The sequence below is a fragment of the Sphingobacterium sp. HMA12 genome, assembly GCF_002933815.1.
Taxonomy (GTDB): Bacteria; Bacteroidota; Bacteroidia; order Sphingobacteriales; family Sphingobacteriaceae; genus Sphingobacterium.
The window spans coordinates 576,716-631,596 of the sequence record NZ_BEYR01000002.1; the positions used below are offsets into that span (position 1 = coordinate 576,716).

The 54,881-nt window shown below is 42.3% G+C and carries 38 protein-coding genes and 1 tRNA gene (1 of these 39 cut by a window edge); 27 read left to right on the forward strand and 12 right to left on the reverse strand.

Annotation, left to right across the window (positions count from 1 at the left end):
* The 4 genes from HMAT_RS15920 to HMAT_RS15935 form a co-directional block, all read left to right on the forward strand.
* Positions 1 to 272 carry the final stretch of a RagB/SusD family nutrient uptake outer membrane protein gene (locus HMAT_RS15920; protein WP_104383823.1) on the forward strand. It extends 1,507 nt beyond the left edge of the window, so 272 of the gene's 1,779 nt are visible here — the last part of the coding sequence; its start codon lies beyond the left edge, outside the window; it ends in the stop codon at positions 270 to 272.
* A 141-nt stretch (positions 273 to 413) separates the two neighbouring features.
* Positions 414 to 2,921: an L-rhamnose mutarotase gene (locus tag HMAT_RS15925; RefSeq protein ID WP_104383824.1), complete on the forward strand. Its 2,508-nt coding sequence runs from the start codon at positions 414 to 416 to the stop codon at positions 2,919 to 2,921.
* Between the two features lies 1 nt (position 2,922).
* Positions 2,923 to 4,017, forward strand: coding sequence for a Gfo/Idh/MocA family protein (locus tag HMAT_RS15930; protein ID WP_104383825.1), 1,095 nt, complete (start codon positions 2,923 to 2,925; stop codon positions 4,015 to 4,017).
* Positions 4,014 to 5,594, forward strand: coding sequence for a sodium/solute symporter (locus tag HMAT_RS15935; protein ID WP_104383826.1), 1,581 nt, complete (start codon positions 4,014 to 4,016; stop codon positions 5,592 to 5,594). Before HMAT_RS15930 ends, HMAT_RS15935 begins: the two co-directional genes overlap by 4 nt.
* Before the next feature lie 6 nt (positions 5,595 to 5,600).
* Here HMAT_RS15935 and HMAT_RS15940 read toward each other — a convergent pair whose 3' ends face one another.
* Positions 5,601 to 6,377 carry an IclR family transcriptional regulator gene (locus HMAT_RS15940; protein WP_104383827.1) on the reverse strand — a complete coding sequence of 259 codons (777 nt, stop codon included), beginning with the start codon at positions 6,375 to 6,377 and terminating at the stop codon, positions 5,601 to 5,603.
* Between the two features lie 384 nt (positions 6,378 to 6,761).
* On the opposite strand from HMAT_RS15940, the gene HMAT_RS15945 reads away from it, so the two are divergent.
* From HMAT_RS15945 to HMAT_RS16030, 18 genes are all read left to right on the forward strand, one after another.
* Complete coding sequence (locus tag HMAT_RS15945) at positions 6,762 to 7,925, forward strand: ABC transporter substrate-binding protein (RefSeq protein WP_104383828.1); 1,164 nt, start codon at positions 6,762 to 6,764, stop codon at positions 7,923 to 7,925.
* On the forward strand, positions 7,918 to 9,069 hold the full coding sequence (locus HMAT_RS15950; RefSeq protein ID WP_104383829.1) for a CaiB/BaiF CoA-transferase family protein: 1,152 nt from the start codon (positions 7,918 to 7,920) through the stop codon (positions 9,067 to 9,069). The genes HMAT_RS15945 and HMAT_RS15950 overlap by 8 nt, the downstream gene beginning before the upstream one ends.
* Position 9,070: 1 nt before the next feature.
* Positions 9,071 to 10,213, forward strand: coding sequence for a CaiB/BaiF CoA-transferase family protein (locus tag HMAT_RS15955; protein ID WP_104383830.1), 1,143 nt, complete (start codon positions 9,071 to 9,073; stop codon positions 10,211 to 10,213).
* Positions 10,206 to 11,429 carry an extracellular solute-binding protein gene (locus tag HMAT_RS15960; protein ID WP_104383831.1) on the forward strand — a complete coding sequence of 408 codons (1,224 nt, stop codon included), beginning with the start codon at positions 10,206 to 10,208 and terminating at the stop codon, positions 11,427 to 11,429. Before HMAT_RS15955 ends, HMAT_RS15960 begins: the two co-directional genes overlap by 8 nt.
* Positions 11,426 to 12,499 (forward strand): Gfo/Idh/MocA family protein, encoded by a 1,074-nt coding sequence (locus tag HMAT_RS15965; RefSeq protein ID WP_233789379.1) that lies wholly within the window; start codon positions 11,426 to 11,428, stop codon positions 12,497 to 12,499. Before HMAT_RS15960 ends, HMAT_RS15965 begins: the two co-directional genes overlap by 4 nt.
* A 36-nt stretch (positions 12,500 to 12,535) precedes the next feature.
* Positions 12,536 to 12,988, forward strand: coding sequence for a MaoC/PaaZ C-terminal domain-containing protein (locus tag HMAT_RS15970; RefSeq protein ID WP_104383832.1), 453 nt, complete (start codon positions 12,536 to 12,538; stop codon positions 12,986 to 12,988).
* 11 nt (positions 12,989 to 12,999) lie between these two features.
* Positions 13,000 to 14,295, forward strand: a complete 1,296-nt coding sequence (fucP, locus tag HMAT_RS15975) for an L-fucose:H+ symporter permease (protein WP_104383833.1) — start codon at positions 13,000 to 13,002, stop codon at positions 14,293 to 14,295.
* A 130-nt stretch (positions 14,296 to 14,425) separates the two neighbouring features.
* Positions 14,426 to 16,585 (forward strand): trehalase family glycosidase, encoded by a 2,160-nt coding sequence (locus HMAT_RS15980; RefSeq protein ID WP_104384038.1) that lies wholly within the window; start codon positions 14,426 to 14,428, stop codon positions 16,583 to 16,585.
* The gene (locus HMAT_RS15985; RefSeq protein WP_104383834.1) at positions 16,563 to 19,883 is read left to right on the forward strand and encodes a glycoside hydrolase family 2 TIM barrel-domain containing protein; all 3,321 of its coding nucleotides are present in this window, start codon (positions 16,563 to 16,565) and stop codon (positions 19,881 to 19,883) included. The genes HMAT_RS15980 and HMAT_RS15985 overlap by 23 nt, the downstream gene beginning before the upstream one ends.
* A gap of 149 nt (positions 19,884 to 20,032) precedes the next feature.
* Complete coding sequence (locus HMAT_RS15990) at positions 20,033 to 23,434, forward strand: glycosyl hydrolase (RefSeq protein ID WP_104383835.1); 3,402 nt, start codon at positions 20,033 to 20,035, stop codon at positions 23,432 to 23,434.
* A 7-nt stretch (positions 23,435 to 23,441) separates the two neighbouring features.
* Positions 23,442 to 25,460 (forward strand): glycoside hydrolase family 127 protein, encoded by a 2,019-nt coding sequence (locus tag HMAT_RS15995; protein WP_104384039.1) that lies wholly within the window; start codon positions 23,442 to 23,444, stop codon positions 25,458 to 25,460.
* Positions 25,461 to 25,478: 18 nt separating this feature from the next.
* Positions 25,479 to 26,900 (forward strand): sialate O-acetylesterase, encoded by a 1,422-nt coding sequence (locus tag HMAT_RS16000; protein ID WP_104383836.1) that lies wholly within the window; start codon positions 25,479 to 25,481, stop codon positions 26,898 to 26,900.
* 6 nt (positions 26,901 to 26,906) lie between these two features.
* Positions 26,907 to 29,231, forward strand: a complete 2,325-nt coding sequence (locus HMAT_RS16005; protein WP_233789382.1) for a DUF5703 domain-containing protein — start codon at positions 26,907 to 26,909, stop codon at positions 29,229 to 29,231.
* Positions 29,232 to 29,505: 274 nt separating this feature from the next.
* Positions 29,506 to 30,582, forward strand: a complete 1,077-nt coding sequence (gene rhaT, locus HMAT_RS16010; protein ID WP_104383838.1) for an L-rhamnose/proton symporter RhaT — start codon at positions 29,506 to 29,508, stop codon at positions 30,580 to 30,582.
* 23 nt (positions 30,583 to 30,605) lie between these two features.
* On the forward strand, positions 30,606 to 32,714 hold the full coding sequence (locus HMAT_RS16015) for a bifunctional aldolase/short-chain dehydrogenase (protein ID WP_104383839.1): 2,109 nt from the start codon (positions 30,606 to 30,608) through the stop codon (positions 32,712 to 32,714).
* 81 nt (positions 32,715 to 32,795) lie between these two features.
* Complete coding sequence (locus HMAT_RS16020; protein WP_104383840.1) at positions 32,796 to 34,070, forward strand: sugar isomerase; 1,275 nt, start codon at positions 32,796 to 32,798, stop codon at positions 34,068 to 34,070.
* Positions 34,071 to 34,083: 13 nt separating this feature from the next.
* On the forward strand, positions 34,084 to 35,454 hold the full coding sequence (locus HMAT_RS16025) for an FGGY-family carbohydrate kinase (RefSeq protein ID WP_104383841.1): 1,371 nt from the start codon (positions 34,084 to 34,086) through the stop codon (positions 35,452 to 35,454).
* A gap of 341 nt (positions 35,455 to 35,795) precedes the next feature.
* Complete coding sequence (locus HMAT_RS16030) at positions 35,796 to 36,833, forward strand: GntR family transcriptional regulator (RefSeq protein WP_104383842.1); 1,038 nt, start codon at positions 35,796 to 35,798, stop codon at positions 36,831 to 36,833.
* Between the two features lie 151 nt (positions 36,834 to 36,984).
* On the opposite strand, the gene HMAT_RS16035 is transcribed toward HMAT_RS16030, so the two are convergent.
* The 10 genes from HMAT_RS16035 to panC all read right to left on the reverse strand — a co-directional run bounded on the left by HMAT_RS16035 (position 36,985) and on the right by panC (position 47,365).
* Entirely contained in the window at positions 36,985 to 37,557 is a 573-nt protein-coding gene (locus HMAT_RS16035; protein ID WP_104383843.1) for a DUF4136 domain-containing protein, read from the reverse strand.
* 265 nt (positions 37,558 to 37,822) lie between these two features.
* A complete protein-coding gene (locus tag HMAT_RS16040) occupies positions 37,823 to 39,466 on the reverse strand; it encodes an NAD+ synthase (RefSeq protein ID WP_104383844.1) in 1,644 nt (547 codons plus the stop codon).
* Between the two features lie 871 nt (positions 39,467 to 40,337).
* The gene (locus tag HMAT_RS16045) at positions 40,338 to 40,937 is read right to left on the reverse strand and encodes an FKBP-type peptidyl-prolyl cis-trans isomerase (RefSeq protein WP_104383845.1); all 600 of its coding nucleotides are present in this window, start codon (positions 40,935 to 40,937) and stop codon (positions 40,338 to 40,340) included.
* Between the two features lie 58 nt (positions 40,938 to 40,995).
* Complete coding sequence (locus HMAT_RS16050; protein WP_104383846.1) at positions 40,996 to 41,646, reverse strand: FKBP-type peptidyl-prolyl cis-trans isomerase; 651 nt, start codon at positions 41,644 to 41,646, stop codon at positions 40,996 to 40,998.
* Positions 41,647 to 41,714: 68 nt separating this feature from the next.
* Positions 41,715 to 42,371 carry an FKBP-type peptidyl-prolyl cis-trans isomerase gene (locus HMAT_RS16055; RefSeq protein WP_104383847.1) on the reverse strand — a complete coding sequence of 219 codons (657 nt, stop codon included), beginning with the start codon at positions 42,369 to 42,371 and terminating at the stop codon, positions 41,715 to 41,717.
* 75 nt (positions 42,372 to 42,446) lie between these two features.
* Positions 42,447 to 42,914: a DUF255 domain-containing protein gene (locus HMAT_RS16060; RefSeq protein WP_104383848.1), complete on the reverse strand. Its 468-nt coding sequence runs from the start codon at positions 42,912 to 42,914 to the stop codon at positions 42,447 to 42,449.
* A 40-nt stretch (positions 42,915 to 42,954) separates the two neighbouring features.
* The gene (locus HMAT_RS16065) at positions 42,955 to 45,396 is read right to left on the reverse strand and encodes a TonB-dependent receptor (RefSeq protein WP_233789384.1); all 2,442 of its coding nucleotides are present in this window, start codon (positions 45,394 to 45,396) and stop codon (positions 42,955 to 42,957) included.
* Positions 45,397 to 45,669: 273 nt separating this feature from the next.
* Positions 45,670 to 46,032 carry a hypothetical protein gene (locus HMAT_RS16070; protein WP_104383849.1) on the reverse strand — a complete coding sequence of 121 codons (363 nt, stop codon included), beginning with the start codon at positions 46,030 to 46,032 and terminating at the stop codon, positions 45,670 to 45,672.
* Between the two features lie 109 nt (positions 46,033 to 46,141).
* The gene (gene panD, locus HMAT_RS16075) at positions 46,142 to 46,492 is read right to left on the reverse strand and encodes an aspartate 1-decarboxylase (protein WP_104383850.1); all 351 of its coding nucleotides are present in this window, start codon (positions 46,490 to 46,492) and stop codon (positions 46,142 to 46,144) included.
* Positions 46,493 to 46,516: 24 nt separating this feature from the next.
* Positions 46,517 to 47,365, reverse strand: a complete 849-nt coding sequence (panC, locus tag HMAT_RS16080; RefSeq protein WP_104383851.1) for a pantoate--beta-alanine ligase — start codon at positions 47,363 to 47,365, stop codon at positions 46,517 to 46,519.
* Between the two features lie 148 nt (positions 47,366 to 47,513).
* Between panC and HMAT_RS16085 the strand changes: the two genes are divergently transcribed.
* From HMAT_RS16085 to uvrC, 4 genes are all read left to right on the forward strand, one after another.
* Positions 47,514 to 48,332 carry a glycogen/starch synthase gene (locus tag HMAT_RS16085; protein ID WP_104383852.1) on the forward strand — a complete coding sequence of 273 codons (819 nt, stop codon included), beginning with the start codon at positions 47,514 to 47,516 and terminating at the stop codon, positions 48,330 to 48,332.
* A gap of 326 nt (positions 48,333 to 48,658) precedes the next feature.
* Entirely contained in the window at positions 48,659 to 49,138 is a 480-nt protein-coding gene (gene ispF / locus HMAT_RS16090) for a 2-C-methyl-D-erythritol 2,4-cyclodiphosphate synthase (protein ID WP_104383853.1), read from the forward strand.
* A gap of 303 nt (positions 49,139 to 49,441) precedes the next feature.
* Positions 49,442 to 51,712 (forward strand): transglycosylase domain-containing protein, encoded by a 2,271-nt coding sequence (locus HMAT_RS16095; protein WP_104383854.1) that lies wholly within the window; start codon positions 49,442 to 49,444, stop codon positions 51,710 to 51,712.
* Between the two features lie 175 nt (positions 51,713 to 51,887).
* Positions 51,888 to 53,699, forward strand: a complete 1,812-nt coding sequence (gene uvrC / locus HMAT_RS16100) for an excinuclease ABC subunit UvrC (RefSeq protein ID WP_199768683.1) — start codon at positions 51,888 to 51,890, stop codon at positions 53,697 to 53,699.
* A gap of 50 nt (positions 53,700 to 53,749) precedes the next feature.
* On the opposite strand, the gene era is transcribed toward uvrC, so the two are convergent.
* The gene (gene era / locus HMAT_RS16105; RefSeq protein WP_104384041.1) at positions 53,750 to 54,628 is read right to left on the reverse strand and encodes a GTPase Era; all 879 of its coding nucleotides are present in this window, start codon (positions 54,626 to 54,628) and stop codon (positions 53,750 to 53,752) included.
* Between the two features lie 115 nt (positions 54,629 to 54,743).
* Here era and HMAT_RS16110 point away from each other — a divergent pair.
* Positions 54,744 to 54,816, forward strand: a tRNA-Met gene (locus HMAT_RS16110).
* Positions 54,817 to 54,881 lie beyond the last annotated feature (65 nt).

The following is a 54,881-nucleotide window of genomic DNA, read 5'->3' on the forward strand; positions in this document are numbered from 1 at the left end:
TACGCGACCGTGTCGGGGCCAGACAGATTACAGCTGCAGATTTTACGGCCCAGTTTATACTCGATGAGCGCGCCCGTGAATTATGTGGTGAGTATACACGTTGGTATGACCTGAAAAGAATGGGCAAATTGAACCGCTCTTATCTGATGGCGGTCAACCCCGATGTAGGACAGTATTTTAAAGATGGCGTACATGGTCTTCGACCTATTCCGCAGGGACAGATGGATGCTGTCAGCAATCCTGGCGAATTTGTCCAGAATAATGGCTATTAATAGCCCTATGTAGCAGATGGATGAACAGATGGTAGCGCGTTATTGTGTGAACTCGCTCTTCCATGGTCATTAAGCAAAAAAATGTGCGTGTTTTAGCCTATTACAGGACTTAAACAGGCATGCCACAAAAATCATTAACAGATGAAGCAGATCGTTCTCATATCGGTTTTTATAATGTTTTCGCTTTGGGCATTTTCAGCCCAGTGCGGAGAAATCTATGTGGGTAAACAAAGTAAAAAGGAGCAACGGGACGGCAGCTCCGAAGCGCCGTTTTCGAATTTGGAAGATGCCTTACGCGAGGCGAGAGAATGGCGGCGATTACAGGATCCAAGAATGCAGCATGGTATCACAATCTGGGTTCGGGATGCTGTCTATGCACCCGCCCAGACCATTTTGATTCGGCCAGAGGACAGCGGTACAGCCCAAAGCCCAACCCGAATTAAAGCCGAAGGTCGAAACGCGGTCTTTTCAGGTGGGATTTCTGTTACAGACTGGCGGCTAGCAAAAAGCGAAAAACGACTGGATCCTGCTATTGCCAAGCATATTATGGTGGCCGATGCACCACAGGCCGGTGGAAAATACTTTCCTTTCCGTCAATTATGGGTCGGCTCCCGGAAGGCAGTTCGGGCAGAAAGTCATGACGATGCCCATCTGCCCCGGATCATCAATTGGGATTTTAATAAACAGGCGGCAATTATCCCCAATGTGTTGCCAAAAGCATTCAGCTACAAACCCGGTATGGAATTTTTTATCCATCAATGGTGGGCTGTAGCGCAGCTCCGCATTCGTGATGCGATCGTCACAAAAGATAGTATCACCTTACTTTTTCACGAACCGGAAGGGAAAATCCAGAATGAGCATCCCTGGCCTAAACCCTGGTTGTCGAAGGAACATGGCAACTCGGCATTTCGCCTGGTCAACGCACTTGAATTTTTGGATCAGCCGGGAGAATGGTTTTTGGATGAAGAAAGCCATAAAGTCTATTATTACAAAAGACCGGACGAAAATTTGGAGCAGTTACAGGTCATAGCTCCTTATTTGGAAACAATTCTGACCATGCAGGGGACTTTAGAAGTACCTGTACGTCATGTATATATCGAGGGACTGCAATTTCAGCACAGTTCCTGGTTAAGACCACACAATTACGGACATGTCGCCTTGCAGGCGGGAATGTATTTTTTGGATGCGTATAAACTGGCCAAACCAGGTACCCGGGACAAAGCGGGACTGGAAAATCAGGCCTGGTTGGGCCGCCCACAGGCGGCAATTACACTTAGCCACACAGCCTTTACCCGTATTTCAGCTTGTCGGTTTTCCCATTTGGCAGCCACCGGCATTGATTATCGGCAGGGCAACCTGAAGGATAGTCTAATTGGAAATCTATTTCAGGATATCGGCGGATCGGGCGTACTGCTTGGTCAGTTTTCAGATGAGCAGGTTGAAGCACATTTGCCTTTTCAGCCCAGCGACGGGCGGATCTTGACAGACGGTGTTGTGGTCAGTAACAATCTAATCCAGGATATTGGGAATGAAGATTGGGGAACAGTGGGGATTGGCGCCGGATTTGTCCGCAATGTATCCATTCTGCACAACGAACTGCTGGATCTTCCGTATACAGGTATCAGCCTGGGCTGGGGCTGGACACCTACAGTCAATGCTATGCGTAATAATCGTGTTTTCAAAAATAAGATCACACGTTATGGCAAATACATGTATGATGTAGCTGGTATCTACACCTTATCGGCGCAACCCGGAACAAAAATTCAGGAAAATTATATCGATAGCATCTATATGTCACCTTATGCCCATATTCCGGATCATTGGTTTTATCTCTACACCGATGAAGGTTCGGCCTATATGAATGTCAGCAACAATTGGTTTCCTACGAACAAGATCCTGAAAAATGCGAATGGTCCAGGCGTGGAATGGCATGACAATGGGCCTGACGCCGCTGCTGAAGTGCCCCAGCAAGCCGGTATCCAATCCAGGTACCTGGAGCTGTTGAAAGCAAAAAAGCCATGGGTAGCAACGGACAGGATCAACAGTTATGTGCCATTTACAAAGCCTGTGTTTTTCCAGATCCACAATGTGAAAATGCAGCTTGAAATGGCTGAAATAAAAGATTTTTTTGCTCGACAAGGCGCTGATAGCAGTCAGGTATATCGCTGGAAGGATTATATCCTGCTCATGACAGATGATGAGATCGGAAAGAAAATATCGAGTGCCTGGATAGCCAATTATCCGGCAATTCCCCATAAGTTGTTTAATGACCTTTTTTACACATTCGATCGCAGCAGCTGTGGCGGAAAAGTGAAAGATACCGATTTTGTGCTGCTCACCGCGCAGCTGGTAGACGATAAGTCCAAGCAGGAGGCCTATTACAACGCGCATAAAACACAATTTAAAGAATGGCCCGAGGTTGCGGCAGGTTTCTGTAAAGCAGGATTTGACGAAGTACTCGTCTATCGCAATGGACGCCAGCTTATGTTATATATTTCTTTTCCAAAAGGTCAGGATTTTAAAACAATCGATCAGCTGACAACGAAGGGTAATCCACGGGTTATAGAGTGGAACAAACTCATGGGATCCTATCAGGAAGGCATTCCCGGAACCGAAAAAGATGAAACATGGATTTTTTATAAACAGTAGAATGGAAAATATACAGCACTTAAAATTAGGAATTTTAGGATTAGGTGAGGGCCGTAGCACCATGTCCGCAGCATTGCAAAGCCCATATATCGAATTGGTCAAAATCTGTGACCTGAATGAAGAACTTGGGCGCAAGCGTATGAAAGAATTTGATTTTCATACGTATACCAATGACTATCAGGTGATGCTCAATGACAAAAGTATTGAAGCCATTGCCATTTATACGCCCGATCATCTTCACGCACAGCATATACGGCTGGCGCTGGCACACGATAAGCATGTGATCTGCACCAAACCATTTATTGACAACCTGGCCGATGCCAACGATTTGTTGGAACTAGCGGCACAAAAAAACAAACGTGTATTTGTCGGACAGAGCTCCCGTTTTTTTGAACCGGTGAAGAAACAGCGGGCAGATTTTGAAGCCGGACTGATCGGGGATTTAATTACGATCGAAGGGTATTATCATGCTGATCACCGCTGGTTTCTGGAGAAGCCTTGGTCTTTACAGTCTTCTTTCAAATGGCTTTATGGCGGTCTGAGCCATCCGGTTGATTTTATCCGCTGGTACCTCCCCAATATTGAAGAGGTGATGGGCTATGGTATGTTGAGTGCCAATGGTAAAAAAGGCGGTCTTCAAAATGCAGATACCATGCACTTTATTTTCAAGGCCGAAGATGGGCGTATAGCTCGTGTAAGTGGGGCTTATACCGGCCCTGTACAACCCGTCACACGAGATAGCGAGATGAGCTGTATTCTTCGGGGCACCGAAGGAGCGAGCCAGGCCGACTATATGGACCTCCGTTATGCGATTACCGATAAAACAGGTGAAGAACGTATGCTGACATGGGAGCATAAACTAAAGCATTACTTCCGTTTCGAAGGAAAAAGCCATCATGCAGGTGAATATCAAAATTACCTGGAGCACTTTGCCAAGGCCATCCGTACTGGAGAGGAAGCCTTCCCAGATATGAAAGAGGGTATAGGTACGATAGCCTTATTGCAAGCCATGGATGAATCATTGACAACCGGAAAACCTGTACAGCCGAAAGCGCTACTGGAGAGGTATGGTGTCGATTTGAGCTTGGGACGATGAACAGTATCTTAGCTAAATTAACCATTTATGACTACTGCATTGTCGTGGTCTATCTGTTGGTATTATTGGCGATCGGGCTCTTGTCATCCCGTAAAAAAGCAGAAGGGGCAGAGCACTTCCTGGCCGGTAAGTCCTTAAGCTGGTATAGCATTGGATTCAATATGTGGGCGACCAATGTCGGGCCATCCATGTTGCTGGCTTTTGCGACGGTGGGGTATACAACGGGCATCGTGGCGGTCAATTTTGACTGGTATGCCTTTATCTACCTATTCCTATTGGCGTTGGTATTTGCACCACGCTATATTGCCACCGGGGTACGCACGCTGCCCGAATTTATGGGCAAGCGGTTTGGACCAAATACACAGACTATCCTGGCTTGGTACTCTTTGGTGAAAATGCTGATTTCCTGGCTTTCACTCGGACTATTTGCTGGTGGATTTTTGGTACGCCAGATTTTGGGAATACCGATGTGGCAATCCGTTACTGTATTGGTTGCCCTGGCCGGACTGTTTGCTTATACAGGTGGATTAAGGACCGTTGCTAAAATCAATATCTTTCAGATGATCTTGCTGATCGCCGTGTCGGCCTTTCTCACTTTCCTGGGACTTTCCAAAATCGGTGGTATAAGTTCTTTAATGCAACAGACTCCCGACAATTATTGGTCGTTGATCAGACCGGCAAGTGATCCAGATTATCCCTGGTATGCCATTGCTTTAGGCTATCCGGTGGCAGCGATCGCTTTTTTCTGTACGGATCAAGCCATGGTACAATCAGTTTTGGGTGCAAAGAATCTCGAACAGGGGCAACTGGGAATTAACTTTATCGCTTGGCTCAAGATACTTTCCTTGCCGCTGTTTATCCTCACCGGTATCATCTGTTCGGTTTTATTTCCGGGACTTAAAGACCCATCACTTGCTTATATGACGATGGTGACCAACCTGTTTCCTACAGGCCTGAATGGATTGGTAATCGTGGTGTTAATTGCTGTATTGGTGGGCACCATTGGTTCGTCGCTTAATTCTTTGAGTACTGTTTTCACCATGGACATATATCTCAAGCATATTCGGCCAGATGCAACCAATAAGCAAATCACCCAGATAGGACGTTATACGGTCATCATCGGCTGTCTAGCTTCAGTTTTCGTCGCCCTGGCGATTGATCAAATTAAAGGGCTCAATCTTTTCGATGTATTTCAGTCTATTCTCGGATTTATTGCGCCACCTTTAGCTGTTGCTTTTCTAATGGCCGTGTTGTGGAAAAGAACCAATCGAGCAGCAATCAATACGATTTTGACTTTTGGTGCGGTACTGAGCCTGGGGACAGGTGTATGTTATCTCTGGATTTTCCCAAAAGATGTTTATGCCTTTTGGCCGCACTATCTGATGCTATCCTTTAGTCTATTTATGCTGCTACTTATTATTGGAATAGGCCTAGCATACTGGGTACCCAAGTCGGTTTATGAAATGGAACATAGGGATATGTACGATATCACTGTGGAGAAACCAAGTGGCCGCGTCAAGACTGCCTGGGCAATGTTATTTGTGGTTATGCTATTATTATATATTTATTTTAAATAGCCTCTGTCAAGTTAATCCTAGATTGGATTCAATTTGTGATCTGCATTTTTTTAAACTTTCAACAATAGTTTCGGTGGGCATATTCTGCCCAATTTGACGTCGAACGAGCTTTGAAACCGTGAGGCAGGCGATGATGCCTGTTTCGCTGGTTCCGATGGGAACAGAAATATCGATGATGCCTTCCGCGTATGCGCTGGGCATCTCATAAAAACCTTTGCGTTTGATATCGGCTAGGTCGCTATCAAATTGCAGACGTTCTGCTTTCTTCAAACTGCGGTAATAGGGATCGGCTTCTAAAATGGTCTTTCTTTTTTTAGCCTCGGAAAAACTTAAAAGGAGCTTACCAGACGCGGTCTGGGACGTGTTGTAGAGGTTGCCTTCCTCAATCATGATGCTGATGGGCGAGGAACCTCTGGCGTAAGCGATGACCATTACCTGATTGTCGTAAATAACACAGAGGTGACAGGGGTCTTTGATTTCGTTGGACGTATCCTGCATCGGTAGTAATGAAGTTGCCCGTAGTTTCTCTACAAAGGAATGCCGGTGCGAAAGATAGTATAGCTTCAGTGAAAGCGAATATTTAGATGAAATTGGATCACGATGAATGTACCCGTTGGATTCCAGTGATGCAAGCATGCGATAGATTTCATTGGGACTTCGGTGCAAGCCCAAGGCGATCTCGGATTGGGATTGTGCTGTTGGTTGTAAGGCCAGAAATTCAAGAATCTGCAATCCTTTTTCGAGCGCTGGTGCTTTATATTTATCGGAGCTATTTGCTATCATAATATGTTTTTTCTTACAAATGATCGGGCTAAAGATAGAAAAAGTATTTATGAGTTTTTAGCTTCTCAAAAAAGCATGTTAAATTTTTATATTCAAATATTGTATTTATATTTGAATATTATAAACCGCTTTTCCTTTGGGAAAAAGCATTAGAAGGGAAAAGATTATAAACAATAATATCAATAATTAAATACAGGACTGTTCCGCTTAGGCTATATTATCAAGCCTGAATAGCGAAACGAAATAGGATAAAATAGCCGTGGCTCCAATGCTATATTTTGCCGTTTTAAAGGCGGTATAGGTAAATAGACCTTGATAATAAGATGATAGATACATTTGTTCTGTTTTTCGACAAGACAACATAAATTAATAAATGAATACACAATGACAGAGAAAATCCAGTTAAAAGGGATTACCTGGGGGCATACCAGAGGCTTTGTGCCAATGGTCGCGACTGCGCAGCGTTATGAAGAATTATGTCCAGATGTTGAAATTGTTTGGACAAAACGGACTTTACAGGAATTTGCTGATAAGTCAGTGACAGATTTGGCAAAGGAATACGATCTATTGGTCATTGACCATCCATGGACGGGACATGCTGCCGCGAAGGGGATGCTCGCTGCATTTGATGATTACCTATCCGCAGATTTTCTGGCCGATCAGCGTGCTAATAGTGTTGGGAAATCCCATGAAAGCTATAACTTTCTTGGAAAGCAATGGGCATTGGCTACGGATGCTGCAACACCGGTGGCTGCAAGTCGTCCGGATCTTTTACAGGCCTTGCAAGTGGCACTTCCACGTACATTTGAAGATGTTTTAGCGCTAGCAAAAACTGGAAAAGTCGGATTTTCGCTGTTACCGATTGATTCCTTGATGCACTTTTACGGTCTTTGTTGTTCTTTGGGTGAAGGACCTTGCCAAGGTAACGAAAAAGTAATCAGCGACGCAGTTGGAATAAAGGTCTTAAAATTATTCAAATCACTTGCGGATGAACTGGATGCCGGGTTTTATAATAAAAATCCATTTAAGGTGTTTGAAGAAATGACTCAGCGTGATGAAATTGCTTACTGTCCATTTGCCTATGGTTATTCGAATTACGCTCGGGCAGGTTACGCACGTAAGGTGTTGCATTTTCATGATTTAGTGTCATTAAATGGTACGCCTATGATCAGTACACTTGGTGGAGCGGGGCTGGCAGTATCCTCACAGGGCAAGCATATTGATGTGGCCATGGATTATGCACGATTTGTCGCGACACCGGAAGTTCAGGAAACGCTATATGTGGAAAATGGCGGCCAGCCTGGACATTTACGTGCCTGGAAAAATGAGCAAGTAAATGCCGCTACGGCCAACTATTTCAGCAATACACTACCCGCATTAGATCGGGCTTATTTGCGTCCGCGTTATGATGGCCATCTTTATTTTCAGGATCATGCTGGTGATATCGTGGTTGATTATCTAAGGGATGGAGGCGACGAAAAGGCACTTTTGGACAAGATGAATGCGATGTATCGGGAATCATTAGTGGATAAAGAAGATCATGGATAATAAACCACTGGAAGGACTTTTGGTCCTCGAGTTTTCACAGTTTATGGCTGGACCAACTGCAGGCCTGCGTTTGGCGGATCTCGGTGCACGAGTCGTCAAAATTGAACGTCCGGGGGCTGGTGAAGGGGGGCGGCAGATTGCGATTAAAAATATTTTTGTAGATGAGAGTAGCCTGGTCTTTCATACCATCAACAGAAATAAAGAATCGTATGCAGCCAATTTGAAAGATGAAAATGATCTGGAAAATATTAAAAAATTAATCCGCCAGGCAGATGTGATGACACATAACTTCCGCCCCGGTGTAATGGAAAAGATCGGTTTGGATTATGAGAGCGTGCAGAAAATTAACCCAAAAATGATCTATGCCACGGTAACTGGCTACGGCAATGAAGGGCCATGGGCTAAAAAGCCAGGGCAGGATTTACTCGTGCAATCGCTGTCGGGACTTTCCTGGTTATCGGGCTGTGCGCAGGATGGGCCGGTTCCTTTTGGATTGGCCGTGGTGGATATGTACTGTGCCACACATCTGACACAAGGTATATTGGCGGCATTGTTGAAACGTGCCCGTACCCAACAGGGAGCTCTTGTTGAAGTAAGTTTGCTTGAATCTGTGTTAGATATGCAGTTTGAAATGCTGACCACACATGTCAACGATGGTCGCAAGCTGCCTCAGCGGTCGACGGTTAGAGGAGCTGGCCATGCTTATTTAAGTGCGCCTTATGGACTCTACAAAACTCTTGATGGTTATCTAGCCTTGGCCATGGGCAATGTAGAGCATATTGCAAAAACCATAGGCTTGTCTGGACAGTCCTATCAAGACGCTGCAACCTGGTTTTCACGGCGTGATGAAATACTTCAAGAATTTGCTGCGGTATTGTGTCAAAAGACAACGTGCGAGTGGATATCCCGTTTGGAATCCGAAGGGATCTGGTGTGGTGCAGTCAACGATTATCATCGTTTTTTTGAGGAGCAGGGTTTTAAGGAGGCAGGAATGCTGCAGGAAGTCACCTTACAAGATGGCACCGCACTGACCACCACCCGTAGCGTGTACCAGATCGATGGAAAGCGTTTATATGCGGATAAACCTGCACCAAAAGTGGGCCAGCATACGGCATCAATTGTTCACGATTATTTAGAAAATTAATATGTTACCACTAGCAGGTTATACCGTAGTCGACTTTAGTCAATTTTTATCCGGCCCATTAGCAAGTTTACGGCTAGCTGACTTAGGCGCGCGAGTTATAAAAATAGAAAAACCGGAGACGGGTGATATTTGCAGGCAATTATATACCTCTGATACGATATTGAATGGTACTTCAACAGTGTTTCATGCCATTAATCGGAATAAAGAAAGTATGGTGTTGGATTTGAAAAGCGAATCCGACAAACAGATTATACGTGATTTAATCGCGCGGGCAGATGTGGTGTTGCACAATTTTCGTCCAGGTGTCATGGAACGTTTGGGCTTTGACTATGCAGGTGTCCGAGAGATCAATCCGACGGTAATTTATGGAGAGATCTCGGGATATGGAAAAGAAGGACCCTGGGTGAAGCGGCCTGGCCAGGATTTATTATTGCAATCGCTTACCGGGATGACTTGGTTGAGTGGCGATGCAAATAATGGTCCAGTAGCCATGGGACTTTCAGTTGTGGACATGTTTGCCGGATCCAATCTATGTAGTGCCGTATTGGCCTGCCTGTACCGTCGAGCGATGCAAGGGATAGGAGCGCATGTTCATGTCAGCATGTTGGATTCTGCTGTGGATATACAATTTGAGGCCGTCACAACCTATTTTCGTGATGGCAAATTGTTGCCACAACGTAGCGAAGTGAGCAATGCACATGCATATTTGGCAGCACCTTATGGGGTGTATCGTACGCAGGATGGTTTTCTGGCCCTTGCGATGGGCTCCATTTCTTTTCTTGGTAAATTACTGAATTGTAAGTCATTAGAAGGTTTTGCTGACGGAGAGCAAGCTTTTCGGGAGAGAGATGCCATTAAGGCCATTTTAGCCGAGCACCTGACGACAGCAGGTACCGGACATTGGCTGGAGATACTGGAAGCAGCGGATATCTGGTGCGCCGATGTCTTGGATTGGCGTCGTCTGACCGAACATGATGCTTTTAAAATATTAGACATGTTACAGCAAGTAACGATGGGCGATGGCTTCCGTTATGAGACCACCCGTTGTCCCATTCGCATCGATGGCGAGTGGTTGACCGCCGCAAAAGGGTCGCCCAAACTTGGTGAGCACACAGCTAAAATATTGGAGGAACTGTATGGATAAGTTACGTTTTGCTGTCCGGAAATTTGAACCCTTTGAGCGTGCCATGGAGAAATGTTGGGCAGCTTATCAGGAGGTATATCCATCGGATGTGGAGATGGAGTTTGTTCCGCTGGATTTAGAGGAATTAACAGCAGCTTTCTTTGAAAAGAAAGGCCTTAATAATGGCGATTGGGATATCATTCACATCAATACCGATTGGGTTGCACGTGCCTATGAAACCGAGGGTTTGTTGGCACTGGATAGTATGATCGTACAAAATCCACCGGAAGACCTGAAAGGGGCTTGGCCAGAAAGCTTACAAGCTTTACAGCGTTTTGACGAGCAAATATTTGGTTTGCCTTTTCATGATGGTCCCGAATGCCTGGTTATTCGAAAAGATTTATTTGAAGATTCGCAAGAACAGATGCGTTTTCAGGTACGCCACGGAAAACCTTTGGCAATTCCAAAAACCTGGGCTGATTTTTTGACTGTTGCAGCATTTTTTACGCGTCCTGAAGATAACTTGTACGGGACAGTGTTTGCAGGCTACCCGGACGGGCATAATGCGGTATTTGATTTCTGTATTCAACTTTGGTCCCGCGGTGGAGATTTGCAGCAAGGCGACGTACCAGTTCAGTTGGATCAGCCATTGGCTGTAGATGCATTGGATTTCTATCGTAGTTTATTTATGAAGGATAGCGGATTGCATCCCGAATCGGCCAATTATGAATCAGTGCAGGCTGGTGCTGCCTTTGCGCGGGGTGAAGTCGCTATGATGGTCAATTGGTTTGGTTTTGCATCCTGGGCACAGATTGATACCGCCTCGGCCGTAAAAGGTAAGGTAGATGTAGCAGCTATTCCTTCAGCAGAAGGGGGAATGTCCCCCTCATTAAATGTGTATTGGTTGTATGCAATTCCAGAAGGTAGTCGTCATAAGCCGTTAGCTTATGACTTTATACGTTTTGCAGTCGGACGCCAACAAGATAAGCTGCTCACTGTCGAAGGAGGAGTAGGCTGTCGTTACTCCACCTGGTATGATTCCGAAATCAATCAGATGATACCCTTTTATAATAAATTGGCTGAATTGCACGATACTGCACGTACATTACCGCGCTTGGCCAACTGGCCTCAGATTGCACATATCATCGATGATACTGTAATTGCTGCGATTAAGACTGATGAAAGTAGTCTTTCTTTATTAACAAAAGCACAGGAAAAAATAAATGCATGGTTATGATAGATATCCCTTATAAAACGATTTTACCCCAGACTGCTTTGCCGATTATTATTATAGGTGCAGGTGGTATAGTGAAAGATGCGCATCTCCCGGCTTATCGTAAAGCAGGCTTTCATGTGCATGGTATTGTCAATCGTACAAAGGCGAAAGCAGAAGCACTGGCAGTAGAATTTGGTATTCCACATGTTTACGATACGGTGGAAGATGCCGTCGCACAGGCTCCCGAAAATGCGGTTTATGATGTAACCATTATGCCCAATAAATTTATCGAAACCTTGGAGGCATTGCCTCATGGCGCGGCTGTATTGATTCAGAAGCCAATGGGTGATTATTATGCGGATAGTCAGGCGATATTAGAAGTCTGTCAACGTAAGGGCTTGGTTGCTGCGATCAATTGTCAGCTTCGTCAGACACCCTTTGTCAATGCCGCACGCTGGTTGATCGACCAAGGCCATATCGGTGAACTGTATGATATGGAAGTACGGGTATCGGTACATACACCTTGGCAGCTTTTTCCGCATGTGATGGTACATCCACGCTTAGAAATTCTGTACCACAGTGTTCATTATATCGATTTGATCCGCTCATTTTTGGGCAATCCGCAGTCGGTGTATGCAAAAACATTAAAGCACCCGGCCAAAGCCTTATCATCCAGCAGGACCACCTTGCTATTTGATTATGGAGACACACTACACGCTGTTGTAAATACCAATCATGACCATGAATTTGGGCCAAAACATGAGGAAAGCTATATCAAATGGGAAGGTACCAAGGGGGCTATCAAAGCGACGATGGGTTTGCTGATGGATTATCCACATGGGGTATCCGATGTGTTTGAATATTGTATTAAGCCAACAGATGGCAGCCAACCGGAATGGGTGGCTTACCCGATCGAGGGAACTTGGTTTCCCGATGCTTTCATCGGCAGCATGGGTAGCTTGATGCGTTTTAAGCTGGGTGAAATAGCGGTATTACCAGCTGCGGTTGAAGATGTAATCCATACCATGGCCGTCGTAGAGGCTGCTTATCAAAGCAGTGCTCAAGGGGGGCAACCGATCGCAAAAGGATAAAGAAACAAAGCCTTAAAACCAACAATAAATTAAATTATGCATTTCGAATCTATTTTTTTTGAAGATTATATATTAAACGATAAACGGACAACATTGGGCCGCACGATTACCGAAACAGATTTTGTTGTTCATGCCGGACATACAGGTGATTTCTTCCCCCATCACCTCGATGCGGAATGGTGCAAGACCCAACCTTTTGGACAACGTATTGCGCACGGAACAATGATCTTTGCGATTGGTATCGGATTGACGGCCTCAGTCATTAATCCGGAAGCATTTTCCAAAGGCTACGATCGCCTTCGTTTTGTCAAGCCCGTATTTATTGGCGATACCATCCACGCTGAGGTGACTATTTCTGAAAAATCCGATGCAAAAAAGCCTGAATTCGGTACCGTAGTTGAGCATGTTGAAATTATCAATCAACACGGTGTGGTGGTATTGGTCGCAGACCATATCCTATTGGCAAAACGCAAGGAAGTTTCAATTTAACCTATCATCACATGGAAATTGGTACAAAAACACCGATCAAGTTAACCGGGGCAGCTTCTACTAAGGGGTATCTGCTTCCGTTTATTCTGATTGTCAGTCTGTTTTTTTTATGGGGTATGGCCCATAATTTAAATGGCGTTCTGATCCCGCATTTGAAAAAAGCCTGTCAGTTGAATAATAGCCAGTCGGCACTGGTTGATACGTCAGTTTTCTTCGCTTATTTCATTATGGCACTGCCGGCGGGTTATGTTTTGCGCAAATGGGGGTATAAACTGTCTATTATTATAGGATTGGTTACTTTCTCCGTCGGTGCATTTCTATTTATCCCTGCGGCAGATCACCGTATGTATGAGCTCTTCTTGCTGGCATTATTTATTATTGGTTGTGGACTAGCCTTATTGGAAACAGCTGCTAATCCTTATGCTGCAGTTTTGGGTAAGCCCGAAGCAGCAACACATCGGCTTAATTTGGCGGCCTCTTTTAATGGATTGGCGGCAATGGTTGCTCCAGTTGTAGGTACCACCTTTATTTTGTCGGGTACGAGCTATTCAGAAACGGAACTGGCGGCTATGACGGATAGCAATCGGTTAGCGTATCTGCTTCATGAAGCGTCTTCCGTAAAAATGCCTTATTTAATATTAGGTTTAATCTTGTTAGTCGTAGCTCTAGTCTTTTTGTTTGTTAAACTACCTGAAATTCAAGGTGAAAAGACGGAAGGAGAGCAGGCGCAAAAGTCTGGTTTATTTGCAGTACTTCGACATAAGCATTTGAGTTTTTCTGTAATCGCGCAGTTTTTCTATGTTGGAGCGCAGGTTTGTGTGACCAGTTTTTTTATTCGTATGGCACAGCAGGGAGCCGGTGTCGATGAGAAGACTGCGGGGTATTTCCTAGGTGTATATGGTTTGCTCTTTATGGGCGGACGTTTCGTCGGTACCCTATTGTTGCGTTATACGACAGCCCAGCGTTTATTGGCTATTTATGCCGTTTGTTGCGCTATATTGGCAACTGTAGCCATTTTGGGGACAGGTATGGTCATCTTGTATGCGCTAGGTGGACTTGGTTTCTTTATGTCAATTATGTTTCCTACGATTTTTTCTTTGGGTATTGCTGGACTCGGAAACGAGACGAAACAAGCCTCTTCTTGGTTGATTATGTCAATTGTCGGTGGAGCCGTATTCCCCTTTGTGACCGGAAATATTATTGATGCGCTGCATGATAATACGCAGATTGGTTATAGTGTACCTTTGGTCTGTTATCTTGTTATTTTATGGTTTGCACTGAAAGGATATAAACCGGCAGAAGCCTAAGTTGTCTCACCGTGTATTTTGGTGAGCAATTGAAAAAAATATAGCGCGTGTTTTACTAGTGAAAAACACGTATACCGCCGAAGTTAACGTTGGTTTTGGTGTTAGTGAATTGATTAACAATGATTCGAATATGAATAAAATTATTTTAATTGTAGGTTGTTTAATTGCAGCAACGACAGCATTTGCACAACAGGCAAGTACCTGGATCTGGTATCCTGGAGATTATGAAGTGTGGCTGAGCAACAACATGCAAAATCGTCGTACGGACAGAGGAACCTTCTTTCCACCGTTTTGGAAGATGGATAGTCACTATGTTCTTGTCGAGTTCAGTAAAGAATTTGATTTGCCTGCTGATGAAGAAATCAGTATCTATGCCGAAGGCAAATATAATGTCAAGATCAATGGGAAAATGCTTCCAGGGGCACCTACTAAAGTGCAGCTTCAAAAGGGAAAGCAAAAAATCAATATTAAAGTTTACAATCAAGGAAATGTTCCCGCGCTGTATGTTGCAGGGAAAAACGTAACGACAGATAGTGATTGGAACGCAACCTATGAAGATAAGGAATGGATTGATGAGACAGGTAAAGCGTCTGATCAATCTGGAACAACCTATGTTAAGGCCGGTAAATGGAACTTTAACGGACCAACAGCTCGACCATCCACGTTTAAATTGCCCGTGAAACCACAACAAGCGCTTTCGCAAGAAAAACAAGGCAATGGTATCTTGGTCGATTTCGGGAAAAACACATTTGGTTTTCTTACCCTGCATAAGCTGGTGGGGACAGGTCGCCTGAACATCTATTATGGCGAATCACGAGAGGAGGCACTTTCGACGAAAACCAGTGAGACCATCGATTTACTTGAGGTACACAACCAACAACCACAAGATAGTACACTCGATCTATCCAAAGCCTTCCGCTTTGTTTATTTAGAACCCGAAGGATCGGTAAAGTTTGATCAAATATCCATGGAATATGAATACTTACCAGCTGCAGATCGCGGATTCTTTCGTAGTTCCGATAATGAATTAAACAAGATATGGGATGTTGCCAAATATACCATGGAACTAACCACACGTGAGTTTTTTATTGATGGCATCAAACGTGATCGGTGGATCTGGAGTGGTGACGCCTATCAATCGTATGCCATGAATTACTATTTGGGTTTTGATTCCGAAGCCGTCAAGAGAACTATTTTAGCGTTACGGGGTAAAGAGCCTACAATCAGCCATATCAACACCATTATGGATTATACCTTCTATTGGTTTTTGAGTATCGCAGATTATTACCGTTATACCGGTGATAAGGAATTTATAGCAGGCATCTATCCACGTATGAAAAGTCTGATGCAGTTTTGTTTGGATAGAAGAAATAGCGATGGTTTGATGAAAGGTTTAGCTGGCGATTGGGTATTTATTGACTGGGCCGAAGGTCTCAGCAAGCAAGGGGAAGTGAGCTTTGAACAATTATTGCTGTGCCGCAGTCTCGAAACCATGGCGAAGTGTGCCGATTTGGTTGGTGAGCCGAAAGACAACCAATACTATCAACAAGAAGCTCAACAACTCAAAGATAAGCTATTTGCCTATTATTGGAACGATCAGAAAAAAGCCTTTGCACATAGTCGTATTGATGGTAAGCAAACCGATAACGTGACACGCTACAGCAATATGTTTGCGATTTTCTTTAATTATCTGAACGAACAGCAACAGGCAGGCGTGAAAGCTAATGTCTTGTTAAATGATCAGGTACAACAGATTACCACACCTTATATGCGTTACTACGAACTTGAAGCTTTGTGTGAACTTGGCGAAAAGGACTATGTGATGAAAGAAATGAAAGACTATTGGGGCGGTATGCTAAAACTCGGTGCGACGACCTTCTGGGAAGAATTTAATCCAGCGAAAAAAGGAGCCGAACACTATGCGATGTATGGAAGAGATTTTGGTAAGAGCCTTTGTCATTCGTGGGGAGCAAGCCCGATCTATTTGCTGGGCAAGTATTATCTCGGTATACAACCAACGGCTGCGGGGTATTCGCAGTACGAAATCAAGCCCTATTTGGCATCCTTAACGTGGATGGAGGGAAAAATACCAACACCAGAGGGTGAGATTGAACTTTACGTGTCGAAAAATAAAATCAAGGTAAAATCACCTGTTGGAACGGGGATATTAAAACTGCGGAGCAAAGTTGTTCCACGTGTGAAACAAGGTCAAGTAAAACATATCTCAGGAAACGACTATGAGCTCGTTTTGGAAAAAGGAATAGCATATGAAGTCGATTACAAATACTAGGTTATATAAAAAAATAGTTGTATCTAAGCTGAGTGTTGCCCTGTTGTTGTCATTGTCAGCAATTTCGGTACAGGCGCAAACGGTCGACGGAAAACCGGCGGTCATCCCGCCAGTGCCGAATGGACAAATCGCTGCACCATGGGAAAATCCGATGATTACATCGATCAATCGGGATCCCTCACGTGCGACGGGCTATTCCTATGCGACAGTGGAAGAAGCTTTGAAGAATGACCGGGCGAGCAATAAACGAATGCTCTTTTTAAATGGCGAATGGGATTTTAAATTTGCCTTTAAACCGGCTGAAGCACCTAAAGATTTTCATTTATCCGAAGTCAAAGGCTGGGACAAAATCCAAGTGCCTTCCAATTGGGAGATGAAAGACTATGATATTCCCATTTACCGTTCGGCAGTCTATCCATTTAGCCCAATTGATCCACCGCGCATTCCCAAAGACTATAATGGTGTGGGCTCTTATCAAAAAACATTCGAATTGCCCGAATCATGGGATGGAATGAACATTACCTTACACTTTGGCGGTGTTATCTCAGCTTATCAGTTGTGGATTAATGACAAATACGTAGGTTATGCGGAAGACTCCTGCTTGCCATCTGAATTTAATGCCACACCCTATCTTAAAAAAGGTAAAAATCGCATCTCTATCCAAGTCTTGCGTTGGAGTGATGCATCTTATCTCGAAGATCAGGACCATTGGCGTATGAGCGGTATTCATCGGGAGGTGTTTTTGATGGCCGAGCCAAAAGTGCGCATCGCTGATTTTCATTGGCAAGCAACATTAGATGCCGCTTATCAAGATGCCAAACTCTCCATTCGTCCAAAAATCGATAATTTTTCGGGCGATAGCATCAGTGGCTACAAGCTGAAAGCACAGCTTTATGATAGCAACAATAAGCCTATTTTGGCAAAGCCATTGGAAAAAGAGGCTTCAACCATCTTTGATGAGATCTATCCGAGATTGGATAATGTCAAATTTGGCCTGTTAGAAACAACGATCCGGAGTCCAAAAAAATGGTCGCCCGAAGAACCTAATCTCTACCGTTTGGTACTGACGCTTTACGACAAAGAAAATCGTTTGCTCGAAGCGAAGACCTGTCAAGTAGGGTTTCGGAGCATCGCTTTCTCTCCAAACGATAGCAAACTCCTGATCAATGGTAAAACGACCTACCTCTATGGTGTCAACCGTCATGATCACCATCCCGAACGCGGGAAGGCACTGACACGGGAGGATATGGAAGCGGATATTCGCCAGATCAAACAATTTAATTTCAATGCCATCCGGACTTCTCACTATCCGAATGATCCCTACATCTATGAGCTCTGTGACCGTTATGGTATTATGGTGATGGATGAAGCTAATATGGAGACCCATGGACTTGGTGGAAAACTCATGAACGATCCCTCCTGGCTGGCGGCACTTCAGGAACGTGTCACACGCATGGTGGAACGGGACAAGAATCATCCTTCCATTATCATCTGGTCGTTGGGCAATGAATCTGGAAGAGGTCCGAATACAGCCGCTATGGCCGCCTGGATCCATGATTTCGACATCACACGTCCTGTACATTACGAGCCGGCAATGGGAAGCCACCAACTACCGGGTTATATCGATCCTTCGGATCCACGTTATCCAAAATCCAACGATCACTCGCACCGGATTCAGAATATAAAGGACCAATATTATGTCGATATCGTGTCGCGGTTTTATCCGGGCATTTTCACGCCCGCGCTCTTGCTAAATCAAAATAATGGTGATAATCGGCCGATTCTCTTTGTTGAATATACCCATTCTATGGGTAACTCGACCGGAAATATTCGCGATTTTTGGGACATATTTCGTTCCAACCCACGTTTGATCGGTGGATTTATCTGGGATTACAAAGATCAGGCATTGATCCGTAAGGATTCTGTTTACGGTAAAGTATTGGCCTATGGTGGCGATTTTGGCGAAAAAGTACACAATGGCGCTTTTAGCTTGAATGGTATCACCGATGCCTGGGGGCGACCAAAAGCGGCGATGTATGAGAATAAACGAATCTATCAACCTGCAGAGATCACTTTGGTTGATCCAGAAAAGACCACGGTACAAGTCAAAAATAGATCAGCGGTGCTCAACCTAAATCATTATGATGCTGTCTTATTATTCCGCAGAAATGGGTTGCTGGTGAAAGAAGTGCCTATATCAGCCATGAATCTGGCCGCAGGCGATTCTGCACAGGTAAACTTTGACAAATATTTACCTTTCAAGCGTGCCGCAGATCAGGAATATCAGCTCGATATTCAATTTCGTTTACGGGAAGCGACAGCATGGGGACCAGCAGGATTTGTAGTCTCCTCATCGCAGGTTCGATTGCAGGAACAATCCAATGTCCTGCAACCTTTATCATACAAAGGAGTTAAATTGATCAAGACAGAAACTGCTGATAAGTATCAGATCGCAGGCAAAGCTTTTCAGGTTAGCTTTGACAAATCGACTGGAAGTTTGACTGCGTTTAATTACAAGGGACAGGAAATGATCAAAGATGCCATTCGGCCAAGCTTTACACGCCCGGGTACGGACAATGACCGCCGGGGCTGGAAACCAGATAAAAAACTAAAATACTGGTACAGCGCCCCAAAATTAGTGTCAGTAACCGCACAAGCGAAGGATCAAGATTACGAAGTAGAGGCATTGTATGCGCTACCAGGTGATTCTGCGCGAGTAAAAGTGCTCTATATCGTGAAAAATCCAGGTATTGTGTCAGTAAACTACCAGTTGCAGGTTGAGGCTGGACTCCCCAATATCCCGAAAGTCGGTCTTCAAATGGGGATCAATCCTACATTTGAAGATATCCAATATTATGGCCTAGGGCCAATGGAAAACTACCCTGATCGTGCCTATGGTTTTGATCTCGGTGTTTATCACATGAACATCGATCAATTCATGGAACACTATCTTTATCCGCAGGAGAACGGAAATCGGATGGATGTTCGTTGGATGCACCTCCAAAATAAAAATGCTGGTCTCTTGGTTGTCGGCGAGCAGCCGCTGTATATGAGTGCCTGGCCTTATTCACAAAAAGCAATCGTCGAAGCAAAACACTGGTTTAAATTGAAGAAAGAAGATAAGATTACCTTAAATGTCGACTTAAAACAGATGGGTATTGGCGGAAATGATACTTGGACAGATGTATCGCAACCGTTGGAAAAATATCAAATTCAGGCAAAAGACTACAACTATTCCTTTTATTTGATTCCGACGGATTTGAAGCAATCGATCAAGGATTTTGTAAAATCTAATTAAATAAAGATTCGCAGGAAGATATCCAGTAAGTAAAGTTAAACCCTGTAAGAGTCGACTAGTTGAAATGACGCGATAAGGGAGATACATTCAAAATTGAAAGAAATAAGCTGTCCAACCTTTTTGGATAGCTTTAAAGAACAAGATAAGATATGACGAGGATTAAGTTGCTATTAGGGACAAGTCTTCTTTTTGGCTGTTTGAGCGGTAATGCACAGATTAAAGGTATTCCAACGGCATTAGTTCCTTTGGATCAACATTCATTTGAACAGGCAAAACCTTGGGTATTTTGGTACTTTATGCATGCCAGCTATTCCAAGGAAGGGATTACTGCGGATCTGAAAGCGATGGCAGAAAATAAGATCGCAGGAGCCTATCTAGCACCGATCAAGGGCAAAACCAATCCGCCTCTTTTTGATCCGCCGACAGAGACGTTGACACCAGCATGGTGGGATATGTTCAAATATATCGTCCGTGAAGCAAAAAAATACGGAGTAAAAATAGCTTTATTGCCCAATGATGGATTTGCAACCGCGGGGGGACCATGGATCAGTCCCGAGAAGTCGATGCAGAAAGTCGTGCATGCCGATACCGTAATCGATAGCAAGGGGGAGCGGCTGCGTAGTGTTCAATTGCCACAACCACAAACCCAACAAGGCTATTACGAGGATATTGCCTTATTTGCGATACCACTGACACATTCGCCGCGAAAAAGCTTTACGGAGAAGGTCCACGTATCCAATAGCTATGGCGAAGATCTAAAACGATTGGCTGAAAGAGGGAATAAACAAAATTTTGCAACAGCTGCGTCCGGTTGGATACAGTATGCATTTGATCAGCCCTTCCCTTGCAATTCATTGAAAATTGAATGGACAGCATCCAACTACCAAGCGAACCGTTTGCAAGTTTGGGCTAGCGATGATGGCCTAAATTTTCGGAAGATTACACAATTAGAATCCCCAAGAATGGGCTGGTTGGACTGGGATAATGGCGTCACCCACCTGATTCCCTATACCAGAGCAAAATATTTCCGTTTTGTCTACGATCCCGTGGGCAGTGAGCCTGGAGCCGAAGACCTCGACTCCGGTAAATGGAAACCTTCGCTAAAATTAAACGGCATCAGTCTGTTTGAAGAAGCGCAGGTCAATCAGATCGAAGGAAAGACAGGGGAAATCTGGCGTGTAGGAAAAAACTCTGAACGAAGCGCCGTAGCCAAAGACGCTATTGTCGGACAGCAACAGCTCATCCGTTTGCCCAGTCCCGACCAAGCAGGTCATGTCGACCTGACATTACCGGCAGGAAAGTGGAAAATATTGCGTGTTGGACATACCTCCACAGGACATAAAAACGAGACTGCAGGTGCTGGTAAAGGCTTAGAGTGTGATAAACTCGATGCGGCTACTGTCGCTTTTCAATTTGACCAGTGGTTTGGGGCAGCTAAAAAGCATGTAGATCCGCAGTTATCTAAAGAAGTCCTCACGGTATTTCATATTGATTCTTGGGAATGTGGCAGTCAAAACTGGACCCGAAGTTTTCCAAACGAGTTTTTGAAACGTCGAGGTTATGACTTGACCGACTATCTTCCTGTTTTGGCGGGTTGTTTTGTCAATAATGTAGAAGATTCCGAAGCCTTTTTGCAAGATTACAGACAGACCATCAGTGAGCTGTTGCAGGAGAAAGGCTATGCTACATTACGTCAGAAAGCGGATGAATACGGTGTCGAATTTACGGCCGAAGCTACGGCTCCTGTGATGGTCGGTGACGGGCTAGCCCATTTTGCTTCAACCGATCGTCCGATGGGCGAGTTTTGGCTCAGAAGCCCTTCGCACGATAAACCTGCTGATATCCTGGATGCCATTTCTGGAAGCCATATTTATGGCAAACAGGTGACTATGTCCGAAGCCTTTACCCAGATTCGGGCCCAATGGGACGAACATCCACGACTCCTGAAAAGTCTTCAGGATAGAAATTATGCCTTGGGAATCAACAACCTAGTCTACCATGTGTATGTGCATAATCCCTGGATGGACCGCAAACCTGGTATGACCATGGATGGTATTGGAACCTATTTTCAGCGCGATCAAACCTGGTGGAAACCCGGTAAAGAATGGGTGAATTATGCAATCCGGGCACAACAGCTCTTACAACACGGGGTACCCGTACGTGATGTAGCTGTGTTTATTGGCGAAGAGATCCCTCGAAGATCCTTGCTCCCAAGTGCTTTAGTCGATATGTTGCCTGGTATTATCGGTGATGCACGTGTACATCGAACAGATTCTCTGTTGGCCAATGTCGGCTTACCGATGCAGAAAGTTGCGGGCGTGACCACAGGAGCGAATATGTATAGGCCCGAAGATTGGGTTGATCCGCTACGCGGCTATGCCTATGATTCCTTCAATCCCGATGCGCTTTGGAACCAGACGAGGGTACAGGATGGTAAGGTGATTTTTGCGAATCATATTGCTTACTCTTTACTTGTGATGCCTGGAGAAACAGCATTAAATCCGAATGGTAGCCAATATTCCCTTCGTACCTTAGATCGCATCAGGAGTCTTGTCAATCAAGGGGCTACGGTGCTTTTTCAAGATATACCACAGACCTGGCGGGGCAAATTGACGGATGAAAAAGTACAACAGTATCGCAGTTTGCTTGAAGAATTATTTAGCAACCTCGCGCCATTCACAAATACAACATTACAAGTTAAACAACTCGGAAAAGGGCGAGTGCTTGTTGGACACTATGAAGCCAAAGATTTTAGTCCAATAAATATCGCTCCGGATGTGCTGATCAACGAAGGGGATAATCCGCATATTTCCTGGAACCATCGCCATTTCGCTGGCGGCCATTTGTTTTTTGTGGCCAATCAAGACAGCCTAAGGCAAAGAGCGACTTTGTCTTTACGGACAAAAGACCGATATGCATACCGTTACGATCCAGTAAGCGACAAACTAGCGGTTCTACCGTTCAATGTGATCAAGGATAGGACAGTTGTTGACTTGTCATTTGAAGCCTATCAATCCAGCTTTGTGTTGACCACTGATAAAAAGATTGATGTACCAACCTATCAGTTATTCGGGAAAACAGCCTTGACAGAACCTTGGTCATTCACGGCTGATGGCCTGCACGACAAGCAAACGCTTAAACAGCAGGAACCTCAGTTTTGGACAAGCAGTACAGACAATGAAACTAAATACCATGTTGGCTCTGGAAGCTATGAGACAACGTTGCGTGTTCATGCAATTGGTAAAAAACAGCGTGCTTATTTGGAATTTTCGGAGATCGAATCCATGGCTGAAATTTTTGTCAATGAACAGTCTGCCGGTGTTGTCTGGACCAAACCTTATCAGATCGATGTGACTGATTTTATCCGGCAAGGTGATAACAAGATCAGGGTGAAAGTGTACAACACCTGGGGCAATCGCTTGCTGTACGAAAAAGAAAAGCCCGCTGCAGAAAAGAAAATAAAAACGACGGCATCGGACAAGTTTCTGAAAGGCTTGCTGCCTTCGGGCTTGCAGGGGAAAGTTGAATTATTATGGCTAGATGCAAAATAAAGAAATCATGAATACGAAGCACAAACTAATGATCCTGGGTATCTTCTTCGCGACGGGCTGGCAGGTCCAGGCCCAGGAAAAGTCTATTACAAATACCGGTGCAAGCCCTTATGCCGTTCAGCAAGCGGTCGATATGGGGGATGTGCAATGGACCAAAGGTTTTTGGGCCGATCGTACAAAGTCATGCTATGAGCAGATGGTGCCACAACTCTGGCACGTTTATACAGATGCTTCCATCAGTCACGCCTATCGGAATTTCGAAATTGCGGCCGGTTTGGAAAAAGGAGAACATACAGGGCCATCCTTTCATGACGGCGATTTTTACAAAACATTGGAAGCTGTCTGCGCACTATATGCCCAGACAAAAGATAAAAAGCTGCTTCACATGCTAGATGAAGTTATTCCCGTTATTCGCAAAGCGCAACGTGCCGATGGCTATATTTATACCAAGGCGACAATTGACCAGCAGCGATCGGGACAAAATATTGAGTTTCAAGATCGGCTGAGCTTTGAATCCTATAATATCGGGCATTTGATGACTGCAGGATGTATACATTATCGGGCGACCGGACAACGTGAGTTGTTGGATATCGCAATCAAAGCAGCTGACTACCTGTATGGATTTTATAAAAAATCCAATCCGACCTTGGCGCGGAATGCTATTTGTCCCTCTCATTATATGGGTACTGTAGAACTTTATCGGACGACCAAAGACAAAAAATACCTTGAACTTGCCAAGCACTTGATCGATATTAAAGGTGAGATTGAGGATGGTACTGACGACAATCAGGACCGTATCCCGTTCCGCAAGCAGCATAAAGCCACGGGACATGCCGTGCGGGCAAGCTACCTCTATGCTGGTGTTGCGGATTTATGTGCTGAGATTGCAGATACCACACTGAGCAACCGCCTTTTTGAAATTTGGGATGACGTCACTAAGCACAAGATGTATATTACTGGTGGTCTTGGATCGCTCTATGATGGCACCTCACCCGACGGAACTTCCTATAATCCCAGTGAGGTACAGAAAATCCATCAGGCATTTGGGCGGGATTATCAATTGCCCAACTTAACGGCGCATAATGAGAGCTGCGCAAATATTGGCAATATGTTGTGGAATTGGCGTATGGCAAATTTCACTGGCAATGCAAAATACATCGATGTATTGGAATTGGCACTCTATAACAGTGTGCTGTCTGGGATCAGTTTAGATGGTGACAAATTTTTGTATACCAATCCATTGAGTTATTCATCCGATCTTCCGTTCCAGCAGCGCTGGTCTAAAAAACGGGTTCCTTATATCTCGTTGTCTAATTGTTGTCCACCCAATATCGTTCGTACGATTGCAGAAGTAGCCAACTATGCTTACGGACTATCCACAGATGCTGTTGCGGTCAACCTGTATGGCGGAAATGAATTGAATACAACATACCAAGGCAAACATATCAACATTATACAAGAATCCAGCTACCCATGGGAAGGATCTGCCGCCTTCACCCTAAAAGAATTTCCTTCCAACTATACCTTGAAACTACGGGTGCCAGGTTGGGCTGGTAAGGCAGAAATATGGAAAAACAAGATAAAGGTGGACGCGCTGATAGAGAAAGGCTATGCGATTTTAGCTGGATCACTTAAAAAGGGTGATCGCATCGAAATTAGATTACCTATGACGGTTTCTTTGATGGAATCAAATCCTCTTGTTGAGGAAACACGTAACCAAGTTGCGGTCATGCGGGGGCCTGTGGTTTACTGTCTGGAAAAGCAGGATGTAGCTGCGGATGTCAATATCTTTGATCTGAAAATGAAACAAGGCGAACATTTTACGCTAAGGAACGAAAATATCTTAGGACAGGATATTGTCCTGTTGGAAGGAAAAGCCTATCGTACAAATAGCACGAAATGGAATTCGCTGTACCGGAAAACATCTGATGGAAAGCAGGAGACTGTTCCGGTACGTTTAGTGCCCTATTTTGCTTGGGGAAACCGTACATTTGGTGATATGAGCGTTTGGATGCCAGTTTTTTAAAACGATAAATTTATGACGATGAAAACTTGTTTTTTTGCGATCGTGTTACTGTTGGCCCAATTGAGTAGCCAGGCGAAAGTACGCTTATCGGCTCTCTTTACCGATGGGATGGTGCTGCAGCAACAAAGTAAAGTCCCTGTCTGGGGCTGGGCAGACCCCCAGACAACAGTAACCTTACAGACCTCCTGGAATGGGCAGAAATATCAAGCGAAAGTGGACAAGCTTGGCCAATGGAAAATTGTAGTGCAAACACCAGCAGCAGGTGGAGCTTATCAGATCAAGGTCTCAGAAAAAAATGTGATTGAACTGCACGATATTCTTATTGGCGAAGTTTGGTTATGTTCAGGTCAGTCGAATATGGAAATGCCTTTGAAAGGCTATCCTGGGCAACCCATCCTCGGCAGTACAGAAGCAATGATAAATTCCAAAGACGATCAATTGCGTATCTATACCGTTCCCCGCAATCCTTTGTTGCAGCCTGCATCGGATAGCAAACCAAGTGTTTGGAAAAAAGCAGAGCCACAGTCTGTTGTTAGTTTTAGTGCAACGGCCTATTATTTCGGTCGACAATTGCGCAAAACCTTGGGTGTGCCAGTCGGTTTGATTCATAGCAGCTATGGCGGTTCAAACATCGAAGCCTGGATGGAGGAATCTTGGCTGGCAGATCAGAAAGATATACAGATCCCAAAACAAGAGGAAGGCTTGAAAGATAAAAACCGCGTGCCGACCATGTTATACAATGGTATGATTCATCCCATTGCCGGTTACGGCATTCGTGGTATCATTTGGTACCAAGGTGAGTCCAACTACGAACGTCCGGATCAGTATGGAGTGTTGTTTCCACGGATGGTCGAAAAGTACCGTGCGCTATGGGGAAATCATGAACTTCCTTTTTATTTTACGCAAATTGCACCATTTGATTACGCTTCATTACCGCCTTATCATGTAGGTGATAAATACAATTCGGCTTATCTGCGCGATGCACAGCGTAAATCATTGGATAAAATCCCGCATTCCGCTATGGCGGTTACCATGGATTTGGGTGAACAAAATTGCATCCATCCATCCCATAAACAACAAAGTGGCGAGCGACTGGCCTATCTGGCTCTGCACGATAGCTACGGTTTTGCTTCACTAAATCTCAAAAGTCCTGTTTATGAAAAGTTGGAAATTAAAGGCAATACTGCGATCCTCTCATTTAAGGATGCACCGCTGGGGCTGACATCATATGATAAAGAAATAAAGACTTTTGAAATTGCGGGTAAAGATCAGGTTTTTTATCCTGCGGATGCTGTTTTGAAAGGAAAGACCATTGTTGTAGCGTCGCTCAAAGTTGAGGAGCCGGTGGCTGTTCGTTATGCATTTAAAGATTTCGTTGTCGGAGATGTGTTCGGTGCCAATGGCCTGCCCTTAAGCTCTTTCCGTACAGACGATTGGTAAACAGAAATGATGATTGAAAAACGTGTTATAGGCATTCTAGTTTTAATAGTTGTTTTCTTGAGCCCAATTGAGGCTCAAGAGTTCAATTGGAAGGATTACAATGTATCTTGGACCACACAGAGCAAAAATTCATCGGAATCCATGCCTGTAGGTGGTGGAGATATTGGATTGAACGTTTGGGTGGAAAACGGTGAATTATTTTTGTATCTGGGAAAAACAGGCGCATTTGACGAGAACAATACCTTGTTGAAGCTCGGCCGCATCCGCCTCCATCTATATCCCAACCCCTTTGCAGACGGAAAATTCCAGCAGGAATTGCAGTTGGATAAAGGCCATATTGTCCTGAGGGGCGAAAGCAAAGGCGTCAAGGCCGAAGTACTGGTTTGGGTAGATGTGTTTAATCCCAATGTACATCTCGAAGTAAGTGCCAATCGGAAGATCAAGGTGGAAGCAGCTTACGAGAGCTGGCGTTTTCAGGATCTGTTTCCTAAGAAGAAGGAAAATAATGCGAATTCTTGGAAGTGGGCACCGCCAAAACCAGTGGTGACGCATAAAGATCAGATTGTGGCAGAAGCAAACAATATTATTTTCTATCATCAAAATCAAGCGACTACAGCGTTTGACCTTGTCGTCGATCAACAAGGCCTGACAACCATTAAAGATTCGTTATATAATCCCTTGAAAAATAGGATTTCAGGCGGTCTTTTAAAAGGTGAGGGTTTTGAATACGTTGGCCAACGTGCAGGCACCTATATGAATACGCCGTACCAATCTTGGATACTCAAAAGTAAAGTGGCAAAGACCAATCATGCGCTTCAAGTGGCGTTGCATGTAGGGCAACAAGGAGACTTGCAACACTGGAAAACAGCACTGGAGGATCTGGCTACGCCCAAACCTACCTTTGTATCGCTCAAACGAGCGACAGAATTCTGGTGGAAATCCTTTTGGGATAGAAGTCATATCGTCATCCAGCCTGGCTTAACAGATCCCAATAATGAAGCTTGGCAAGCTGGTCGAAACTATCAGTTGTTTCGATTTATGCTGGCTTGTAACGCTTATGGGGACTATCCGACAAAATTTAACGGGGGGTTATTCACCTATGATCCTGTCACAATTGATAGTACGTTTACGTTCACACCGGATTTTCGTAATTGGGGTGGAGGTACCCATACGGCTCAAAATCAGCGTTTGGTCTATTGGCCATTATTGAAGAGCGGCGATTTTGACCTAATGCCAGCACAGTTTAAGTTTTACCAACGCCTTTTGGGGAACGCCGAATGGCGATCTAAATTTTATTGGGGGCATTCCGGTGCAAGCTTTACCGAGCAAATTGAAAATTTTGGTTTACCCAATCCAGCAGAATACAATTGGAAACGGCCAAAAGATTTCGATAAGGGCCTAGAATATAATGCTTGGCTGGAATATGAGTGGGATACCGTACTGGAGTTCTGCATGATGATGCTGGAAACCGAACGTTACAATAAATCCGATATTCAGGCTTATATACCACTAATTGAGAGCTGTCTACGCTTTTTTGACGAGCATTATCAATACCGGGCACGGCAACGGGGCAGCAAGGTCTTGGACGATGCAGGTCATCTTGTCTTGTATCCAGGTTCCTCTGCGGAAACCTATAAAATGGCGTATAATTCGGCAACGACGATTGCGGCTTTGCAGCAAGTAACAAAAGGGTTGCTGGCATTACCCGACACGTATGTCAATTCAGAATCACGTAGTTATTTTCAGGGTTTTTTGACCAGAATCCCGCCTTTGCCGCAACGTGAACTTGGAGGCAAAAAGATGTTGGCGCCAGCACAGCTATGGGCCCGGATCAACAATACCGAATCGCCACAGCTATATGGCGTTTATCCTTGGGGAATTTATGGTATTGGTAAACCCGACATGGATATTGCGCTCAATACCTATAAGTATGATCCCGATGTGCTTAAATTCAAAAGTCATATCGGCTGGAAGCAGCATAATATCTTTGCCGCACGGTTGGGATTGACGGACGAAGCGAAGCAATTAACTGTCTCGAAACTCAAAAATGCAGAACGGCGATTTCCAACCTTTTGGGGGCCGGGCTTTGACTGGGTTCCGGATCATAACTGGGGCGGTTCGGGCATGATCGGTTTACAGGAAATGCTTTTGCAGGTAGTGGATGATAAAATTTACCTTTTTCCGGCATGGCCCAAAGATTGGGATGTGGATTTTAAGCTGCATGCTCCCGGGCAGACCACCGTCGAAGGGAGGTTAAAGGATGGTAAATTAGTGGATCTAAAAGTTTTTCCAAAAGAACGGGAAGCAGCTATTATCAACCTCTTGAGATAGGCTATTCGTGGATTGCTAAGGGTATATTATCGCTTATGAATTGATTTAAGCATTGCGAGCCGGAGCAAAAGTATACACTTTTGAATGCTTGAATCCTACATTGCAAAAAATACAAGGCTAAATAAATAAAACTGGGCTGTCCATTATTTGGGGAGCCCAATTTGTGTTTTTGACCCCTTTATGGAAAGAAGGTCATAACAGTGCATAACAGTGCATAACAGTTCTAAAAAACCAATGAATTAACTTAGTTGCTAAGAACCTAAATAACGTTTATATGAATGCAGTTTTTGGAGTTATATTTCATTTCATAGGCGGATTCGCTTCGGGAAGTTTTTATGTGCCGTACAAAAAAATAAAAGGATGGTCCTGGGAATCCATGTGGATTTTAGGAGGGCTTTTTTCGTGGATTATTGTGCCGCCTATAGCGGCGATGTTAACCATACCCAATTTTGCTGAAATTATTAAAAGTACAGATAACACCATATTAGGTTATACTTTTTTGTTTGGTTTACTTTGGGGAATTGGTGGATTAACCTACGGTCTTGGTGTGCGCTATCTCGGTGTTTCGTTAGGTAGCAGCATTATTTTGGGGCTTAGCATGGTCTTTGGTTCTTTGATGCCCAGCATCTATTATTTTTTCAATAAGGCCGAGGGCAAACATGGCATAGATTATTTTTTTACTACCCAATCTGGGATCTGTATCCTTCTTGGACTTTTGGTCTGTGTGCTTGGCGTCTATCTATGTGGTAAAGCTGGTGTTTCAAAAGAAAAACACTTATCCACATTATCCACAGAAAGCAAGGCCGATTATAATTTTGGTTTAGGGATTGTTGTAGCTATTGTTTCAGGTGTGTTAAGTGCTTGTTTCAATTTTGGTATTGAGTCCGGAAAACCCATGGCGGATGTAGCGAATACACTATGGAAATCAGTAAATCCGAACCAAGGTGAATTTCTTTACCAGAATAATGTCACCTACATTGTTATTCTATGGGGTGGTTTTACGACCAATTTCCTATGGTGTCTTTACCTTTTGATCAAGAACAAAACGTTTTCGGATTATACGAAATCGGATGCACCTAAAGGCAAAAATTTCCTTTTATGTGCTTTGGCAGGAACGACTTGGTATTTACAGTTTTTCTTTTACGGTATGGGCGAAAGCCGCTTGGGTAATGGAGCTAGTTCTTGGATATTGCATATGGCGTTTATCATTTTGATATCAAATGCTTGGGGTGTGGTCCTCAAAGAATGGAAAGGTGTAGATCGGCCTACCTATCGTTCCATAATAGCTGGTATCGTGACAATTATCATCTCCATTTGTATCGTGGGATTTGCTAAAACATTAGAAAATTAATATTAAAACAAAATATAGAAGAAGTGAAAACGTACAAACATGTCAATTATTTATGGGACGATCAGAAAGCTCAAGCACTTAGTGGTGATGAGGTAGCTTTGTTGTTATATCGTTCAAATATTCTAGGTGCAGATTTAAGAATCACAAATTATGGCGGTGGTAATACGTCTTGTAAAGTTGTGGAAAAAGATCCGTTGACGGGCGAAGAAGTTGATGTGATGTGGATTAAAGGATCTGGTGGAGACATCGGAACGTTAAAAAAGTCAGGTCTTGCGGCTCTTTATTTGCAACGTCTCCGCAATTTGGAGAATGTTTATCGTGGTCTTGAACATGAAGATGAAATGGTTGAGTTATTTAACCATTGTATCTATGATTTAGCGTCAAAAGCACCTTCTATAGATACGCCTTTACATGGATTCTTGCCATTTAAACATATTGATCATTTACATCCCGATGCTGCGATTGCGATTGCTGCGGCCAAAGATGGTAAAAAAATTACGCAGGAATTGTTCGGCGGAACTATTGGCTGGGTAGATTGGCAACGTCCGGGATTCGATCTGGGGCTGCAATTGCGTGCCTGCTTGGAAGAAAATCCAGGTATCCGTGGTATTATGTTGGGTTCACATGGTTTATTTACTTGGGGCGATACAGCATACGAATGTTATATCAATTCCTTGGATGTAATCGAAGCTTGCGCGGAATATCTTGAGCAAAACTATGGCAAAAAAGCACCTGTGTTTGGTGGGCAGAACGTAACTAGCTTGAGCAAGGAGGAAAGAACGTCACAGGCAGCCAAACTCGCTCCGGTTTTACGAGGTTTCTGTTCAAGTGAACGTCACATGATCGGACACTTCACGGATGATGAGCGTGTATTGGAATTTATCAATTCAAACGATTTAGAACGTTTGGCTCCGCTTGGTACCAGCTGCCCGGACCACTTCTTAAGAACTAAAATTCAACCGTTGGTATTGAATCTGGATAAATCAGAAGATTTGGACAACGTGGATGAACTAAAAGCGAAATTGACGCCATTGTTTGAAGCGTACCGTGAAATGTATGCACAATATTACGAAAACTGTAAACATGAAAACAGCCCAGCTGTACGTGATAAAAACCCAGTCATTGTTTTGTATCCAGGTGTTGGTATGTTTGCTTTTGCCAAAGACAAACAAACGGCACGTGTAGCGGCAGAATTCTATACCAATGCGATCAACGTAATGAAAGGGGCCGAAGCCGTAAGCGAATACACTGCTTTACCTCGTCAGGAAGCGTTTGATATTGAATATTGGTTACTGGAAGAAGCGAAGCTTCAACGTATGCCAAAGCCAAAAGCTTTGTCTGGAAAAATTGCCTTGGTCACTGGAAGCGGTGGCGGTATCGGAAAAGCAATTGCCAAAAAGATGGCTCAAGAAGGTGCTGTTATTGTCTTAAATGATATCAATACAGAACGTTTGGAGTCGAGTAAAGCAGAATTTGTAGCCGAATTTGGAAAAGATGCAGTCATTGCTACGATCCTTGATGTAACCAATGCGGAATCTATTAAGGACGCCTTAAAAGATGCTGCTTTAGCATTTGGTGGTATCGATATTGTCGTAAATAATGCGGGATTATCGATTTCCAAGACAATCGAAGATCATACAGAGAAAGATTGGGATTTATTGTACAATGTATTGGTAAAAGGCCAATTCTTAGTTACTCAAGGAGCGACTTCACTCTTAAAAGGCCAAGCAATCGGTGGCGATATCATCAACATCGTCAGTAAAAATGCCTTGGTTAGTGGTCCCAATAATACAGGATACGGGAGTGCAAAAGCTGCACAATTGCATTTAAGTCGTTTATGTGCAGCAGAATTAGGGCCAGCAGGAGTACGTGTGAACGTTGTGAATCCAGATGCAGTTATTTCGGACAGTAATATCTGGGCAGGTGGATGGGCTGAAGGTCGTGCTAAGGCTTATGGCATCACGGTCGCTGAATTACCAGCTTACTATGCAAAACGCACGCTTTTGAATCAGATCATCCTTCCAGAGGACATTGCAAACGCTTGTTTTGCTTTTGTCGGCGGACTACTGAATAAATCTACTGGAAACGTTCTAAACGTTGACGGTGGTGTTGCTATGGCGTTTGTACGCTAATTTTTATATCTTAGGTGTCGCGTTCAGAAAGGGAAAAGATGTACGCGACACCTAGCATTTTTACACGATAACCATTAAATCATGATTCTAGATAAGAAAATTATAGATCAGCACAATAACCAATTAAAAGATAAGCATAAAAGGGCATTTGACTATGTGTCGGCAGATATTCCAAAGGTTGATGAAATTCTGGATAAACTTCAAAAATTTCAAATTGCCATACCAAGCTGGGCATTAGGTACAGGCGGCACTCGTTTTGGCCGTTTTTCCGGTGCTGGTGAACCGGGTACTTTAGAGCAAAAGCTTGAAGATGTTGGCTTACTGCATGCGCTTAACAAATCGAGTGGGGCAATTTCGCTGCATATCCCTTGGGATATTCCTTCAGATGCAGCGAAAATTAAAACATTAGCATCTTCCTTAGACATCGGATTTGATGCCGTAAACTCCAATACGTTTCAAGATCAGGCAGGTCAGGAGCATAGCTATAAGTTTGGCTCTTTACACCATGTCGATCCAAAAGTCCGGCAACAAGCTGTAGATCATAATATTGAAGTGATCAACTATGGTAAAGTTGTTGGCTCTAAAGCGTTGACAGTTTGGTTGGCCGATGGATCATCCTTCCCAGGACAGTTGAACTTCAGAGAAGCTTTTCAAAATACCTTATCGAGCTTACAAGAAATCTACAAACACTTGCCAGAAGATTGGAAACTTTTTGTAGAATACAAAGCATTTGAACCTTACTTTTATTCGATGACAATTGGTGATTGGGGACAATCCCTCTTATTAGCAAATAAATTAGGACCAAAAGCTTATACATTAGTTGATTTGGGACACCATCTGCCAAATGCAAATATTGAACAAATTGTTTCTTTATTGTTGATGGAAGGCAAATTGGGCGGATTCCATTTCAATGATAGCAAATATGCAGACGATGACCTAACTGCGGGCAGTATCAAACCTTATCAGCTATTCCTGATCTTTAATGAATTGATCGATGGTATGGATGTGAAAGGTATTGACCATGCCAGCGGATTGGGTTGGATGATTGATGCCTCCCATAATTTAAAAGATCCATTGGTAGACCTTTTACAGTCAGTCGAAGCGATTAAGATTGCATATGCTCAGGCTTTGCTGGTCGATCGTAAAGCGTTGAAACAAGCACAGCAAGCAAACGACATCGTGAAGGCGCAGGAAATTTTGCAGGATGCATTCCGTACCGATGTCAGACCGCTTGTTGCAGAAGCAAGGCTGAGAAGTGGCGCAGCCCTAAATCCAGTTCAATTATTCAACGAAGAAAATTTGCGCAATAAACTTATCGAGGAACGCGGAATACATTCTGTCGCCACAGGTTTATAATAACGGAAGAGGAATGAAGGGGAAACCAATACCAGTAGTTGCCATATTCGATGTTGGGAAGACAAATAAAAAGTTATTTCTCTTTAATGAGCAGTACCAGATTGTTTTTGAAAGATCTGCTCGTTTTTTAGAAACTACCGATGAAGATGGCGATAGCTGCGAGAATCTAGAGAGTTTACGTTTATCAGTCTTTGACTCATTGCACGAGGTGTTTCGAAAAGGCGAGTTTGAAATCAAAGCGATTAATTTCACGTCATATGGGGCAAGTTTCGTCTACATTGATAAAGATGGCAGGCCTTTAACGCCATTGTATAATTATTTAAAGGAATATCCGAAGAAATTATTGGAATCCTTTTATGCACAATATGGCGGAAAGGATAAGTTTTCATTAGAAACGTCATCCCCAAGCTTAGGGAGTCTGAATTCTGGTCTACAGATCTATCGTTTGTTAAAGTTAAAATCCGCGCTATTTCGGGATGTTAAATGGGCGTTGCACCTTCCGCAGTACCTGAGTTATTTAATTTCAGGCCAAGCATATTCCGATATGACAAGTATAGGTTGTCATACTGCACTCTGGAATTTTAAGCAAAATAATTACCATCAGTGGGTTCTTGATACGGGTATCATCCAAAAGATGGCACCTATCGTGCAGGGAGATCAATTGTTCAGGGCAACGTTTCCTGGAAGTGGTTATCTGGTAGGTAGTGGTTTGCATGACAGTTCTTCGGCTTTGATACCTTACTTATTGAATTTTCATGAACCCTTTGTATTGATCTCAACGGGTACTTGGTGTATTTCATTCAATCCATTCAATGATGAGCCATTGACAAAAGATGAACTGAATGAAGACTGTTTACAGTACATGACTTTCACGGGTAAACCTGTTAAAGCTTCACGGCTCTTTGCCGGTTACGAGCACGAAGAACAAGTGAAGCGTATTGCGAACTTCTTTCAGGTCTCAACGGGTAAGTTCAAACAGATTGCTCTGCAATGGAATATCATTGAAAAATACCAAGCATTAGATATTTCAAATGAATTGTCTGCTTTTTCATCGATTGATTTGAGTCACTTTGATGATTATACCGAAGCTTATCATGTTTTTATGATGCATTTGGTAAAAGCGCAGATAAAAGCAACATCCTTAGTCTTACAGAACAAAGGCGTTCAACGCATATTTGTGGATGGTGGATTTAGCCGTAATGTCATCTACATGACGTTATTGGCACAAGCCTTTCCAAATAGTGAGGTTTTTGGAGCATCTATGGCTCAAGCAACAGCGCTTGGGGCGGCATTGGTCATTCATGACCATTGGAATACCCAAGCGATGCCAAATGATATCATCGAATTACGCTATTTTAGAGCCAAACAGCAGCCATATGCATAAAAAAATTGTTTAGTGAAAATAAGAATTTAGTTTTTTTATTAGTTATCGTGAGAGGTCAGGCAATTCGTTGTCTGGCCTTATTTATTGGTGTATATATTCTATCGTTCCAGCATGAACCTGCTATTAAAATAAAAAAAGGCTTCCAAACGGGGAGAATGAAAACCTTTTTATTAAACCTAAAATTATGAATAATTATATTAATTATTATATGATATGTAAAGTTGTTAAATTTTAATGGTTCAGCTGTCCTGAACTGTTATTAAATAATTGCATTGTTGTATATTGAAAGCCTGTCTATTCCCAAGTAAAATTGTTAAATTTAGTTGTTTAGAATCTATAAAATGACCAATTCCGTAAATCAGTTCCTTAAAACATTGGAGATAAGTGATTTCTCTGCTACCCCTAAATATCAGCAACTGGCAAATACCATTATAGATGCTGTAAAAAATGAGATATTGGTTAGGAATGACATGCTGCCTTCGATCAATGAACTCAGTACCTACCTAGAGATATCGCGTGATACAGTTGAAAAAGCATATCGGTATTTGAAGAAAAATGATATTATTGCATCCAATCCAGGTAAGGGGTATTATATCAACAAGACCGATGTACAGTCGAAACTTAAGATTGCCCTTTTTCTCAATAAATTGAGTGCACATAAAAAAATTGTTTATGATTCTTTTGCTAGGGAACTCGGAGACTTCGCCAACCTCGACCTATTTGTTTATAATTCGGACTTATCGTACCTGAATAATCTATTGGGAAGCTTGACCAAAACGTATGATTACTACGTCTTATTTCCACATTTTAAAGAGGGGAGAGACAAAGCGCCCGACATCATCCGCAAGATCCCTACAGATAAACTGATGTTATTGGGCAAATTCATTGAGGACGTACCTGGGGATTTTCCTGCGGTATATGAAAACTATGAACACGATATTTATTCCGCATTGGAGGAAGCCAATGAGGTGCTTAGTAAATATAAAAATCTGAAACTGGTATTTCCGGACTATAGTGATTTTCCTAAAGCCATTATCAAAGGATTTTACAAATTTTGTCAGCAGTATGCTTTTGGGCACGAACTAGTGTCCGATATCGATGAAGAGAACGTAGAGAAGGGAACCTGCTACATCAATATTATTGAAGATGATCTCGTGAAATTGTTGAACAAGGTTATTCAAAATAAACTGGTCATAGGAAAAGACGTCGGAGTCATTTCCTATAATGAGACCCCATTGAAGAAATTTATCCTGAATGGCATTACGACAATATCTACTGATTTTGAAATGATGGGACGGCTTGCTGCTGAACTGATTATGAACAAATCGAAGGAACGCGTCGAAGTACCATTTTACTTGAAATTGCGGCCATCAGTTTAAGACTGAATTTTTTATACCTTTTAAAGAGTTGTAATCCGCTCATGAAACAGAAAAGTGTTTGCTCGGAACTGATCAATTAAGAGTACTTAAAAAGCAAAAGGCTGGTTTACTAAACCAGCCTTTTGCTATATGGGAGTTGTAAAAACTCCGTTTATTTCTTTAATGTTTTTACAGGAAACAAATCAATAACTCCCGTTGCGACCTTGCTGATATTATTGATCGCTTTTTCTGGATTATCGACATCACCTGAACCCCGCGCTTGCCAGATCACCGCATTTGTTTTGCGGTCGATCGCTTCGATAATCAAGTGGCCGTAACGATAGCGTTCCTTTGCAACAGGATAATATCCACCACCGTAATAGTAAGGGGAAAACCAAGGTCTGTACCAGCCCCAAGGACCGCCCCAGCCATAGTATCCGCCGCCACCATATACCAATCTGCTTTTGTTATTAACTATTGTAATATAACGGAATAAAAGGTCGGGATTATCTTTTGAATACTGGAGTCCCTTCGCTTCCAGTGCAGCATTTGCCGCATCCAAAATATTAGTTTTGGCAATATCATTGTCAAAATAAGACTTTGAAAGCGAGTCTACCGGCGGTAGCCAGGCATACGTCTTGAAAGGAGTAAAATCCATCTTCTCCACCCGTGTGGTATTGTATTGGTAAGACGAACATGATGCCAGCGCAACGCAGAGCACCAAAAATAACAGAATCTTTTTCATCGTAGTAATTTGTTTATTAACTGTGATGAATCTATCATGAGCAGCTTATTTAGCTTTTTAGCTGTAAATCATGATGATTTCATGGCCTATATGGAACTTATATTTATTTAAATTGTTTTAAACTTTCTTAACTATTTGCTTTGGCGGCCTCTACGCCAACCAAAGCAATTATTATGGCAATTCATTTTTGTGCTGTACAGCACCGATTTTAATCTATTAATGTTAGACAAAAAACTATAAATATGGTTTAATGCTAATTGTAAAATTAATACGGATATTTTGCTACCAGTGGAATCTGTCTTCCCGTACCAAAAGCCTTGGGGCTGACCCGGAGGATTGGCGGGGCCTGAAAGCGTTTAAATTCAGCATTATTCAGCAATTTACTTACTCTTTCTACTAACGCTTTTTCGAAACCCATCGCTACAACTTCGGAGCCGCTCTTTTCATTCTCAATCAATTCATATAGGATCTTATCCAGCAGGTCGTACTCCGGCAGGGAATCCGAGTCTTTTTGATCGGGACGCAATTCGGCTGAGGGGGCCTTCTCAATAGTGTTGACCGGAATAATTTCACGCTCCCGATTGATATAACGAGCCAGTTCATAAGCGCTGGATTTATAAACGTCGCCAATAACCGAAATGGAGCCCGCCATGTCCCCATACAAGGTGCCGTAACCAACAGCGGCCTCGCTTTTATTAGAAGTATTTAATAGGATATTGCCAAACTTGTTCGATATGGCCATCAAAACAACAGCACGTGCACGTGCCTGTATATTTTCTTCGGTGGTATCAGGCTTCAAGTCTTCGAAAAGCGGAGCAAGTGTATTTTCATATGCTGATGCAATATCTTTAATGGGGACGATATGGTGTTTGCAGCCGGTATTGGTCACCAGGTCCATTGCATCTTTGATGGAATGTTCTGAGGAATAGACAGAGGGCATTAAAATTGAAAGGACATTGTCCGCACCAAGCGCTTCACAGGCCAGCGCAGCAACTAAGGCTGAATCTAATCCACCTGATAAACCTAACACCGCTCTTTTGAAACCTGATTTTTGGAAATAATCACGTAACCCTAAAATTAATGCGTCATGGATCAAGGCAATCTCTGTTGCAGGATCTTTTGTCGTTGCGGTGGTTGAAGTGATATTTCTCTGATGATAGGTGATATACTGTAGGTCTTCTTCAAATCGTTTTAATTCAGCAACCTTTGTTCCCTCTTTGTTGAACGCAAGTGATCTGCCATCGAAAATAATATCCATATGTGCGCCCACTTGGTTGACATAGATCAGTGGGCGATTGGACTTCTCGACCTGAAGGGAGAGCACTTTAACGCGCTTTTCAAAATGTGTGTACGAGAATGGCGAAGCTGCAATATTGATCAGCAGATCAGGGTTCTCTTTTCGGAGTTCGGCCATAGGGTCACCTACGTAAGAGTTACCACCCTCATCGTCGTCCCAAAGATCTTCACATATGGTCAGGGCAATTTTTACACCGTTCAATGCGATGCAGTCAAAACGCTTGTTGGGTTCAAAGTAGCGGTATTCATCAAATACATCGTAATCTGGTAATAAACCTTTTTTTACAATATTTCGAACAGCTCCCTGTTCGATAAATACGGCAGTATTGTAAAGCGCTTTTCCTTCGGGATCGCTGTTTGTGACAGGCGCACCGATGATACAGGCTATGTCTTGGCAGTGGGCTGCAATCTGGTGGATAGCTTCGTTGCACTGTTGTTTAAATACGTTACTTCGCAGCAGGTCTTTGGCCGGATAACCTCCGATAGCGAGTTCTGCAAATATGATAAGATCAGCCGATGCTTCTTTGGCTTGGTTGATGGCTTGAATTATTTTTTTTGTATTTGCTTCAAAATTGCCAATATGGTAATTCAATTGTGCTAAAGCTATTTTCATCCTGTTTATTTTTCCAATTTATTAGATCGCAATTGCCGTATAGGAAACCCTGATAGTTCCCTGTCTTTTTACGCACATCATTAAATGTTGTATATACTGACAAAAACTGTTACACAAATTTATTCCTTTTTATTGAAAGTGTTTTGTTTATTGATATTGTTTTCTAAAAGAATTCAGGCTTTCATTGTCCTACTTATTTTTTTCTTAAAAACTCCCATATAATTTTTTGACTCGGAAGACTGTTATGGTCTACCTGATTTATCAAATCTTGACAACACTGCTTCAAAACGCGTTTAAAAGCATCTCAATGATTTTTTTTGTGCACTATTCGCTATGATTGTATCTTTCTGTTAATTTTATTTCACAATTAGTGTCACCCAAACAAAGTCACTAGCCTGTTACAATTTGCTAAATTGTTTTAACATAATTTTAACAACGTTAAATGCTGTTAAATTTCTTGACATGAAAGGGAATGTATGTTACCTTTGATATATCAAAACAGAAAGATATATACAAAATAATATATAAAGAACTTTTCATAATTTAGGTTAATAATTGGTTAGGTAAAGCTCGGAGTTCCCCACTTCGAGCTTTTGTTGTTTAAAGCTTTTCTATACTGGTCGCACATGAAGCTTTCGTTCGGCTGGATTCCTAAGTCGGGAAATGCACTTATTGTTCTAGTTTGGGTATATTATTTTGAGCAGATTGCGGGTTCCTATTTTCTGGTAGCGAAGGAAAAATATAATGCTGTGTTATTCGATAAGATATGTTGATTAACGGAGGGAAATAGAAAACGCCTAAAGTCAGAATTTGCTTTAGACGTTTTTACGTTTGTATTTTATGAATATTGTCGTCTCTTTGTTGGAGGATCTTATTTAATGTCTACGACTTCGATAACAAAATCCAATGGAGAATTAGCTGGTATTTTGCCCATTGCTAGACTCCCATGTGCCCATCTGGAAGGTACTATAATATGGATCTTTGAGCCTTTTTGAAGCCCTTTTTCGGTTAGCCCGCCTAGTTTCATATCTCCAATCCTCTTTGGTGCAAAGGCGAATGTCCAGGCCGGAATAATGGTGCTGTCGAAGGGATATTGATAGCCTGTATTCGTTCTAATGTTGAAGGTTGATGTTTTTCCTGCTTCCGTTTGATCAAAGATATTCCCATTCAAAAGTTTTCCTACATATTTTACAGTAGGTGAAAATTTAAGATGTTTTGCATTTAGTGTATCTACTATTTTATAGTTATAGTTACCCGTTCCCGTGACAAGCATCTCATACCAAATTCCCGTTTCTGTATCATACTGTGCATCAGGAAACTTGCTGTCAACATAATTTTTAAGTAGGACGGAATCCGTTTTAAATTGCTCAGTCGCATCATAAATTGGGATATCGTCGTTTTTATTGCAGCTAACATTCAGCAGAGTGAGGGCTACTATTCCTAAAAATAAAGGCGATAAAAACTTATTCATAGCATAATTAATAGGTCTTCAAAACTTTTTTTGAAGACCTATTGTGTTTTTTGAAAGACTATTTATTTTTAATATCAACAACCTCAATTGTAAAATCTAAAGGTGATTTAGCTGGAATCGAAACGTCTGAAGCGGAAGAGCCTTGTTTACCCGTATCACCGTAAGCCCAAGGAGACGGGGTAATAATGCGGATTTTAGATCCTTTTTTTAGACCTGTTGGTGTAATTCCTCCCGTTGGAATATCCTTGCCATTATACGATATGGATTTCGGAAGAAATGCGATCTGCCAAGCTGTGATAACGCTAGATAAATTCAATGTTGCTGTTTTTCCCTCTTCGGTTTGTTGGAATATTGTGCCACTAGGAACGAGTTTACCAATATATTTTACTGTTGCATCAGGTGCAATAATTCCACCATTGGAATTAAATGAATAGGTGTATGAGCTCTCCTCTCCAGTTACTAAAAGCTGGTAGGCTAGACCTAGAGAATCAATATATTGTACATTCTGAAGCTGGTTGTCTGCCACATATTTTTTGATAATAGGAAATTGTTCTTCAACTCGCTTATTGTTGATGGAATCCTGAATGCGCTGTTTTTCCAGTTGTTCTCTTTCCCAAGCGGCATAGTCAAAATTGTCTTTGTTACAGCTAGCAAAAAAGATGGAGGCCAGTGTTAGTCCAAAGAGTAGAATAGAAAGTAGTTTTTTCATGGTATTATATTAATTTTCATGAAGAAGCCATTCTCGGTATGAAAATGGCTTCGTTAAATAGTATGTTTTTAGTTTGAAGTGGCTTTTTCAATGTTCACAACTTCGATCTCATAAACTAATGGAGAATTAGCGGGAATCGATGGGCCATCACCAATTTTATAATCTCTATTATCAAATCCCCACACAGAAGGTGTGGCCAATTTAATTTTGGAACCTTTTTTTAGACCTTTAGGTAAAAGTCCTAATAATTTTTTCTCAGCTCCATTGCTGTTAATGGATTCTGGAACGAATGCAAAGAACCAACATGCACCAAGAAATTGTCCTTGTGTTGTTTCATTATAAGTAATTCTTAAATCAGAATAATTGGCTGGTGTTCCTTCTTTTGTTTGAGCGAATACAGTCTTATTGTTATCCATTAACTCGCCTTTATAGTTAACACTGATTTTAGGAATACCTGTAGTATAGTCGAATGGATCTCCAGTTCCCTCATTTAAGACCTCATACCAGATTCCAATAGAGTCAGAAGAAAATTTCGGATTTGTAAAATTTGCGGCAGCATAATCTTTTATAGCCTGTGCCTGTTGTTTTTTTGTTTTATATTGTCTGATCTGTTCCTGTCTGATCTTTTCGTTTATAGCATCATAATCGATGTTATCTTTGCTACAAGATGCGAAGATCATTCCCAGACACAAAAATGCCATTAAAAATTTCGTGATATTTTTCATAATTTCTTAAAGTGTGTATTAATTATAAAACTCCAAACGCAGGTTCATTTGGTTTCGCTACACAAATATGTTAAATTATTCTAAAAAAACACCTAACTCTTTTGAATTCAGATATTTTTGTTGTATGTTTTTTAAGCGAAATTCGCTGTCAAATCGAAGGATGCTCGGGAAAACCATTTGTTTCCCCTGCAATAGCAGTAGCGCCAAAGGATGGTACTGGCCGGTTTTTTTTCTATTCGATTTAGCTTTCCAGATGCTTTGGTCAAAGTTGATCTCCGCCACCGATTCCGCATCCAGACTGACTGCATAATAATTTTTATTGATCACAGTGACAAGATCCTGCTTGGTGAATATTTCCTGCTCCATCTTCCGGCAATAGCTACACCAGTCGGTATGGATAAAAATAAGGGTCTCCCGCGGTTCCACTGCAAGTAATGAATCGAGCTGTTCAAAACTGACCCAATTTATCCGCTCCTGCCCAAAATGGAGGAGCGGATAAAATAATGCGATCAATAACATGCTTATTTTCCGGCAATATTTCATTGTTTTTTTATTAGCGTCTATTTCTTCCAATGGCAATCTCTTAATGAAAGTGGCCGATCCGGAGTCCAAAGGTGTATGTACGCGGTCTTGTTGGTCCGTAGATGTAATCTGAATCCCGTAAAGCGCCTTTGTCAAAATCCTTTTGAAAAGCGTTGAACATATTCTGGACGCCACCAAAGAATTCAATGCTGAAATCCTTGTGTACAGGTAGTGTATAGCCCAGCCGTAGGTTCAATTCAACAAAATCTCTTGCATTTTTTAAGGTCATGATATCTTGCTGGATATGGGGTACAATCATTTTACCGGTGTATACTCCCGTCAAGTCGACTGCAAATCGTTTTGTTGCTTTCAGGTTTGTATTCATATAGCCATAGATATTGGGCGTACGGACATATTTCTTTGTCCAGATATCATGTGCATCCTCTTTGCCCTCATAGATCAGCTGATCTTTTTTATAACGCGAGCGTTGGATTGTTCCTCCAGTCTGAAAGGAAAGCCAGGATGAAGGTGCAATATTGATTTCGATGTTAGAACCATACACGCGCGCGCCTTCACCATTCTGCATCTCCTGAATGATCAGGCCGTCTTTTTCTGAGGCCATGATATTGACAAATTGGTTGTTGAGGTCCGTGTAGAAACCTTCGACAAGTAAGCTTGTCTGTACATTCCCAAAATTTTTATTATAACTAAAAGATCCCGTGTAAGCATTGGAGTATTCGGTTTTTAAGTTTTCACCGATTAAGACAAAAACCTGATTGCCGCCAATGGAGGTCACGTGCATGTCTTCATTAAAGGCTTGTGGCGCCCGAAAACCACGTGCGTATCCCCCTCGGAATTGCAGGTCTTTCGTTATATCGTAGAGAACCGTTAGCCGTGGGCTAAAAGTGCCAAAGCGCTGATCCGAATGACGGTTTATTCCTGCCAGGCTATATTTTCCGTCAACATAGGTATAATCGTATCGGGCACCGATCAGTGTTTTTAGTGTTTCAAAGGGTTTCCATTCGTATTGGGCGTAGGTTCCTAATCCTTTGTTCTGCTGATCGATAGTGCGCTTGTATCCGGGTATTTCATCCTGTGTATCATTGTAGGAAAATTCTACACCAGCAGTAAATACATCCTTTTCAAAATTGTAGGTGTATTGACTTCCCACAACTAACGCGATGTCGTTTGTCTTTCCATACGAATTGGATGCAAGTGTACTGTCTGCGAGCGTAGTTCCGCCACCAAGACCGCCATAATAGCTGTCACGTACGGTTTTCTGAACGGAACCATAAGCCGATAATTTGTGTTTGTAATCTTCGGAATAATGATCGTAGGTGATTCCGCCAACAATGGAGCTGGTTTGCAATTGCTCTGTGATCTGAGTCAGGTGGGGCGCTTTATCAAGCTGATCTCCACCCCGACGGAATTCATTGACTGTGCTAAAATCAATGGTAATTTTATCCAGATCGCTCGGTTTGTAAAATACCTTGGTGCCAAACGTAGTATTTCGAAGCTTGGTGATCTCCGAAAATCCATCGCCATTGGCGTCGTAAGATTCCCTATTGCGGTGCATGCCATAAAATGTTGCGCCGGTTTTTAAGTCCTCTGCCACAAGAGAGGTATTGAAGTCTACCGTATTGTCCCAGCTTTTGCCGCCGATTAATGAATTGGTGGATTTTACCTGCCAGTCGTTCTCGACAGGGTCCTTCGTAATGATATTGATGGTTCCGGCGATGGCATTGGCTCCGAATAGTGCTGAGCCACCGCTACGGACAACTTCGATCCGGTCAATCATGCTGGTCGGGATCTGATCCAATCCATAGACACTGTTTAATGCCGAAAATACAGCTCTACTGTTGATTAATATCTGTGAATATGGTCCTTCAAGACCATTGAGCCTGACCTGCGAAAAACCACAATTTTGACAGTTGTTTTCCACCCGAACACCAGGCTGATAATTTAATGTCTCTGACATTGCGACGGATTGTGTCGCATTGAATAGTTTTGGGCCAATGACATTGACCACAACCGGTGCATCCTTGCGTTTGACACCGTAACGCGTAGCCGAAACGACAACCTCGTCGAGATTGAGGTTGTCTTCCTCAAGCTGGATCTGAAGCGGTGATTTTAAGGTGTCCAAACTGATCACTTTTGTCAGTGAACGATATCCTACAGCGGAAATATTTAAAGTTACTTTGGGCGTAGTCAGGCTATTGAGTTTAAAGTGTCCATCAGCATCCGATGTTGTGGCTGATTTGCTGTTCTTTATGGTCAATGTGCCAGAAGCAATGGCTTCACGGTTTTTATTGAATAAATATCCCTCCAAAGGTGATTGTGCGTATATGGTGGATGTGCCGGCTAATAGTGTAGCCAGCAACGTATATTGCTTTAGCATTTTTATAAGATTGAGTATGAGTACTTCGTATTGATATCTTCGTCCTAAAGGCTTATACTCTTTTATATCGCATACTTTTTCGCTATAGACAGGGCTGACGCTCATTTTAGAATTTTGCCTGTCAGCTGTATCATATAATAGTGACTATATATCTTAGCCGTAAGATGTACAAAGATCTTTGGACTGCAGGTCATTCGCCCGCAGCCATTCTACCATTTACTTTTAATCATTAAATATCAGTACGTGGTTTTTGTACACGGGTGCAAGCCACGATCTTGATCTAGGTTGTCGATCCCAGAAATAGCGCGATAGACAAATGCCAGCGGCCTTGCCTGATGTTATTTCACAGGATGTACGTAGATTAAAAAAATAAATGTTTTATGCGAAGCGGGGAGGCCCTCGGAGGTAATAGGGGCTGCTTGTGGCGGTTGTAACTTCTGGACAGATGGAACGATAGTCTGTGGTCTGAATTTCCTTTGGTATAGGAAGTTCGAGAACTAGGAATTCGGTCTGAACATAGTTGTTTTGATAGATGACATTCAGATAATCAATCTGGTCATCGGTTTCTTGAGGTTTTTCTTTCTTTGTGAAATCATAGGGGTGCGTGTGCATCACGATTTCCCCAGTTGATTTTACCTCTTTGTGCATGAAAATAACACCCGAAAGAATAATCAGTGACATCAAAGCCAATTGGAATGATGCGATAAACTGACGCAGATTTCTTGTTATTTTTAATTGCATAAAAAAGCGCCACTTGATAAAGTAGCGCTTCAAAAATACGATTTTTATTTAGCAGTATATAAGTATACCTGATAAAATTATTATTAAGTATTGTGCATGTAGCTTAATACTATCTGATCAAATGGTTGTTGTCGTCCGGGAATACTAAAGACGGTTTAAACTGCTTTGCCTCCTCAAAGTCCATTGTTGCATAAGAAATAATAATAACGATATCGCCGACCTGTACCAAACGTGCTGCAGCTCCATTTAAACAGATCGTGCCCGATCCGCGTTGTCCGGGAATCACATACGTTTCCAGGCGGGCCCCATTGTTGTTATTTACGATCTGAACTTTCTCGTTAGCGATGATATTTGCAGCATCCATCAAATCTTCATCTATCGTGATACTACCCACGTAATTCAATTCCGCCTGTGTAACTTTCACGCGGTGGATCTTGGATTTCATTACTTCTATTACCATGGCGCAAAGGTAAAATTTTTTTTATTAAGCTAACGTCATATTATCAATAAGACGAACGCCTTCCACCCAGGCTGTTACCAGTGCAACATACTGTTTGCTGGCATCAATTCGCTCAACTTCTTTTAAAGAGTTGCTTTCACAGATCGCAAAATATTCGACTGTTAATCCTTTTGTTTGTGTTAAAATAGCGAGGGCCTTCTGTTTAATTTCTTGTAGGTCAATGTTGTCTGCAAGATGATCTTTCACATATTGTAACGAACGTGAAAGCGCGAGGGCTTTTGTTTTTCCTTCTTCGCTCAGGCGCATATTTCGGGAACTTAAGGCTAAGCCGTATTGATCCCTGATTATTGGGCAGATCGCCAATTGAATTGGAAGATCCTTGATTTCGATCATACGCTTGATGACCATCACCTGCTGGAAATCCTTTTGACCAAAACAGGCAATATCGGGTTGTACTAATGTAAACAATTTATAGACTACCTGTGTTACACCCTGAAAATGGCCTGGACGTTTTTCTCCTTCCCAGATTTGATCCAGTTCGCCAAGGTCAATATGCCAATTTTCATCCTTGTCAGGATACATTTCGTCTACACTTGGCATAAATAAAATGTCACAATCGGCGGATTCCAATAGCTTAATATCATTTTCAATTGGACGCGGATATTTTTCAAGATCCTTAGGGTCGTTAAACTGCGTGGGGTTGACAAAAATGCTACAAACACGAATATCACTGATGGGTTTCGCATAATCTAATAACGATAAATGCCCTTCATGAAGTGCCCCCATGGTGGGGATCAAGGCTATCTTTTTACCTGCCGAGCGTGCTTTTTGGAGATGTGCTTGGAGCGATGCTTTCGTTTTGAAAATTTCCACTTTGCTGAATAGTTTTTTGTTCGCAAAGTTGCATATTATTTTGGGAATATAAAACGATGATTGATAGTAAATTGCATGGTAAGTATTTTTTTTGTACCTTTGTAGACCGATTTTACTGTTCGAAAATAATAAATAAAAATAACTGGAGATGGCAAAAACGAAGATATTGTTTATTACTCACGAGATGTCGCCTTTCCTCGAATTAACCAAAATTTCTGAAATTACACGTCAACTGCCTCAAGCGATGCAAGAGAAGGGTTTTGAAATCCGGATCCTGATGCCTCGTTTTGGGAATATCAATGAGCGTAGAAATAGATTGCATGAGGTGATTCGTCTTTCAGGCTTGAACATTGTTGTGGATAATAATGATAATCCGCTAATTATTAAGGTAGCTTCACTGCCTGCAGCTCGGATGCAGGTGTATTTCTTGGATAACGAGGACTACTTTCAGCGTAAAAAAGTTTTTAGTGATGAGCATGGCGAATTCTTTGCAGACAATAATGAGCGTTCGGTGTTCTTCTGTAAAGGAGCGTTGGAAACTGTTAAGAAACTAGGCTGGTCGCCGGATGTAGTACACTGTCATGGCTGGTTCTCTGCTTTGGTACCTGCTTACGTGAAAACAACGTATAAGGACGACCCTACATTTAAGGATGCAAAAGTGATGTATTCTTTGTTTAACGAAGAGTTTAAAGGCACGTTGGGCTCAAAGTATGCTGAAATGGCTCCAGAAGGTGCTTTTAAAGCTGAAGACGCGCAAGTGTATGGTGATGGTAGCTATGAAGCAATCTATAAAGGCGCGTTGCATTTTACGGATATGGTGGTCGTAGCTGATGAAAACGTCAATACGGAGATTGTTGATTTTGCCAGATCCAAAGACATTCAGGTTTTTGAGCCTAACGGTGATCAGGACTACGATGCTTTTGGAGAAGTGTATGATCAGTTTGCGCCTGAAGAAGTGGAAGCATAGATCCATTTCCTTAAGGGTTGAGTAAAACAAACAGACAATAAATTATAACAGAGGGCTATTTCCAACGAAATAGCCCTCTGTTATTAGGATTATACCGCTATTGATAGCCAATAGTTAAAGCGGAAGATCGCGTCTGATGCTAAACTCCATTTCAAAATATCAGCTCTAAAATGTTATCTTCGTAGCAATGAAAGCATCGTGCTTGCTAATCTAGCTTGCAAAGTAAATAAATGAACTGAGGATGGATCATCTTTTACAGAACAAACACAGCAAAACGAGCTTATTTATTACGTTGAAAAGCGTGTTCTCTTAATTTAATAATAATAATGAAAATCAAGGTAGGATTTGGGTTTGATGTCCATCAAATAAAGGCGGGGCATCCATTTATTGTTGGTGGTGTACATTTGGAGCATCATGCAGGAGCTTTTGGTCACTCAGACGCTGATGTATTGGTCCATGCTATCTGTGACGCTATTTTGGGTGCCGCAAACCTGGAAGACATCGGTTATCACTTTCCCAATACAGATATGCGGTGGAAAGGGATCAGTAGCCTGTTGCTGTTGAAAGAATGTATGAAATTGATTCAGGCAAAAGGATATCAACTTGGCAATATTGATGCGATGCTTTGCCTTGAAGCACCTAAAATAAAGCCCTATATTCCACAGATGAAGATTAAACTTGCTGAGGCTACAGGTCTGGATACAGATGATATTTCCATCAAAGCGACCACGAATGAAACAATGGGTTTTATCGGCAGGCAAGAAGGTGTTGTTGCTTATGCCGTCTGTTTAATAGAACGGGTATAGCATCATCATCAACTTGGTAAATGGAAACATTTTCATGTTTTCATGCACACTTTTGAATGAATTAGTAATACCTTTGCCATGAAGCATTCTTTGGCACATTATCTGATAGAGTGGACATTAAAATCATATTGAAGTCTATAATAAGAGCGAATAGCGAAATATCCAATTAAAAAAGATAAACACGGATCAAAAAAATGGATATCCCATGTAGCTTTTAAAAAAAACAAAATGCTGTAGATTCATAAATGCCAGATAAAAAAAAGCATAAATGAATAATATTTGCACATGAAATTTAGTAAATAGATGAAGCGAGTATCAAAAAAAAATCAACTTACTGAAGGCGATATAAAACGATATACGTTCAATTTTTGGAAGATCATTATCGGCATTGTAGCCTTGGGATTTCTATTTATATTGAGTATACGCCTTGGAGTATTTGGAAAATTGCCTTCGTTTAACGATCTGGAAAATCCAAAAAGCAATTTAGCGTCTGAGGTCATTACGGAGGATCATAAAGTATTAGGGACTTATTATGTACAGAATCGGTCGAATGTGAAATACAGCGAACTATCGCCGTACCTGGTCAAAGCATTGGTATCCACAGAAGACAAGCGCTTCTATGACCATTCCGGAATAGACTATTCCCGTACATTTACGGTAATATTTCATACCCTGACCGGGAATAAGCAAGGGGGAAGTACGATCACACAACAGCTGGCACTCAATCTTTTTTCTGATGGCCGTCAAAAGAATTTTTTAAAACGTATTATTCAAAAGTTTCAGGAATGGATCACAGCTGTGCGTTTGGAAAGAAACTACACGAAGGATGAAATTATCACGATGTATTTTAATACGGTGGATTTCGGGGCATACAATACATTTGGGATAAAATCTGCGGCGCGTACTTATTTCAATACTACACCAGACAAATTGACAGCGGATCAAGCAGCACTATTGGTTGGTATGCTGAAAGGACCAGGTGTATATTCGCCAGTGCGTTATCCTCAGAATGCGACCAAGCGGCGTAATACCGTCTTAAATAATATGGTGGCCGCCAATTTTATTTCTGCCGAAGAAGCATCGAATGCGAAGGAGAAACCACTCGGACTGGAATTGAAAATCGCAAACTACGGTGAAGGGCTAGCACCTTATTTTAGGGCTGTATTGAAGGATCAGATTAAGAAGGAATTTGCTAATCTTAAGATTGTTAAAGCTGACGGGACACCTTATGACTTAGATCGCGATGGATTAAAGATCTATACGACTATCAATATGTCCATGCAGCAGTATGCTGAGGACGCGCAGAAAGAATGGATGAAGCAGCTGCAATCGAAGTTTTCGGCGCAGTGGAAAAATAGAGATCCGTTCAAAGGCGATAAAGCGAAGTTGTTGATCAGTGGAATGAAACGTTCTGATCGTTATCGGATATTACGCGAAGAAGGATTAAATGACGATCAGATCAAAAAAGCGTTCAATGTGAAAGTTCCGATGAATATTTTCACCTGGAAAGGCAGTAAAGATACCATGATGACACCAATGGATTCCATTAAGTACAACAAGCTCATGCTGCGGAATGCAATGATGTCTATGGAACCAAAAACCGGGCATATTAAGGCTTGGGTTGGCGGAATTGATTTTGACCACTTCAAATATGATCAGGTTAAAATGGGGACACGGCAGGTAGGGTCTACAGCTAAGCCATTTACCTATGCAGTAGCTATCGACAACGGTTATTCGCCTTGTTATAGTATTCCGAATTACCAACAAACATACAATGGTTGGACGCCAAGAGGAAATGCACAGGGTGGGAATCCGATTACTTTGGCGAAGGCATTAGCTTATTCACAAAACTTTGCAACAGCTTATCTCGTACATGAAGTGGGGGCTGCGGAGGTCGCTGCATTAACCAAACGCATGGGAATAACGAGTGACGTGCCCAATTATCCTTCCATTTCCTTAGGTGCCTACGAAGCATCTGTTTTTGATATGGTTGGTGCTTATTCTGCTTTTGTTAACCAGGGAACCTGGATCGAGCCAACAGCCATTTTACGTATCGAAGATAAAAATGGGACGCCCATCTATGATAAGGCGCCGAAAGTGGTGAAAGCCCTGAATAGCGAATCCGCTTATATTATTGTTGATATGCTGAAAAAAGTTGTATCTCAGGGTACAGCTCGACGTATTCAGTGGAAATACAACCTCACCAATCCGATCGGTGGTAAAACAGGTACAACCAATGATAACTCTGACGCCTGGTTTATCGGTATTACTCCGGAACTGGTTACAGGCGTCTGGACGGGAGCTGAGGATCGCGGAATCAGTTTTGACCGGATGGAATATGGACAGGGGGCTGCCGCAGCTATGCCAGTCTTTGCCTTCTTTATGCAAAAGGTTTATAAAGATTCAAATTTGAAATATACAAAAGGTGATTTCGAACAGCCACAGGGTGGACTTACCCGTGTCATTGACTGTAACCAGTATTGGGGCGGTGGCGGCTCTGATGTCGAAGACGGATCTACAGACTCAAGCAGCAAGGATGAACCCAAATTAAAGGATGATCGTTTGGGGTTTTAATCTGAATATTAAGGTGTTAGAATTGGGTGTTGAGATTTTGGTTGGACAAGCCTGCGGCTTACATGCTGTCTTCGTTTTCTTATTTCGACTTTTCAGCTGTGAATATGGAGACTTTGTGTTGATAGCCTATGGCTTATAAGCTGTCTCCGTTTTTTACTTTTTAATTTTTAAAGTTTTGACATTTGACTATAGAGAAGAATTAAAGAAAATACCTCATCGACCAGGGGTCTATCAATATTTTGATAAACACGATGAATTGATCTATATCGGTAAGGCGAAAGACCTGCGTAACCGGGTAGGGTCTTATTTTGTCAATGAAAATCAATTGAACGGTAAGACCCGTGTTTTGGTCCGTAAGATCAATCGTATTTCTTTTACTATAGTAGATACCGAAATTGATGCTTGGTTGCTTGAGAATTCATTAATCAAGAAGCATAAGCCAAAATACAACGTCATGCTCAAGGATGACAAGACCTATCCATGGATTGTCATCAAGAACGAGCCCTTTCCCCGTGTTTTTTGGACAAGGCAATTTATTAAGGATGGTTCCCGCTACTACGGACCATACCCTTCTGTAGGTATGATGCACATTGTACTGGACCTAATCCGCGAACTGTTTCCGCTGCGGACATGTAATCTGGCGCTTACACAGGAGAATATCCGAAAAGGGAAGTTCAAAATCTGCCTCGAATATCAGATTGGAAACTGTAAAGGGCCCTGTGAAGGATATCAGTCTGAAGAAGATTACGATCAGAACCTAAGTGACATCAAGGATATTTTGAACGGTAAAATTTCCGTGGTCACCAATAGATTAAAGGAAAGCATCGCAGCAGCGGCAGCTTCACTTGATTTTGAACGGGCACAATTGATTAAAGCCAAACTCGATAAACTGGATAATTATCAGAGCAAATCGACCGTGGTCAATTCTTCGATAACCAATGTGGATGTATTTAGCATTGCCTCAGATGAGGGGTATGCCTTTGTCAATTATTTAAAGGTAATGAACGGCGTCATTATTCAGACGCAGACCCTTGAAATGAAACGTCGTCTTGATGAGAGCGAGCAGGAACTACTTTCTCTGGCCATCCCCGAAATACGTGAACGGTTTAAAAGCCTGTCGCGGGAGATTATTGTTCCGTTTGAATTGGATATCGAGGAAAACGAACGGATAAAATTTACAATCCCTAAATTGGGGGAGAAGAAAAAGCTGCTGGAGCTATCCCAGAAAAATGTAGCTTTTTTTAGGAAGGAACGCCTGCTACAATACGAAAAACTGAATCCTGACATTCGTACCGAACGTATTTTAAAACAGATGCAGAAGGATCTTCGTATGAATGTGTTACCACAACATATCGAATGTTTTGATAACTCCAATATCCAAGGAAATTATCCTGTATCGGCTATCGTGGTATTTAAAGATGCAAAGCCTTCCAAAAAAGATTATAGACATTTTAACGTGAAAACAGTGGAGGGACCAAACGATTTTGCGACCATGGAGGAGGCTGTTTTTAGACGATACAGGAGGTTGTTGGATGAAGATCAATCCTTGCCGCAATTGATTATTATCGACGGTGGTAAGGGACAGTTGGGCGCTGCATTAAAAAGCTTGCGCTTACTGGGAATAGAACGTAAGGTAACTGTCATCGGTATCGCTAAGCGACTGGAAGAATTGTTCTATCCCGGAGATCAGTATCCACTCTATTTAGATAAGAAATCTGAAACTTTAAGGATTATCCAGCACTTGCGTGATGAGGCGCACCGCTTTGGGATCACCTTTCACCGTAATCAACGCAGCCGCAAGACTTTTGTGTCTGAATTGGAAAACATACCCGGGATCGGGAAAACAACGGTGGAAAAGGTGCTGACCGAATTCAAATCTGTTAAACGAGTAAAGGAAGCTTCGGATGAAGACCTAAAAAAAGTGCTTAATCTGAAACAGATTAAAGCACTCCGTGTATATTTTAATGAAACGAGCTTATCGAACTAAGGCTTGTACAACCAGAATATCAAGACTCAATACTATCTACTAAGTACTAATTAATCGTCGTAACCAAAACGCTTGAGGTAATTCTTTTTGCTTCTCCAGTCAGGAATTACCTTAACGAAAAGTTCAAGGAAAACCTTTCCGTTAATAAATTCTTCAATATCCTGGCGGGCATAGGTGCCTACTTTTTTGATCATAGCTCCCGCTTTACCGATGATAATGTTTTTTTGCGAATCGCGCTCAACAATGATTTCGGCGGCAATACGCGTGATATTTGCTTCTTCTTTGTAGGAAGTAACAATCACCTCTGTACTGTAAGGAATTTCCTTGTCATACAGTTTGAATACTTTTTCACGGATCATCTCGGAGACAAAGAAACGCATGGATTTGTCCGTTAGTTCATCTTTTTCGTAGTAAGCCTCATGGATAGGCAGCTTATCTTTGATGTATTGCATGACAGCAGATACATTATGATCCAATTTAGCCGAGATAGCGAAGATAGTATCCGGATTTAGCTTTTCTTGCCAAAATTCAATTTTGGCTTTTACCTCTTCTTCAGATGATTTATCTATTTTGTTGATCAGGACTGCTACTGGAGAATTCGTTTTACGCAATTTTTCCAATACGTCATTCTCGTCGTATTTCTCGTGGATATCGGTCACAAATAAAATAATGTCGGCATCAATAAGCGATCCCTGGACAAAGTTCATCATTGATTCCTGTAGAGAATAGTTTGGTTTGATGACGCCCGGTGTGTCGGAAAACACAATTTGATGGTCTTCATCGTTTACAATACCGATAATGCGGTGTCTTGTCGTTTGCGCTTTGGGTGTGATGATAGACATCTTTTCACCTACTAAAGCGTTCATTAGGGTGGACTTACCAGCATTTGGCTTTCCGATGATACTTACGAATCCTGCTTTATGTGACATTTTTCTAAATTTTATTAGGATTACAAAGAAACAAAATATATCTTTGTACTCCAATTCGGAAGGATCATAATCTTGTTTTTTCAAAAGAAAAAAGCAATTTTGTTCAAAAATATATTGCGGGGTGGAGCAGTTGGTAGCTCGTCGGGCTCATAACCCGAAGGTCACTAGTTCGAGTCTGGTCCCCGCTACTAAAGGAAAGAGCCGGTTGCAATGGCCGGTTCTTTTTAAAGAAATTAAAAATACATTGCGGGGT

What these genes read in the sequence shown, in the direction of transcription:
- HMAT_RS15925 (WP_104383824.1), top strand. Translation starts at nt 414, where the DNA reads ATGAAGCAGATCGTTCTCATATCGGTTTTTATAATGTTTTCGCTTTGG.
- HMAT_RS15930 (WP_104383825.1), top strand. Translation starts at nt 2,923, where the DNA reads ATGGAAAATATACAGCACTTAAAATTAGGAATTTTAGGATTAGGTGAG.
- HMAT_RS15935 (WP_104383826.1), top strand. Translation starts at nt 4,014, where the DNA reads ATGAACAGTATCTTAGCTAAATTAACCATTTATGACTACTGCATTGTC.
- HMAT_RS15940 (WP_104383827.1), bottom strand. Translation starts at nt 6,377, where the DNA reads ATGATAGCAAATAGCTCCGATAAATATAAAGCACCAGCGCTCGAAAAA.
- HMAT_RS15945 (WP_104383828.1), top strand. Translation starts at nt 6,762, where the DNA reads ATGACAGAGAAAATCCAGTTAAAAGGGATTACCTGGGGGCATACCAGA.
- HMAT_RS15950 (WP_104383829.1), top strand. Translation starts at nt 7,918, where the DNA reads ATGGATAATAAACCACTGGAAGGACTTTTGGTCCTCGAGTTTTCACAG.
- HMAT_RS15955 (WP_104383830.1), top strand. Translation starts at nt 9,071, where the DNA reads ATGTTACCACTAGCAGGTTATACCGTAGTCGACTTTAGTCAATTTTTA.
- HMAT_RS15960 (WP_104383831.1), top strand. Translation starts at nt 10,206, where the DNA reads ATGGATAAGTTACGTTTTGCTGTCCGGAAATTTGAACCCTTTGAGCGT.
- HMAT_RS15965 (WP_233789379.1), top strand. Translation starts at nt 11,426, where the DNA reads ATGATAGATATCCCTTATAAAACGATTTTACCCCAGACTGCTTTGCCG.
- HMAT_RS15970 (WP_104383832.1), top strand. Translation starts at nt 12,536, where the DNA reads ATGCATTTCGAATCTATTTTTTTTGAAGATTATATATTAAACGATAAA.
- fucP (WP_104383833.1), top strand. Translation starts at nt 13,000, where the DNA reads ATGGAAATTGGTACAAAAACACCGATCAAGTTAACCGGGGCAGCTTCT.
- HMAT_RS15980 (WP_104384038.1), top strand. Translation starts at nt 14,426, where the DNA reads ATGAATAAAATTATTTTAATTGTAGGTTGTTTAATTGCAGCAACGACA.
- HMAT_RS15985 (WP_104383834.1), top strand. Translation starts at nt 16,563, where the DNA reads ATGAAGTCGATTACAAATACTAGGTTATATAAAAAAATAGTTGTATCT.
- HMAT_RS15990 (WP_104383835.1), top strand. Translation starts at nt 20,033, where the DNA reads ATGACGAGGATTAAGTTGCTATTAGGGACAAGTCTTCTTTTTGGCTGT.
- HMAT_RS15995 (WP_104384039.1), top strand. Translation starts at nt 23,442, where the DNA reads ATGAATACGAAGCACAAACTAATGATCCTGGGTATCTTCTTCGCGACG.
- HMAT_RS16000 (WP_104383836.1), top strand. Translation starts at nt 25,479, where the DNA reads ATGAAAACTTGTTTTTTTGCGATCGTGTTACTGTTGGCCCAATTGAGT.
- HMAT_RS16005 (WP_233789382.1), top strand. Translation starts at nt 26,907, where the DNA reads ATGATGATTGAAAAACGTGTTATAGGCATTCTAGTTTTAATAGTTGTT.
- rhaT (WP_104383838.1), top strand. Translation starts at nt 29,506, where the DNA reads ATGAATGCAGTTTTTGGAGTTATATTTCATTTCATAGGCGGATTCGCT.
- HMAT_RS16020 (WP_104383840.1), top strand. Translation starts at nt 32,796, where the DNA reads ATGATTCTAGATAAGAAAATTATAGATCAGCACAATAACCAATTAAAA.
- HMAT_RS16025 (WP_104383841.1), top strand. Translation starts at nt 34,084, where the DNA reads ATGAAGGGGAAACCAATACCAGTAGTTGCCATATTCGATGTTGGGAAG.
- HMAT_RS16030 (WP_104383842.1), top strand. Translation starts at nt 35,796, where the DNA reads ATGACCAATTCCGTAAATCAGTTCCTTAAAACATTGGAGATAAGTGAT.
- HMAT_RS16035 (WP_104383843.1), bottom strand. Translation starts at nt 37,557, where the DNA reads ATGAAAAAGATTCTGTTATTTTTGGTGCTCTGCGTTGCGCTGGCATCA.
- HMAT_RS16040 (WP_104383844.1), bottom strand. Translation starts at nt 39,466, where the DNA reads ATGAAAATAGCTTTAGCACAATTGAATTACCATATTGGCAATTTTGAA.
- HMAT_RS16045 (WP_104383845.1), bottom strand. Translation starts at nt 40,937, where the DNA reads ATGAATAAGTTTTTATCGCCTTTATTTTTAGGAATAGTAGCCCTCACT.
- HMAT_RS16050 (WP_104383846.1), bottom strand. Translation starts at nt 41,646, where the DNA reads ATGAAAAAACTACTTTCTATTCTACTCTTTGGACTAACACTGGCCTCC.
- HMAT_RS16055 (WP_104383847.1), bottom strand. Translation starts at nt 42,371, where the DNA reads ATGAAAAATATCACGAAATTTTTAATGGCATTTTTGTGTCTGGGAATG.
- HMAT_RS16060 (WP_104383848.1), bottom strand. Translation starts at nt 42,914, where the DNA reads ATGAAATATTGCCGGAAAATAAGCATGTTATTGATCGCATTATTTTAT.
- HMAT_RS16065 (WP_233789384.1), bottom strand. Translation starts at nt 45,396, where the DNA reads ATGAGCGTCAGCCCTGTCTATAGCGAAAAAGTATGCGATATAAAAGAG.
- HMAT_RS16070 (WP_104383849.1), bottom strand. Translation starts at nt 46,032, where the DNA reads ATGCAATTAAAAATAACAAGAAATCTGCGTCAGTTTATCGCATCATTC.
- panD (WP_104383850.1), bottom strand. Translation starts at nt 46,492, where the DNA reads ATGGTAATAGAAGTAATGAAATCCAAGATCCACCGCGTGAAAGTTACA.
- HMAT_RS16085 (WP_104383852.1), top strand. Translation starts at nt 47,514, where the DNA reads ATGGCAAAAACGAAGATATTGTTTATTACTCACGAGATGTCGCCTTTC.
- ispF (WP_104383853.1), top strand. Translation starts at nt 48,659, where the DNA reads ATGAAAATCAAGGTAGGATTTGGGTTTGATGTCCATCAAATAAAGGCG.
- HMAT_RS16095 (WP_104383854.1), top strand. Translation starts at nt 49,442, where the DNA reads ATGAAGCGAGTATCAAAAAAAAATCAACTTACTGAAGGCGATATAAAA.
- era (WP_104384041.1), bottom strand. Translation starts at nt 54,628, where the DNA reads ATGTCACATAAAGCAGGATTCGTAAGTATCATCGGAAAGCCAAATGCT.